This is a genomic window from Coriobacteriia bacterium, from assembly GCA_034370385.1.
Lineage (GTDB): Bacteria > Actinomycetota > Coriobacteriia > Anaerosomatales > PHET01 > JAXMKZ01.
On sequence record JAXMKZ010000004.1, the window covers coordinates 113,025 to 169,412 of the forward strand.

Annotated in this window: 61 protein-coding genes (1 of these 61 cut by a window edge); 19 read left to right on the forward strand and 42 right to left on the reverse strand. The window is 65.5% G+C overall.

All coding sequences use genetic code 11. From position 1 onward, the window contains the following. Nucleotides 1-390, forward strand: the 3' end of a protein-coding gene (locus U1E26_00620; protein ID MDZ4168144.1) for a DUF2779 domain-containing protein. It extends 1,083 nt beyond the left edge of the window; 390 of the gene's 1,473 nt are visible here — the last part of the coding sequence; the start codon falls outside the window, past its left edge; it ends in the stop codon at nt 388-390. A gap of 38 nt (nt 391-428) precedes the next feature. Here U1E26_00620 and U1E26_00625 read toward each other — a convergent pair whose 3' ends face one another. Together U1E26_00625 and U1E26_00630 are read right to left on the reverse strand one after the other, a co-directional pair. Next, nucleotides 429-755, reverse strand: a complete 327-nt coding sequence (locus U1E26_00625; GenBank protein MDZ4168145.1) for a hypothetical protein — start codon at nt 753-755, stop codon at nt 429-431. A gap of 9 nt (nt 756-764) precedes the next feature. Beyond that, nucleotides 765-1,478: a hypothetical protein gene (locus U1E26_00630; GenBank protein MDZ4168146.1), complete on the reverse strand. Its 714-nt coding sequence runs from the start codon at nt 1,476-1,478 to the stop codon at nt 765-767. 176 nt (nt 1,479-1,654) lie between these two features. Here U1E26_00630 and U1E26_00635 point away from each other — a divergent pair, with 176 nt between their 5' ends. The 3 genes from U1E26_00635 (at nt 1,655) to U1E26_00645 (ending at nt 4,560) form a co-directional block, all read left to right on the forward strand. Next, nucleotides 1,655-2,056 (forward strand): ACT domain-containing protein, encoded by a 402-nt coding sequence (locus U1E26_00635; protein MDZ4168147.1) that lies wholly within the window; start codon nt 1,655-1,657, stop codon nt 2,054-2,056. Nucleotides 2,057-2,225: 169 nt separating this feature from the next. Beyond that, nucleotides 2,226-2,801, forward strand: coding sequence for a PadR family transcriptional regulator (locus U1E26_00640; GenBank protein ID MDZ4168148.1), 576 nt, complete (start codon nt 2,226-2,228; stop codon nt 2,799-2,801). A gap of 49 nt (nt 2,802-2,850) precedes the next feature. Further along, entirely contained in the window at nt 2,851-4,560 is a 1,710-nt protein-coding gene (locus U1E26_00645) for an AarF/UbiB family protein (protein MDZ4168149.1), read from the forward strand. 29 nt (nt 4,561-4,589) lie between these two features. Here U1E26_00645 and recQ read toward each other — a convergent pair whose 3' ends face one another. The 3 genes from recQ to U1E26_00660 all read right to left on the reverse strand — a co-directional run bounded on the left by recQ (nt 4,590) and on the right by U1E26_00660 (nt 8,457). Next, nucleotides 4,590-6,404 (reverse strand): DNA helicase RecQ, encoded by a 1,815-nt coding sequence (recQ, locus tag U1E26_00650; protein MDZ4168150.1) that lies wholly within the window; start codon nt 6,402-6,404, stop codon nt 4,590-4,592. Between the two features lie 63 nt (nt 6,405-6,467). Next, on the reverse strand, nt 6,468-7,391 hold the full coding sequence (locus U1E26_00655; protein MDZ4168151.1) for a hypothetical protein: 924 nt from the start codon (nt 7,389-7,391) through the stop codon (nt 6,468-6,470). A 61-nt stretch (nt 7,392-7,452) separates the two neighbouring features. After that, nucleotides 7,453-8,457: an NADH:flavin oxidoreductase gene (locus U1E26_00660; protein ID MDZ4168152.1), complete on the reverse strand. Its 1,005-nt coding sequence runs from the start codon at nt 8,455-8,457 to the stop codon at nt 7,453-7,455. 129 nt (nt 8,458-8,586) lie between these two features. On the opposite strand from U1E26_00660, the gene U1E26_00665 reads away from it, so the two are divergent. Together U1E26_00665 and U1E26_00670 are read left to right on the forward strand one after the other, a co-directional pair. Then, on the forward strand, nt 8,587-9,747 hold the full coding sequence (locus U1E26_00665) for a Fic family protein (GenBank protein ID MDZ4168153.1): 1,161 nt from the start codon (nt 8,587-8,589) through the stop codon (nt 9,745-9,747). Between the two features lie 65 nt (nt 9,748-9,812). Beyond that, entirely contained in the window at nt 9,813-10,991 is a 1,179-nt protein-coding gene (locus U1E26_00670; protein MDZ4168154.1) for a zinc ribbon domain-containing protein, read from the forward strand. Between the two features lie 29 nt (nt 10,992-11,020). Here U1E26_00670 and U1E26_00675 read toward each other — a convergent pair whose 3' ends face one another. The 25 genes from U1E26_00675 to U1E26_00795 all read right to left on the reverse strand — a co-directional run bounded on the left by U1E26_00675 (nt 11,021) and on the right by U1E26_00795 (nt 32,190). After that, complete coding sequence (locus tag U1E26_00675) at nt 11,021-11,479, reverse strand: hydrogenase maturation protease (protein MDZ4168155.1); 459 nt, start codon at nt 11,477-11,479, stop codon at nt 11,021-11,023. Nucleotides 11,480-11,482: 3 nt separating this feature from the next. After that, entirely contained in the window at nt 11,483-12,799 is a 1,317-nt protein-coding gene (locus U1E26_00680) for a Ni/Fe hydrogenase subunit alpha (protein ID MDZ4168156.1), read from the reverse strand. Between the two features lie 7 nt (nt 12,800-12,806). Then, on the reverse strand, nt 12,807-13,559 hold the full coding sequence (locus tag U1E26_00685) for a hypothetical protein (protein ID MDZ4168157.1): 753 nt from the start codon (nt 13,557-13,559) through the stop codon (nt 12,807-12,809). Nucleotide 13,560: 1 nt separating this feature from the next. Beyond that, entirely contained in the window at nt 13,561-14,412 is an 852-nt protein-coding gene (locus U1E26_00690) for an FAD/NAD(P)-binding protein (GenBank protein MDZ4168158.1), read from the reverse strand. Then, nucleotides 14,412-15,443, reverse strand: coding sequence for a 4Fe-4S dicluster domain-containing protein (locus U1E26_00695; GenBank protein MDZ4168159.1), 1,032 nt, complete (start codon nt 15,441-15,443; stop codon nt 14,412-14,414). Before U1E26_00695 ends, U1E26_00690 begins: the two co-directional genes overlap by 1 nt. 108 nt (nt 15,444-15,551) lie before the next feature. Continuing rightward, a complete protein-coding gene (gene msrA / locus U1E26_00700) occupies nt 15,552-16,250 on the reverse strand; it encodes a peptide-methionine (S)-S-oxide reductase MsrA (GenBank protein MDZ4168160.1) in 699 nt (232 codons plus the stop codon). 84 nt (nt 16,251-16,334) lie between these two features. Further along, on the reverse strand, nt 16,335-16,487 hold the full coding sequence (locus tag U1E26_00705) for a hypothetical protein (protein ID MDZ4168161.1): 153 nt from the start codon (nt 16,485-16,487) through the stop codon (nt 16,335-16,337). Between the two features lie 110 nt (nt 16,488-16,597). After that, nucleotides 16,598-17,395, reverse strand: coding sequence for a zinc ribbon domain-containing protein (locus tag U1E26_00710; GenBank protein MDZ4168162.1), 798 nt, complete (start codon nt 17,393-17,395; stop codon nt 16,598-16,600). Between the two features lie 169 nt (nt 17,396-17,564). After that, nucleotides 17,565-17,990: a type II toxin-antitoxin system VapC family toxin gene (locus U1E26_00715; GenBank protein MDZ4168163.1), complete on the reverse strand. Its 426-nt coding sequence runs from the start codon at nt 17,988-17,990 to the stop codon at nt 17,565-17,567. Then, nucleotides 17,968-18,276 carry a ribbon-helix-helix protein, CopG family gene (locus U1E26_00720; GenBank protein MDZ4168164.1) on the reverse strand — a complete coding sequence of 103 codons (309 nt, stop codon included), beginning with the start codon at nt 18,274-18,276 and terminating at the stop codon, nt 17,968-17,970. The genes U1E26_00715 and U1E26_00720 overlap by 23 nt, the downstream gene beginning before the upstream one ends. Nucleotides 18,277-18,389: 113 nt before the next feature. Then, nucleotides 18,390-18,878: a DUF427 domain-containing protein gene (locus U1E26_00725; GenBank protein ID MDZ4168165.1), complete on the reverse strand. Its 489-nt coding sequence runs from the start codon at nt 18,876-18,878 to the stop codon at nt 18,390-18,392. A 78-nt stretch (nt 18,879-18,956) separates the two neighbouring features. Next, nucleotides 18,957-21,620, reverse strand: a complete 2,664-nt coding sequence (locus tag U1E26_00730) for a complex I subunit 5 family protein (protein ID MDZ4168166.1) — start codon at nt 21,618-21,620, stop codon at nt 18,957-18,959. Nucleotides 21,621-21,639: 19 nt separating this feature from the next. Continuing rightward, nucleotides 21,640-23,142, reverse strand: a complete 1,503-nt coding sequence (locus U1E26_00735; protein MDZ4168167.1) for a proton-conducting transporter membrane subunit — start codon at nt 23,140-23,142, stop codon at nt 21,640-21,642. Nucleotides 23,143-23,154: 12 nt separating this feature from the next. Next, nucleotides 23,155-24,630 (reverse strand): monovalent cation/H+ antiporter subunit D family protein, encoded by a 1,476-nt coding sequence (locus tag U1E26_00740; protein MDZ4168168.1) that lies wholly within the window; start codon nt 24,628-24,630, stop codon nt 23,155-23,157. Nucleotides 24,631-24,632: 2 nt separating this feature from the next. Next, on the reverse strand, nt 24,633-26,123 hold the full coding sequence (locus tag U1E26_00745; GenBank protein MDZ4168169.1) for a proton-conducting transporter membrane subunit: 1,491 nt from the start codon (nt 26,121-26,123) through the stop codon (nt 24,633-24,635). Nucleotide 26,124: 1 nt separating this feature from the next. Then, nucleotides 26,125-26,478, reverse strand: coding sequence for a cation:proton antiporter subunit C (locus U1E26_00750; GenBank protein ID MDZ4168170.1), 354 nt, complete (start codon nt 26,476-26,478; stop codon nt 26,125-26,127). Next, complete coding sequence (gene mbhE, locus U1E26_00755; protein ID MDZ4168171.1) at nt 26,475-27,194, reverse strand: hydrogen gas-evolving membrane-bound hydrogenase subunit E; 720 nt, start codon at nt 27,192-27,194, stop codon at nt 26,475-26,477. Before mbhE ends, U1E26_00750 begins: the two co-directional genes overlap by 4 nt. After that, nucleotides 27,191-27,433, reverse strand: a complete 243-nt coding sequence (locus U1E26_00760; protein MDZ4168172.1) for a hydrogenase subunit MbhD domain-containing protein — start codon at nt 27,431-27,433, stop codon at nt 27,191-27,193. The genes mbhE and U1E26_00760 overlap by 4 nt, the downstream gene beginning before the upstream one ends. Next, complete coding sequence (gene mnhG / locus U1E26_00765) at nt 27,430-27,771, reverse strand: monovalent cation/H(+) antiporter subunit G (GenBank protein ID MDZ4168173.1); 342 nt, start codon at nt 27,769-27,771, stop codon at nt 27,430-27,432. Before mnhG ends, U1E26_00760 begins: the two co-directional genes overlap by 4 nt. Beyond that, on the reverse strand, nt 27,768-28,043 hold the full coding sequence (locus tag U1E26_00770) for a monovalent cation/H+ antiporter complex subunit F (GenBank protein MDZ4168174.1): 276 nt from the start codon (nt 28,041-28,043) through the stop codon (nt 27,768-27,770). Before U1E26_00770 ends, mnhG begins: the two co-directional genes overlap by 4 nt. A gap of 2 nt (nt 28,044-28,045) precedes the next feature. Continuing rightward, a complete protein-coding gene (locus tag U1E26_00775) occupies nt 28,046-28,522 on the reverse strand; it encodes a Na+/H+ antiporter subunit E (protein MDZ4168175.1) in 477 nt (158 codons plus the stop codon). Further along, the gene (locus U1E26_00780; protein ID MDZ4168176.1) at nt 28,519-29,355 is read right to left on the reverse strand and encodes a diguanylate cyclase; all 837 of its coding nucleotides are present in this window, start codon (nt 29,353-29,355) and stop codon (nt 28,519-28,521) included. The genes U1E26_00775 and U1E26_00780 overlap by 4 nt, the downstream gene beginning before the upstream one ends. A 251-nt stretch (nt 29,356-29,606) precedes the next feature. Continuing rightward, nucleotides 29,607-30,650 carry a glutathione synthetase gene (locus U1E26_00785; GenBank protein MDZ4168177.1) on the reverse strand — a complete coding sequence of 348 codons (1,044 nt, stop codon included), beginning with the start codon at nt 30,648-30,650 and terminating at the stop codon, nt 29,607-29,609. Next, the gene (locus U1E26_00790) at nt 30,647-31,480 is read right to left on the reverse strand and encodes an N-formylglutamate amidohydrolase (protein ID MDZ4168178.1); all 834 of its coding nucleotides are present in this window, start codon (nt 31,478-31,480) and stop codon (nt 30,647-30,649) included. The genes U1E26_00785 and U1E26_00790 overlap by 4 nt, the downstream gene beginning before the upstream one ends. A 116-nt stretch (nt 31,481-31,596) precedes the next feature. Further along, nucleotides 31,597-32,190, reverse strand: coding sequence for a hypothetical protein (locus U1E26_00795; protein ID MDZ4168179.1), 594 nt, complete (start codon nt 32,188-32,190; stop codon nt 31,597-31,599). Nucleotides 32,191-32,344: 154 nt separating this feature from the next. On the opposite strand from U1E26_00795, the gene U1E26_00800 reads away from it, so the two are divergent. Beyond that, complete coding sequence (locus U1E26_00800; protein MDZ4168180.1) at nt 32,345-32,815, forward strand: peroxiredoxin family protein; 471 nt, start codon at nt 32,345-32,347, stop codon at nt 32,813-32,815. A gap of 35 nt (nt 32,816-32,850) precedes the next feature. Here the strand turns inward: U1E26_00800 and U1E26_00805 are convergent, their stop codons facing one another. From U1E26_00805 to U1E26_00815, 3 genes are read right to left on the reverse strand one after another with little or no spacing between them, the layout of a single operon-like run. Further along, nucleotides 32,851-33,645, reverse strand: coding sequence for a metallophosphoesterase family protein (locus U1E26_00805; GenBank protein MDZ4168181.1), 795 nt, complete (start codon nt 33,643-33,645; stop codon nt 32,851-32,853). Then, entirely contained in the window at nt 33,642-34,778 is a 1,137-nt protein-coding gene (gene arsB / locus U1E26_00810; GenBank protein MDZ4168182.1) for an ACR3 family arsenite efflux transporter, read from the reverse strand. Before arsB ends, U1E26_00805 begins: the two co-directional genes overlap by 4 nt. Further along, nucleotides 34,771-35,085 (reverse strand): metalloregulator ArsR/SmtB family transcription factor, encoded by a 315-nt coding sequence (locus U1E26_00815; protein ID MDZ4168183.1) that lies wholly within the window; start codon nt 35,083-35,085, stop codon nt 34,771-34,773. The genes arsB and U1E26_00815 overlap by 8 nt, the downstream gene beginning before the upstream one ends. A 185-nt stretch (nt 35,086-35,270) precedes the next feature. Here U1E26_00815 and U1E26_00820 point away from each other — a divergent pair, with 185 nt between their 5' ends. The 9 genes from U1E26_00820 (at nt 35,271) to U1E26_00860 (ending at nt 44,605) form a co-directional block, all read left to right on the forward strand. Beyond that, entirely contained in the window at nt 35,271-36,287 is a 1,017-nt protein-coding gene (locus tag U1E26_00820) for an ABC transporter ATP-binding protein (protein MDZ4168184.1), read from the forward strand. Continuing rightward, the gene (locus tag U1E26_00825) at nt 36,288-37,523 is read left to right on the forward strand and encodes an ABC transporter permease (GenBank protein MDZ4168185.1); all 1,236 of its coding nucleotides are present in this window, start codon (nt 36,288-36,290) and stop codon (nt 37,521-37,523) included. It begins immediately after the preceding gene. Next, nucleotides 37,520-38,701, forward strand: coding sequence for an ABC transporter permease (locus U1E26_00830; protein MDZ4168186.1), 1,182 nt, complete (start codon nt 37,520-37,522; stop codon nt 38,699-38,701). Before U1E26_00825 ends, U1E26_00830 begins: the two co-directional genes overlap by 4 nt. Nucleotides 38,702-38,828: 127 nt before the next feature. Next, nucleotides 38,829-39,989: an aldo/keto reductase gene (locus tag U1E26_00835; GenBank protein MDZ4168187.1), complete on the forward strand. Its 1,161-nt coding sequence runs from the start codon at nt 38,829-38,831 to the stop codon at nt 39,987-39,989. 168 nt (nt 39,990-40,157) lie between these two features. Continuing rightward, a complete protein-coding gene (locus tag U1E26_00840) occupies nt 40,158-41,342 on the forward strand; it encodes an ABC transporter permease (GenBank protein ID MDZ4168188.1) in 1,185 nt (394 codons plus the stop codon). A 42-nt stretch (nt 41,343-41,384) separates the two neighbouring features. Beyond that, nucleotides 41,385-41,921: a hypothetical protein gene (locus U1E26_00845; GenBank protein ID MDZ4168189.1), complete on the forward strand. Its 537-nt coding sequence runs from the start codon at nt 41,385-41,387 to the stop codon at nt 41,919-41,921. Then, nucleotides 41,921-43,177 carry an HlyD family efflux transporter periplasmic adaptor subunit gene (locus U1E26_00850; protein ID MDZ4168190.1) on the forward strand — a complete coding sequence of 419 codons (1,257 nt, stop codon included), beginning with the start codon at nt 41,921-41,923 and terminating at the stop codon, nt 43,175-43,177. The genes U1E26_00845 and U1E26_00850 overlap by 1 nt, the downstream gene beginning before the upstream one ends. Beyond that, nucleotides 43,177-43,905: an ABC transporter ATP-binding protein gene (locus U1E26_00855; protein MDZ4168191.1), complete on the forward strand. Its 729-nt coding sequence runs from the start codon at nt 43,177-43,179 to the stop codon at nt 43,903-43,905. Before U1E26_00850 ends, U1E26_00855 begins: the two co-directional genes overlap by 1 nt. A gap of 46 nt (nt 43,906-43,951) precedes the next feature. Continuing rightward, nucleotides 43,952-44,605, forward strand: coding sequence for a response regulator transcription factor (locus U1E26_00860; protein ID MDZ4168192.1), 654 nt, complete (start codon nt 43,952-43,954; stop codon nt 44,603-44,605). Between the two features lie 97 nt (nt 44,606-44,702). Here the strand turns inward: U1E26_00860 and U1E26_00865 are convergent, their stop codons facing one another. Beyond that, complete coding sequence (locus U1E26_00865; GenBank protein MDZ4168193.1) at nt 44,703-45,725, reverse strand: PDDEXK nuclease domain-containing protein; 1,023 nt, start codon at nt 45,723-45,725, stop codon at nt 44,703-44,705. Between the two features lie 248 nt (nt 45,726-45,973). Between U1E26_00865 and U1E26_00870 the strand changes: the two genes are divergently transcribed. Beyond that, complete coding sequence (locus U1E26_00870) at nt 45,974-47,026, forward strand: NERD domain-containing protein (protein ID MDZ4168194.1); 1,053 nt, start codon at nt 45,974-45,976, stop codon at nt 47,024-47,026. Between the two features lie 145 nt (nt 47,027-47,171). Here U1E26_00870 and U1E26_00875 read toward each other — a convergent pair whose 3' ends face one another. The 8 genes from U1E26_00875 to U1E26_00910 all read right to left on the reverse strand — a co-directional run bounded on the left by U1E26_00875 (nt 47,172) and on the right by U1E26_00910 (nt 54,828). Beyond that, on the reverse strand, nt 47,172-50,294 hold the full coding sequence (locus tag U1E26_00875) for a hypothetical protein (protein MDZ4168195.1): 3,123 nt from the start codon (nt 50,292-50,294) through the stop codon (nt 47,172-47,174). A gap of 392 nt (nt 50,295-50,686) precedes the next feature. Next, nucleotides 50,687-51,202 (reverse strand): ORF6N domain-containing protein, encoded by a 516-nt coding sequence (locus U1E26_00880; protein ID MDZ4168196.1) that lies wholly within the window; start codon nt 51,200-51,202, stop codon nt 50,687-50,689. Between the two features lie 143 nt (nt 51,203-51,345). Beyond that, nucleotides 51,346-51,561 carry a hypothetical protein gene (locus U1E26_00885; protein MDZ4168197.1) on the reverse strand — a complete coding sequence of 72 codons (216 nt, stop codon included), beginning with the start codon at nt 51,559-51,561 and terminating at the stop codon, nt 51,346-51,348. Next, nucleotides 51,548-51,913, reverse strand: a complete 366-nt coding sequence (locus tag U1E26_00890; GenBank protein MDZ4168198.1) for a type II toxin-antitoxin system PemK/MazF family toxin — start codon at nt 51,911-51,913, stop codon at nt 51,548-51,550. Before U1E26_00890 ends, U1E26_00885 begins: the two co-directional genes overlap by 14 nt. After that, entirely contained in the window at nt 51,897-53,084 is a 1,188-nt protein-coding gene (locus U1E26_00895; GenBank protein ID MDZ4168199.1) for an XRE family transcriptional regulator, read from the reverse strand. The genes U1E26_00890 and U1E26_00895 overlap by 17 nt, the downstream gene beginning before the upstream one ends. A 183-nt stretch (nt 53,085-53,267) precedes the next feature. Further along, on the reverse strand, nt 53,268-53,423 hold the full coding sequence (locus U1E26_00900) for a hypothetical protein (GenBank protein ID MDZ4168200.1): 156 nt from the start codon (nt 53,421-53,423) through the stop codon (nt 53,268-53,270). A gap of 96 nt (nt 53,424-53,519) precedes the next feature. Further along, complete coding sequence (locus U1E26_00905) at nt 53,520-54,542, reverse strand: hypothetical protein (GenBank protein MDZ4168201.1); 1,023 nt, start codon at nt 54,540-54,542, stop codon at nt 53,520-53,522. Then, nucleotides 54,529-54,828, reverse strand: a complete 300-nt coding sequence (locus U1E26_00910) for a hypothetical protein (protein ID MDZ4168202.1) — start codon at nt 54,826-54,828, stop codon at nt 54,529-54,531. The genes U1E26_00905 and U1E26_00910 overlap by 14 nt, the downstream gene beginning before the upstream one ends. 425 nt (nt 54,829-55,253) lie before the next feature. Here U1E26_00910 and U1E26_00915 point away from each other — a divergent pair, with 425 nt between their 5' ends. Both U1E26_00915 and U1E26_00920 read left to right on the forward strand, forming a co-directional pair. Then, entirely contained in the window at nt 55,254-55,790 is a 537-nt protein-coding gene (locus tag U1E26_00915; protein MDZ4168203.1) for a DUF6036 family nucleotidyltransferase, read from the forward strand. Further along, nucleotides 55,778-56,374 carry a hypothetical protein gene (locus tag U1E26_00920; GenBank protein ID MDZ4168204.1) on the forward strand — a complete coding sequence of 199 codons (597 nt, stop codon included), beginning with the start codon at nt 55,778-55,780 and terminating at the stop codon, nt 56,372-56,374. The genes U1E26_00915 and U1E26_00920 overlap by 13 nt, the downstream gene beginning before the upstream one ends. The last annotated feature ends 14 nt before the right edge of the window (nt 56,375-56,388 follow it).

Genomic DNA, 56,388 nt, shown 5'->3' on the forward strand with positions numbered 1-56,388 from the left:
GATGATGGCAGCGTCGTCGTCTATTCGCCCTTCGAGAACACGCGCCTCAAGGAGCTCGCCGCCGCCTTTCCCGAGAGCTCCCAACGCATAGCGGCGGTCCAGGCCCGCATCTTCGATCTGATGCGCGCAGTGGAGGCGCACGTGCGGCATCCGGACTGTCTGGGAAGTTCGAGCATCAAGGTCGTGCTGCCGGCACTCGTGCCCGAGCTGTCCTATGCCGACCTGGAGATCCGAGAGGGTGGCACCGCATCGCTTCGCTACCTGCAGACTGTGACGGGTGTCCTCGAAGGAGCCGATGCCGACGGGGTCTACGCCGCACTGCGGGAGTACTGCGGACTCGACACGCTCGCGATGGTGAAGATCTACGAGGTGCTGCGAGACGCGGGATAGACGGCGAGCCGGTCCCGCCCGCTCGTGGCGAGCAGGATTCAGGTCGAGGTCGCGCGCTCGAACGCGGAGTGTAGCGCCGTCAACGCTTGCTCCATCTCGTCCTCCGTGCGGAGCGGTAGCACAGGCCACGCACGCATCTCCATTCCGGAGTGAGCGAACGCATGGACCCCGTCAAGGCCATAGAGCTCATCGGCGTCTTGGCCCGCCCGCACTTTGACCGCCACTCCACCGTCAGCCATGAACCCGAACATCTTGCCGTTGTGCACGTAGCCACGGTGACCGAATACCGGTTTCGCACGCACTTCGGGCCACTCGGTCACGGTGGCATCGACGGTCTGCTGCCGCGCAGTCAGCTCCTCAGCCACGGTCGGACCTCACGTCGTCTCGTCGCTTGGCTCCGGCTCGGGCTGCGGCTTGGGTGCTGGCTTGGGCTGTGGCTTGGGCTGTGGCTTGGGCGCGGGTGCGGGCTTCTTCGTATACGTGCGCCAACCGCTCTTCGCGCTCTCGTTGCCGGCCTCATCGACCGCCCACACGCGCCACCGCCGCTCGTTGAGCAGGACCCTCGCAGAGAACGACGTCTCCTTGAGGTCCCGGATCACCTGAGTGCGCCCGTACGAGCCGCCCGAAAGCTTGTCTTGGATCTCGAACGCGTACGTCACTGAGCCCTCTTCGCCGTCGACTCCGACGTCGCTCACTTCAGACCACCGCAGGTAGACACGGCTCGCATCGATGACGGCACCGTTGGCAGGGGCGAGCTGACCAGGCGTATCGGGCGGTTCCTCGTCGGCGGAAACCGTCGCCTCGATCGACTCGGTCTCATAGAACGACTCCTCGGGCAGCACCGTCTCAGTAGGAACCGGCTCGACGACTCCTGAGGTCATCGTGGATTCGGCTGTGACGACGACCGGCTCAGGCTCAGGCGCAGTGGCGCGGCCGAGCGCGAAGCCCAGCCCGGTGCCGATGATCAGCACGATCGCAGCGCCGACCCCCATCGTGATCAGCAAGCGCCGCTCACGGTCCACGCCGGGCTTCTGGTACGGCCGGCGGTTGATGCGGCCAAGATCCTGGCCGCGCCCATACTGATCCACTCGCAGGCCCCTCCCGGTCGGCGTGTGAGTCCTGTTGTTGCGAAGGTAGACGGTGAGAGCGTGCACCGCAAGTGCAACTCCCCTCTATCAGGCATCGCACGCAGGACCGTTTGAGTCCGGCACCGGTGAGGGCACATACCGAGCGAACACAATCGGCCGAAGTGAAGGAGCCAACAATGTCTCGAGTTGAGTTGCGCAACGAGATCCTCTTCAAGGCACCGACGAGGGTGGGGCTGCTCTCCGACGTAGCCGAAGCGCTGCACGGCGCCGGCGTCAACGTCCTTGCCATCGGCGCCTATGACAAGGGCGATGTCGGTGAGTTCCTGCTTGTGACCGACAACAACAAGGCCGCATTCGCCGCGCTCGATGGGATGGGCGGAACGCTCGACCTGCTGCCGGTCGTCGTGGCCTGGGTCGACAATGCGCCGGGCGAACTTGCCCGCGTGGCCCGGCGTCTGGCTGACAACGGCATCACCGTGGCCCAGATACACGCAAGCACGACGGACGCGCCGACTGCGATGCTTGTGATTCGCGCCGACTGCGAGCTCGATGTCATCAAGCTGCTCGAAGGCGTGTAGCGTCGCACTCCCAACCATGGGAACGCGGTAATCCTGCTCTGATCAGGATCTCTTGGCGTACCCGCGATCAAGCACCGGGTTTCAGGCAGCGACGTGGCACGCAATCTGCATGTGCATTGTGATAGTTCACGATATATCGCTCACTGAGCGACCGACGAAGGGAATGCTCATGCACGGTCACGGAGACTCACCCTGTGGGCACGGCCACGGCCAGGGACACCACGGACACGGCGGCCACCACGGCAAGCACGGTTTCAAGCACCCGTTCGGCATGGGAGGCCACTTCGGCTTCGGCCCCAGCGGCATGCGTGCGCGGCGCGGTGACATTCGAGCAGCGGTACTTCGACTGCTCTCGGAGCAGCCCATGCACGGCTATCAGATCATCCAGGAGCTTTCGGCCCGCAGCGGCGGAGCCTGGAGCCCGTCCCCGGGTTCGGTCTACCCCACCCTGCAGCTTCTCGCCGACGAAGGACTCGTCGTCTCCGAGGAAGCCGGTGGCAAGAAGGTCTTCAGCCTGACCGAGGCCGGAACCGCTGCCGTCGCCGAGAGTGGGGATCAGCCCGCCCCTTGGGAAGAGGCCGCCCAAAGCGACACCGGCACCGCGGGCTTCCGAGACGCCGCTGGCAAGCTCATGCCCGCGCTGTTCCAGATCGGCAAGAGCGGCTCCCCGGAACAGATCGCTGCGGCGACGCAGATCGTGGATGACGCCCGCAAGAAGCTCTACGCGATGCTCGCCGAGGACTAGACCCTCCGCCTGTCCGAGACCATCTGGCACGTAAGCATCGGAGGATGCATTGAAGGCGTCGCATCTGCGCGCACGCTACTGGCGCATCGTGTTCTTCTTCGGCAGGGTCACCCTGGCGTTCATGTACTGGGAGATCCTGCTGCCCAAGATCGGTCTGCGCGCGCTGGCAGCACGTACTCGACCGGACCGAAGCCGGCGCACCGCCGTGCGGTTCCGCGCGCTTGCCATTCGCATGGGCGGGTTGATGATCAAGGTTGGCCAGTTCCTGTCGGCGCGCCTTGATGTCCTCCCGGCCGAAATCACCGATGAGCTCGCGGGCCTTCAAGACGAAGTGCCTGCCGAGAGCTTCGCGGCCATCCAGGTGCAGGCCGAACGCGAGTTGGCTATGCCGCTCGCTCAGCGCTACGCGTGGTTCGACGAGGTTCCGCTGGCGGCCGCATCGCTTGGCCAGGCGCATCGTGCCCGGTTGAGCGTTGCGGACGCAGCGGAACTCGGTTTTGCCGACGTGGTCGTGAAGGTCCAGCGCCCCCACATCGAGCAGATCGTCGAGGTCGATCTGGCCGCGCTGCGCCGTGTCGGCGGCTGGCTCCAGCGCTACAAGCCCGTGCGCGAGCGCGCGAATGTGCCCGGACTCATCGAGGAGTTCGCCGCCACCACACGCGACGAGATCGACTACCTCGCCGAGGCAAGCTACGCGGAAACCTTCGCTGACAACTTCGCGCACAACCCGCATGTCCACGTGCCGCAGGTTGCCTGGGAGTACACGACGCGCCGTGTGCTGACGCTTGAGGACGTCACCGCCATCAGGCTTGGTGACTACGAAGCCATCACCGCGGCCGGCATCAACCGCTCGGAAGTCGCCGAAGTGCTGGTGAGCGCCTACATGCAACAGATCTTCGAGGATGGCTTCTTCCACGCCGACCCGCACCCGGGCAACCTGTTCGTGACCCCGCTGGAGGGCCTGAACGAGGCCGGCAATCGCGCTTGGAAGCTCACCTTCATCGACTTCGGCATGGTGGGCACCGTACCAGAGAACCTGCGGATGGGGCTGCGCGAGGGCGTCATCGCGGTCGGCACGCAAGACGGCGCACGGCTCGTCAAGAGCTTCAAGACACTCGACGTGCTGCTGCCAAGCGCAGACGTGAAGTTGATCGAACTGGCGAGCATGCAGGTGTTCGACCGCTTCGGCGGCATGAGCATGGGCGACTTGCGAGGCCTCAGCCACGACGAGATGATGAGCTTCGGCCTGCAGTTCCGCGGGCTGATGCTGAACCTCCCGTTTCAGCTACCGGAGAACCTCCTGCTGCTGGGCCGGTCCCTCGCGATCCTGTCGGGTATGTGCACCGGGCTCGACCCGCAGTTCAACTTCTGGAGCGCGATCGCTCCGTACGCATCCAAGCTCATATCCGACGAAGACGAAGGCGGCACTCTGTTCGGCGCGGGCTTTGACACGTTGCTCGCAGAAGGTACGAAGGTCCTCCAGACCACCATCGGCCTGCCCGCTCGCGCTGACCGCGTGCTCACGCTCATGGAGCGCGGCGAGTTCAGCGTGCAGACGCCGCTGCTCGATCTGCGGATGCGGCGGCTCGACCGCAGCGTCGGCCGGGTGGCCAGCGCCCTCGTATTCGGCGCGCTGCTCATCGCCGGTGCGGTGCTCTACGAGGTCGAACCGACGCTTGCCAAGGCGCTCATGATCGTCTCAGTAGTGCCGGGCCTGCGCGCTCTGATGGGCGGCCGCGGGGGCCACCCGGGGCGCTAGGAGGTCCGCTCGGCAGGCGACCCGTCGCTCTACCCCGCTTCGAGCACCTCGAGGAACGCATCGCCGTAGCGCGCGAGCTTGGCCTTCCCCACGCCGTGACACTCGAGGAGCTCTTCGGGTGATGTCGGCAGACGCACGGCCATGTCGGCGAGCGAGCGGTCAGAAAACACCACGTAAGCCGGGACACTCTGCTCCGCGGCGATAGTGCGGCGCAGCTCGCGCAGCCGCTCGAAGAGTCCTTCGCCGATGTCGAGGCCCTCAAGCGCGATCGAGGACTTCTTGGCCTTGGGCGCCTTCGGCGGCTTGGCTTTGAGGCGGGCCAGCTGAACGGCGACCTCCCCTCGCAACACCACGCCAGCGGTATCGGTGAGCTTCAGCGCCGAGTAGGCCGCGATGTCCTGCCGCAGGTAGCCGAGGTGGATGACCTGGCGGATGACGGCCATCCACTCGTCGCGCGAGCGGTCCTCGCCGATGCCGAACACCGACAGCGCGTCGTGCTCCCACTGCACGACCTTGTCGGTGGTGTGGCCGCGCAACACGTCCACCACGTGACCGGCGCCGAACCGCTGCCCCGTGCGGTACACGGCCGAGAGTGCCTTCTGGGCTAGCTCCGTGCCGTCGTAGAGCTCGGGCGGATCCAGACACACATCGCAGTTGCCGCAGTCATCCTCGAGCGACTCGCCAAAGTAGCCGAGCAGCACGCGGCGGCGACACGAGGTGGCTTCTGCGAAGTCGATCATGGCGTTGAGCTTGTGGAGCTCGATGCGGATCTGCTCGGCGTTGTCGCCCCGCTCGATGAGCATGCGCGCGGTCACGACGTCCTGCAGCGAGAAGAGGCACAGCGCCTCAGCGGGCAGGTCGTCGCGGCCGGCTCGACCCGTTTCCTGGTAGTAGCCTTCGATGTTCTTGGGCATGTCGTAGTGGACGACGAAGCGCACGTCGGGCTTGTCGATACCCATACCGAACGCCACCGTGGCCACGACGACTCGGACCTCGTCGCGCAGGAACGCGTCTTGCACGCGCGTGCGCTCCGCCGCGGGATGTCCGGCGTGGTACGCAGCCGCTGCAACACCCGCCTTGCGCAGGCGCAACGCCACTTCGTCGACACGTTTGCGGCTGAGGCAGTAGACGATGCCAGAGTCATCAGGGTGCTCGGCCAAGAAGCGCTCGAGCTGCTTGGGGGCGTCGCGCTTCTCAGCGACGGTGTAGCGGATGTTGGGACGATCGAAGCCGGCGACGAAGACCGGCTCGCGAGCCAGGCCTAGGCGCTCTCGCACGTCCTCGCGCGTCTGGTCGTCCGCGGTGGCGGTCAGCGCCAGGATCGGGACGCCGGGAAACAGGTCCGGCAGCCGTCCTAGCTGCACGTACTCGGGCCGGAAGTCATGGCCCCACTGGCTGACGCAGTGCGCCTCATCGATGGCGAACAGCGAGATGTGCGCAGCACGCAGCTCCTCAAGGAAGCTCGGCATCATGAGGCGCTCGGGGGCCACGTACAGGAGCCGGAGCGCGCCGGCACGCAGGTCGGTGATGACCGCCGTCGCATCCTCGGGCGCAAGTGACGAGTTGAGGTAGGCAGCAGCCACGCCGTTGCCTCGCAATGCGTCGACCTGGTCTTTCATGAGCGAGATGAGCGGCGAGACGACGACCGCGGTGCCCTCGCGATGAAGCGCCGGCACCTGATAGCACAGCGACTTGCCCCCGCCGGTGGGCATGAGCACGAACGCGCTACCCCCAGCGACGACGTGCTCGATGATCGCGAACTGATGCGAACGGAACTCGTCGTAGCCGAAGACTTCGGCGAGAGTGACGTAGAGCGCGGCGTTCGTTGAGGCGGCGTTCGACACGATGACCTTTCGACGGAGATGACCCGAGGACCAAGTATCACCGTCGGTGTGACATCACGCCACCTAGCGCTTGAGCGCCTTGAGCTCGGCCCAGTGCGCCTTCGTCATCTCGGGCCAGCTGTAGAGACTCGCGCCTTCGACGCCGGTCTCATTGGCAGCCCGAACGAACGCGCGCACCTCGTAGGCAGACGACTTCGAAGCGACACCCCCGATGAGGTGAATAGGCTCGGTGGCGCACCCCGGCTGAGCGCGCAGGATGCGGACGTTGGCGAGCGTATCGGCGTACGCCGCGGCGTAGCCGTCGCCGTGGTAGGTGTAGTAGCTCATCGGCACGAACACGTCGTAGGTGGCGGCGAGCGAGGAGTACGGGAAACCCGGCCAGTAGGTCTTGCTCGACTGCATCCCCTTCGGCGAAGGGATGATGGCGCCCAGCGGGTAGCGCGGCCCGACGAAGGCACGCGTGCGATCCGAGACCCACTTCAGGCGGCGGTTGCGCTCCGCCGCGGGCTTCACCACGCTCGACTCGATGTCGAGCGCGAACGAGTCGAACCGCTGTCCGTCGCTCGTGCGAAACCGGATGGCCGCCTTGACTCGGTCAAGGTCGCGACCCTTCCAGCGCAGATCCGGCAGATACCACGCGACGACCTTCATGCCCCGCGCGTGCGCAGCGCGAATGAGGCGGGCCGTGCGATCGGGCCGGTGGATGGCGTAGGTGCGACTGGAGTTGCTCGTCTCGATATAGACGGTGCGCACGCCGTGGTTTGCCATGTCACGAATCGCAGCTTCCGGGCGGTCGAACGCCGGTTTGTCCCAGATGTCGATCCAGCCGCCCAAGCCACGGTAGGCATCGATTGAGGGTGTCGCGGTGGCGCTCGCGTGTACATCGGGAATCGCGAAGGCCGAGGGCGCGATGGCGAGTGTTGCGACGATCGCGAGCGCGCACAGCGCGGCTCGGGCGACGGGGCGTGGCGAGTATGCAAGGGTCACGGTGTGCTCCTGATGCGAGAGGTTACGATGAGACTCTAGCAGGGTCCGTGCCGCCGAGGGCTCACTCGGGGCGCGCCCCCGCGAGTTCTTCGACCGCTCGCCTCGCCCACCCCGGGTCTTTGAGCATCGCCCGACCGACGCCGATGAGGTCGGCCACACCCTGGGCCAGCAACGTCTCGGCCTGCTGATACTCGATCACCCCGCCCGTCAGAATCACGGGGATCGAGACCGCTCGCCGGATGGGTTCAGTGAGTTCGGCGAAGTAGCCAGGCTCGTCATGCCCGGGGCGCACGTAGCCCGAAAGCCCCCCGGTGATGTCGAGCACGTCGACACCGGCCCGCTGAAGCGCCACTGCAGCCACAATACTGTCCTCGACGGTCGTGCCGCCCTCGAGGTAGTCGCGCGCGCCCAGTCGCAGCAGCACCGGATAGTCCTCTCCCACGGCAGCCCTGACGGCTGCGACCACCTGGAGCGGCAGCCGGAGCCGACCGGCGATGTCCCCGCCGTACTCGTCGTCACGTCGGTTGGTGAGCGGCGAGAAGAACTGGTTGAGCAGGTAGCCGTGAGCAGCATGAAGCTCCACGCCGTCGAAGCCCGCGCGCTTCACACGCAACGCCGCAGCGGCGAACCGCTCGACGACTCCGGCGATCTGCTCGCGCGTCATCGGACGAGGGATCGCACCCGGACCGATCGGACTGGGCACGTCGGATGGCCCGACGACATCGAGCCCCGGGACCGCCGACGCCGCCCCCGCATGGCTGATCTGCACGACGGCTTTGACGCCGTTGGCGTGCAACACGTCGGCCAGCTGGCTCAGCCCCTCGACCATGCGGTCCTCGGCGACCGACGGCTGACCGATGCGGTTGCAGCCCTGCTCACTGATGTAGCAGTGCTCGGTGATCACGAGCCCGAACGCACCCCCGCGCGACATCTCGTCGTAGTAGGCGAGAAGGTCCGGGGTGATGCTCCCGTCAGAGTCCGCCTTCGTGGTGGCCATCGGCGGCAGGACGAGACGGTTGTGAAGGTGCAGCGAGCCTGCGGTCAGCGGCCTAAGCAGATGGGACATGGGGACTCCTCCCGAGGGGGCGTGCCCCTAGTTCATGCCCGAGAAGCCCTGATGCGCGCGGCCCCATGTTATCATTCAATCATACGAACGATTGAATGATTTCTGTCTGTCACCGCCCTGGAGCTCGCCATGTTCACCGTTGATGTCACCCCAGAGATCACCGCGCTCGTCGCTCGCCTTGAGGCTCTGCGCCTCAGGCTCGACGCTGGAGCCACGCTGTCCCGACGCTGGGCGGGACGGCTTCGCCGCGAGATGGAGGTGAACGCGATCGCGGCGTCCACCTCGCTCGAGGGTGTCAGGGTGACGCCCGATGACGTGCGCCGCATCCTGGCCGCAGACCGCCCGGCGCGTGTCACCGAGGCTGATGCGGCCCTGGTCGCCGGTTACCGCGACGCGATGACGTACGCGCTTCGTCGGGCCGATGATCCCGATTTTGTCTGGCACCCCGAAGTCGTTCGGGCCATCCACGATCGCGTCTTGGCGGGCTCGCACGCTCTGGGCGCCGGGCGCTACCGGGAGAGGCCCGTGTTCGTCGTCGACAGCGCGAGCGGCGCTGTGCGGTTCACTCCCCCGGACCCGGAGCTTGTCGGCGCACTGCTGGCCGAAGCCACCACGGACCTCGAGGACACTCCGTTGCCGACGCCTGTGCTCGCGGCGCTGGCGCATGTCACCGTCGCGGCGATCCATCCCTTCGCCGATGGAAACGGTCGTACCGCGCGCATCGTCGCGAGCCTCGTGATGCTCCGCGGCGGCTACCGTCGGCCCGAGTTCACGTCGCTCGAGGAGTGGTGGGGCACGCATGCACACGACTACTACGCAGCTTTCACCGCTCTGGGAACGCAGTGGGACGCCGCAGCCAACGTCACCGGCTTCGTACAGGCGCATCTGTCGGCCCACGTCGCGCAGGTGGAAACCTACGAGCTCGAACACGCCGTACAGAGCGACATCTGGGTCGGGCTCGAGAACCTCGCTCAAGGGCTCGGCGACCTCAGAGGTGTGGAGGCCCTCTACGACGCGTTCCTGGGCAGGGCCGTCACCAACCGCTACTACCGTGAGATCGCGGCTGTGTCGTCCGTGACCGCCGCAAGCGACCTCGCGCGCCTTGCCGCCTCTGGGCTTCTCGATGTGCGAGGAGCCGGCAGCTCGACGCAGTTCGTGGCCTCGGGTGGACTGTTCGAGCGCCTCGCTGAAGAGCTGGGACTTGCCGAGCAGATCGACTCGTCGCTGCCTTTGGACGAGAGGCGCCGCGCCCTGATCGCCGCCCTCCGGTGGCGCGTGCAGGAGCGGTGAGCGCCGGCCTGCGGCCACCCTGCACTTCCGATAGAATCGCGCAGACACTTCGTGGTGGAGGGGCGATGAAGCACCGCACGCTGTGGGCCGCGATAGACACCGACCGGAGCAAGTGGTGGTACTACGGTGCCGCAATCGCCCTCGGCCTGGTCTTGGTGGGCCTGTCAGCCCTGCTCTGGGCTTCGACCGGATTCGCGCCACGTGGCCTGCGGCTACCCCTTGACCTCCTGCTGCTTCTGTTGCCGGCCATCACGCTGCCCTTCCTGAGGAAGCGCGCCTCACGGGAGGCCGTGACCACGTTGGGCGCCGTTGCGCTCCCCGCCGAGATGCTGCCAGTCACGACCCAGGCGCTGCATGACGTCTTGACCGCGACGGGTCGCATGGGTCTCCAGAACGACTTGGCGGTGTTCAACTCAGACTCACTCAACGCCATCTCGTTTGAGGAGGGACCGCGCACGGTTCTTGCGGTGAGCTCCGCGTTCACGGCCCTGCCAATCGACGAACAACGGGCGGGGCTCGCCCTGCTCGTCTGCCGTGAGAGGGTGCACATCGATTCGATCGTGATCGGGTCGAAGCACGGAGTCCCCACCGACAACGAAGGCAACTTCCTTACCGTGTCCGACCTCGACGATCCAGGAATCCGCAGGAAGGTCGAGAGCTCGTGGCTCGAGGCGATTGCCGCCAGCGACCGCGAAGCACTACTGGCGATGCACGAGCCGAGCGCCATGCTGACCCTCATGAAACGACTCGCGATGCACGATACCCGGCTGGGTCTCGCCTCAGTCGAGGCGGCATACGGCTGCCTTGCCTGGCCGTTCGACTCCGCGCTGGGATTGACAGGCGAAGACGATCTGCCGCCCGCCGCCCGTGCCGCGCTCGCGGAGGTCCTCGCGTCCTCGGGGGCACCCGGCGCTCATCCGCAGTATGCCCGCATCGCGCACATGCGCTCGGTGCTGCCTGCGGCCGAGCGGGAGGTGCCGGAGCCGCCGCCCCTCCGACCCGTCCCCGCGCTGTCGCTCGATGCCGGCGTGGCCGTCGCCGGCGGGGATGTCATCCACGTTCCGGCAGTCGCCCCAGTTCCGATTGCTGCCGTAGTTGCGGGGACCCCTGCGCGTCCGACGGCGACTCCCTATGCGCTGCGCATCCGCACCACGTGCCCCGCATGTGGAGCTGGTAACGTCCCCACGAATCGGAATTGCATTGCGTGCGGAAAGCCGCTCCCCGCCAAGCCGGCGACCACCTGAGGAGCTGGCTCAGCGCCCTGCGGAGCAGTTCAGAGCGTCGTGGTCAGGAATGTCACAGCCGCATCGACGTACTCGCCAAAGCGAGCCTGCAGCACCGGCGAGAGACCCGGCTCGTCCGCAAGCTCGGCGGGCTCGACGCCCAGGATCGTGATGGGAGGCAGCGGGTTGCCGAGCAAGGCGGCGAACTCGAGCACCTTCATGAGGTCGGCCTCGTGGGTGCTCAGACCGGCATGCCCGCGCCTGCTGGCCACCTGGTCGGGCGTGAAGAGCGCGAACTCGCCCGGGGTCAGCCCCATCTTCGCTGCGTCGACGATGAGGACCGACTCGGTCTCGGCGTCGAGGTAGTGCACCAGATCGAGCAGGTTGCCGCCCAGATCGATTGCGCGAAAACCCTCGTCGAGTCCGGCCTCGCCGACGTGCTCGGCGATGCGCAGACCGATGGAGTCGTCGCGCCCGTAGTAGTTGCCGATGCCGATGAGGTAGCGCACGCGCTAGCGGACGAACTCCACGTCCAGGTAGTGCGTCGAGCACGAGATGCAGGGGTCGTAGGCGCGCACGAGCATCTCGAATGCGAGGCGCATCTCGTCCTCGGACTTCCCGGAGGCCATGAGCCACGGCAGCAAAGCATCGAAGTCCGCCTGGATGTTGGCGTGATTCTGGCCGGTGGGGATGATGCAGTCCGCTTCCGTGCAGAAGCCCTCGTCGTCGAAGGTGTACTCGTGGAACAGGATGCCGCGCGGCACCTCGACTGCTGCCGCCCCGGTGCCCGAGCGCGTGGGCATGACGAGCGGCTCCTCCGTCACGCCCTCGGCGATGAGCTCGTCGAACAGGCGCAGCGCCTCGTGGGCCGAGTGGACGATCTCGACGACCTGGGCCACGGAGTTCATGTACGGGTTGGTGCAGATCGGTCCCATGCCGAGCGACTCGGCGACCTTCTTGGCCTCCGGGTGCAGCATGTCGTAGTTCACGTTGAAGCGCGCAAGCGCCCCGGCCGCGTAGCTGTCGAGGCGGTTCTTGGTGTACTTGGCCGTCGAGAGCGGCGAGACGTACTCGTTGGTGCAGCTGCGATAGTCGGCCACGTCGTAGCGGGCGCGGTCGCCATCGGGCAGGATCGTCTGGACGAAGCCGTCGTACAGGCCGTACTCGCTGTCTGATGAGACCGCCATGTACTCGGTGGGTCGGTCGAACGCGGGGATGCCGGGTGCGAGGGCGGCGATCGTCTCGAGCGTGGCCTGCAGGTCGGGCACGGCTGCGGCGAGCTTGTCACGCATGGCGGACAGCTCGGGCACAGTCGGCACCTTCGAGAAGCCGCCGGGCAGCACCGTCGTGGGGTGCGTCGTGCGGCCGCCGATGAGCGAACCCCACTCGTGCGCGAGGCGCTTGAGGCGCAGGGCGCGCGCCACCACCTCGGCGTGCGTTTCGACGAGCGCGAACGCGGACGGAGCCCCTAGCAGGTCCGGCGCGACGAGCACGTAGACATGCAACACGTGGCTGTCGAAGTTCTCGGCATGCTTGAGCAGCGTGCGCAGCTTCGTCGTCTGCGGCGTGACCTCGATGCCGAGGGCGGCTTCGGTCGCCTTCACCGACGCGAGCGTGTGTCCGATCGAGCAGATGCCGCAGATGCGGCTCGTGATGCGTCCGACCTCAGAGTAGTGACGTCCGCGGCACATCGCCTCGAAGAAGCGCGGGGCCTCGGGCACCTGCCACTCGCACGTCTCCACGACGCCGTCGGTCACGTTCACCTTGATGTTGCCATGGCCCTCGACGCGGGTCAGATGATGAACGTCGATGTTGATGTTCTGCAGCATGGGGCGTCTAGCTCCTCAGGTTCGCCGTGAACATGCGTGACTTGCCGACCGCGCGCTTGTGACTGAAGCCGGCGCGATCCATGAGCACCTTCTCCAGCGCCGGGATGTTCGCGTCTTCGACGAAGCCCCGGCAGGCCTCGCAGGGGATGCCATCGGCGGGGCACGGCGCGCCGCAACCGGCGATCGCCACCTGTCCCATGCAGTAGTCGCCCTCGTCGAAGCGGCAGATGGTTTCGCGGCGCTTGCACTGCACGCAGACCGGGTAGGTCGGTGCGAAGTAGATCGTGCCGTGCAGCAGGTTCGAGATGACCAGCAGCAGCTCTTCCTTGCTCATCGGGCACCCGAGCACCTCGTAGTCGACCTTGATGGCCGCCGAGATGGGCCGGGCGGTGCCGCTGCGCAGGTGAGGCATGCTTGCGTCGTCGCCGTAGACGTACTCGGCGAAGTCGTCCTGATGGTTCTTCAGCGCATTGATGCCGCCGGTGCACGCGCACGCGCCGTACGCGATGACGACCCTTGAGCGACGGCGGATCTCCTGCAGACGAGTACGGTCCTCCTCGCGCGTGAAACTGCCCTCCACCAGGGCGAAGTCGATGCGTCCGGTGGTCGTCTCGGTCATCGCCTCGCGGAACTCGACGATCTCGACGTGCTTGAGCAGCTCGAGCGTGGCTTCGTCGCCGTAGTTGGTGAACTCGATCTGGCAGCCTTCACAGCTGGCGAAGTCGAAGAAGGCGAGTGTGGGCTTCCGGGTCTCCGGCATGCTAGATCGCCTCCTCGAGCTCGTGGATCTCCGCGTAGGTGAAGACCGGTCCGTCGATGCAGCAGTACTTGTTGTTGATCTGGCAGTGACCGCACTTGCCCACGCCGCACTTCATGCGGCGCTCCAGGTCAACGTAGATGTTCTCCCGCTTGATCCCGGCCTGGTCGAGTTCTCGGATGACGAACTCGAACATCACCGGCGGGCCGCAGATGATAACGCGGGTGTCCTCGGAGAGGTGCGTGTTGCGGAAGAGCGTCGTGATCACGCCCACGTTGCCCGTCCACGAGATGTCGGCACGGTCCACCGTCTCGTGATACTCGATGCCGTGTGTGGCGCGCCAGACGCCCCTATCCTCAGGAAACAGCAACTGCAGCGGGTCGCGCGCGCCATAGAAGAGCACGAAGCGACCGAAGTCATCGCGCTGGTCGGCGATGTACTGGATGAGGCTCCTCGTCGGGCAGATTCCGATGCCTCCCGCGACCACCAGCACGTCGTGGCCGCGTAGCGCGTCGACATCGAACCCGTGGCCCAGGGGGCCGCGAACCCACAGAGAGTCACCGATGTTCTTGTTGTTGATCGCCGTGGACACGCGGCCCACCGTACGCACGACGATCTCGAATGTATGGGTCCGTGTGGGAGAGCTGGCTATGCCTATCGGTATCTCGCCGTAGCCCATGACGCCGACTTCGAGGATCTGTCCCGGCTCGAATATGAGCGGGGACCCATCCGCGAACTGCAGCGTGAAGTGCTTCTCGGTCGACGTGGGTGCGTGCGCGTGCAGGATCTTGGCCTCACGCGGGACGAAGAGGCTCTCGCGCTCAGCGCACGCGCAGTCGTGTGATTCGCTTGGCATTACGACCACTCCATGATGGTAGTGATGACACGGACCGGGTCGGCGATGTCCACCGTGCACGCCATCGAACAGCGCCCGCAACCGGTGCAGGCCGGGCTGCCGAGCTTCTCGTTGAGGTAGGCGCCCTTGCGCATGAACCGGTGGCGGAAGCGGGTCTGGTGGTGCTCGCGGAAGTTCTCGTGCCCGCCCCCGGGCATCGAGATCGCGGCGAACTCCTTGGTCAGGCACGCATCCCAGTAGCGCGTGCGCGTGCCGGATTTCTGGTCGAGGTTCCACACGTCGCGCATGTCGAAGCAGTAGCACGTGGGGCATACGGTGTTGCACGAACCGCAGCTGAAGCAGTCCTTGGAGAGTTCGTCCCACAGCTCCTCGTTGGAGAACGACTCACGGATGGTCTTGGCGATCTCGGCGCTGGTGTAGGGCAGTTGCTCCTGGCACTGGCCGAGCGCATCCGCGTTGACGCTTTGAGCGGCGGCGACCTCCGGGCCGGTCGCATCGCGAAACGCGCCGCGGGCCAGCAGCGCCTCACCCTTGGGTGTGCGCGTCTCGAACACGTAGCCGCCGTCGAGCTTGGTGAGGTACGCGTCATGACCCTTGGGCTCGTTGGTGTCGATCATCGAGGCCCAGAAGGCACGCGGGGCCACCTTCTGGACGTTGGATGCCACGATGGTGGTGGCCTCGCGCTGGGCGAGGTAGTCCCAGTCCTCGTTGCGCTCCCGGAACAGGAAGTCCGTCATGTCGATCCCACGCACGTCGTACGGGTGCACGCCCAGCAGGACCGTGTCCACTGGCGCGATGGTTCCTTCCACCGAGTCCGCGTCGAAGCGCGCGATCACTTGCTTGGGCGGGAAGAACACCTTCTTCGGCGGCAGGATGGTGATGTCGTAGTCGAGGCGAAGCTCCTCGACCGAACCGATCTCACCGAATACGAACTTCTGGCGCTTGGCGACCGGTCCCACGACGCGCGTATTTTGCGCGAGCGTATTCACGAAGGTACCGAAATCGCGCTCCTCTATGTAGAAGGAGCTCATAGTCCACCCCCGGCATCAAGGTTGGGCAACTCGGCATACCCTATCGGGAGCGCGCCCTCGTCGCAAGAGCAGGGCCGTAGGACGCGGGGGGCCGGACGCGGTCGGGCGCTACTCAGCTTCGCCGGAAGCGGTCGTCAGTAGTGACGGATCGGGCACTGCTTCGGCAGCTTGCTTGAACAGGTCCGGGTTGATGTGGCAGTACCCGCCCGGGTTCTTGTCGAGGTAATCCTGGTGGTACTCCTCGGCGGGTGTGTAGTTCTTGAGCGGTTCGGCTTCGATGACCACGGGCCGGTTGTAGCGCTTCTGAAGCCTATCGAGCGAAGCCTCGACTACCTCGCGATCCGCAGGGTCTGAATAGTAGATGCCCGTGCGGTACTGCGTGCCCCGATCGTTGCCCTGCCGGTTGAGCGACGTGGGATCGACGACCTCGTAGTACAGGTCGAGCAGGAACGGCAGCGGCGCGACGGTGGGGTCGTAGTCGACGCGCACGGTCTCGGTGTAGCCGGATCGGCCAGATGACACGTCGCGGTATGTCGGCGAATCGGTGATTCCGTTGGCGTAGCCGCTTTCTGCGTTCATGACTCCGCGCACCGATGCCAGGTACTTCTCGACGCCCCAGAAACAACCGCCTGCCAGGTAGATGGTAGCCACGCCTTCGCCTCCTGATGTGTCCGTCGACGAAGCCACATCGGCTTCGTTTCGCTGATTCGAGACGGTGCCTGTCGACACACATCCCGAGACCGCGATCGCGAGAACGAGCAGAACCACGACGGTCATACCGAGGGCCAGTCGTCGGATGCTGCGCATGGAACCACGCCCGTTTCGCGAGGGGTCAGCCCGGACAGAGCAAACCGCGTGCACAACTTGCGAACCGACGCCGCAGCGCTCGGCCTACCGCAGCCAGAACAGCGCGATCGTGGCCCATCCGCAGAGGAAGACGAGGAAGATGACGCCGCACCCGACGCCGAAGGAGCGCGTAAGGTCCGCATCAGGGTCAGTCTGCTGCGTCAGGCCCTTCGGGCCCCAGGTCTGTTGAGGAGTCATGCGCCCAGCATACGCGCCCGGCGGCAGACGCAGAGGTCGCCGGTGGCCGATCGTGCGCGATGGAACAGCCAGACGTCGGCGTCAGCTGTGCTTGTCTTCTCCCGCACGCCCTATTTCCAAAGCTCCGGGACGTTCTCCGGGTCGAGCATGCCGTCGATGAGCACCTGTCCGCTGTCGGGATCGCGCAACACCGAGAAGATCGTCGGCTCTTCGCCCGAGGGCCACATACCCATCGTCGTCACATGGACGTACATGAGGTCGGGGGTCGTGCGCGTGATCTTGTAGCTGTCCGGCTTCCAGTACTTGTCGCTCACGAAGTCGCCGTACTCGCCGGCGAGCATGGTCTTGCTGCAGTAGACCTTCGAGCCCTCGATATCCCCGCTGGCACGAGTATCCATGAACTGCGTCACGACTGCGGAAGCCTCATCCTCGGTGACGATCGCGTCGGTGGCGGCCGGCTCCTCGACCGTCGGATCCGGCTCTTCGAGCGCCGGATCAGGCATCTCGGTAGCCACTGCCGAGGGGGCCGGCGCGGGAGGCGTGACAGCCGGGAGCGCGACCTCATCGGATGCGTTGAACGCCCTGAAGGCGAACAGACCGCCACCGACCACGGCGCACGCGAGGATCAGGGCGCCGACCACGATCGCCACGATGGCCACGGCAGGCAGGCCGCGCTTGGCGGGCGGGGCCGCGGGCGCGGGCGAGGCTGCCGCAGCGGGCTGAGGGCCGATGTATTGCCCGGGTTGCACGGGAGGTGCGGCCGGGGAGGCCGGTGCGACGGGAGCGGGATGCGCCGGCGGGTAGGCCGCGCCCGGGTCAGGCGGCGCCTGTGCCTGAAGGCTGGCTCCGCAGGACCCACAGAACGCGCCGTCTGACGCCACTTCGGCACCGCATGCAGGACACTGCATCTGGAACTCCCTTCCCCCGAGGGTACGTCTGACAGTCTAGCGCTCCGCGTTGTGGTGAAGTAATAGCGGGTGAAGCGGTCCGAGAAGGTGAGTTTCACGGTCTTGGGAACTCTTCCCGCCCGAGCACGCGGACAAACGAAGAGACGTGTCTGCGAGCCGCCGACCGACGTCACGCCTGGCCGATCAGCACTATCCCTGCGAATCGCGCGTGCGCCCTTGCGTCAGCCGAGAAGAGGGTCGCGCCCAGGCGCTCGGCAAGAGCCGGGGCCAGCGCGTCGTAGAACGAGCATCCCAGCAGACGGCATTGGTCGAACGCGGCGGCGGCCAGAGTATCGTCGAGCCCGACCACCGTGAGGTCGCTGTTGCGCAGGCTGGCCCACGTCGTCTCTCCTCGTTCGGGACCACCGTGCCGCACGGCGACCCCCACTACTTCGTGGATGAAGTGAGCGGGCACAACAAGCCGGATACGCCCCTCGCGATGCTCAGCGAGCAGCCCGATGGCATCGGCTCGCCCGGGTTCCGGCTTGATCCACTTGACGCCCACCGAGGAGTCAAGCACGACGAGCCGGCGCTCATCCACGATGCTCGTCTTCACGTCCGCCGCGGCCCTCAGCGCATTCGCCACGGAGCACGCGTAGGTGGTCGAGCGATGTCTGGTCGTCCTGGCCCCAGCTCGCCGCCACCTGCTCGAAACCCGCGAGGGCGGAGTCAATGCGTTCGCGTCGCAGACGCTCGTACTGCACCGACTTCCGAGACGCGACGTACGTTGCCGCGGCCTCGCGTATCACGCCGCTTCGCGTCAAACCCTCGGATACGGCGAGTTCGTCGATGTCGATCACGAGATCATCCGGGAGTGAAATGCTGAACTTCTCGACAGCCATAGCACCATACCCCCTTTGGTAGTACCCGATGGTCGTACCAATGGTACTACCGCCGTTAGAACGGCGTCAACCGAATCGGTCGCTTCAGGGCATCGCGGCCAACAAGGCTCTCGTCACCAGCCCATCGTCCCGGGAGCACCCTTGAACGGGCCCTCGAGCCAGCTCGTCACCCAGCCACCGTAGAAGTGCCCCGGCTGCGGCTCAACCTGCTCGCCGTCGACCGTTGCCTCATCGAGCGCCCACGCGTAGAAGGCGATGTGATCGGTCAGCTCCTCATACCCGGGCGACGGATGCGGGTAGTACCACGCCACGTTGCTGGCGTTACTGCCGTCGATGGCGAGCGAGAAGTAGTGTGCTTCGCCTTTGAACTCGCAGTGCGTCCGATGCGTGCTCGGGACGAGGAACTCGCGTGCGACGTCCTCGGGCGGCAGGTAGTAGACCGGCGGGTGACTCGTCTCGCGAATGAGAACGGGTCGGCGGGTATCGACGATGACATGACCCGCCACGAGCGCGCGCACGTGTAGTGACTCGCGCATGACCGAGGGAGGCCGCGGATAGTCCCACACGCGCTCAATCGGCCGTGCGTTGGGCGATTGACTCAAGGCGAACCCCCTCACTCGCTTCGGTCTGCGGAACCAGACTCCATCCTGCGGTCAACGACCTCTCCACCAACCAGCCCGTCAGGCCCGTACCGCCAGAGCACCGAGGAACGCGAGCAAGACCACGAAGATGACGGCTACATTGAAGGACATGTCGCGTGCGTAGCGCTGTATGGCGACGCGCGTGCTCACCACGCTCGCCTCGTCGAAGCGATTCTCGAACGCCCAGCTCGCGCGCTCCTGCGTGACGGACTCGACAGCCAAGCGGGTTATCTCAGAGAGCCAGCGCGCGAACCGCTCAAGGCGGCTCAGCCCCTCTGAGCGGTACAGGTGCGCCAGAGCCCCGGTCGACGCGGCGGTTCTCGGGTCGGCTCCTGGCAGGTGACCGCCCCGGGGCGGGACGAGCGTCGCGAGGCGCCGATCGAAGCGCTCCTGGCCGATCAAGCGGTTGACGCCTGCGGAGATCTCCCGATTGACGTCCTGCCCTGCCACACGTTTCGGCGCGACGTGCAGCACCGTCTCGGCGACCTCCTCGCGTGAGCTGACCAGCCCTTCGACCACGCTGTCGAAACCCTCACGTATCTCCTCGGCAAGCCCGAAGCGGACGATGTCCGAGACGACGCCCATCCGCTCGGTGAACACGCGGCCGGACATGTACAAGGCCACGTGCCGCCCCGCATCGATGAGGGCTTCGCGCTCGCCTGTCGGCCGATCTCCTGCATCGAGGTCACGCGTCAGCGCGTCGATCGCCTGTCGGACCGTCGCTTGGCGTTCGCGCTCAAGCTCGACGTACGCGTGCTGGACGAAGCGCTGGTTTCGCGGACCGGGGGCACCGGTGAGCAGCGTGGTCACGAATCGGTGGCGCTGCCGATCCAGGCGCACCCATGCAGCGGCGTACGCGACACCGGTCCGGCTCAACCATCTCGAAAGCGATGAACGCCCGTGCTCGTACCACTCGTCGATGAACGCGCAGGCAGAGATCAGACCGTGCGCGGCTCTGCAGTACCAGTAGTCCACACCGAACCATGCGGGTGCGTGAAGATGAAACAGCCCGAAACGCTTTCCGACGATGAAGATGAGCGCCCCGAGCACGAACGGGATGATGAGCGACTGCAGGTCGGCGGCGCTCAGGAACATCGTCTCGAGATACTTCTCAAGCAGGGTCGCGTGCAGTCCCCAAGACTCGAGCCCCGGCACGAATAACCCGCGCAGCAGAAGCTGCGGCGCTACACCGAGGACCACGATCGCGCCCGAGAGCATCCCCATGCCCAGAAGCATGCGGAGCGGCACCTCTCTGACCTCAGGTCCATACTCCTGCTTCGCCTTGCCCAGGAATACGAAGCCGATCAGCTTGATGAACGAGCACGCCGTGCCGCCGCACGTGATGATGAATATCCACTCGGCGACGCCCAGTGACGCGAGCTCGTGCAGCTCCCCCGCCTCCACGATCGCGTGGTGGATCATGCATTTGCTCACGAAGCCGTTGAACAGCGGCACCCCCGTGATGCCGAAGGCGGCGATGAGGGTGAACAGGAAGGTGAGCGGCATGCGCTTCCACAGCCCGCCGAGCTTGTACATATCGAGTTCGGCCGTGCGGTAGAACACCGCCCCCACGCCGAGGAACAGTGCTCCCTTGAAGATCGCGTGGTTCACCACGTGATAGAGCGCGCCGCCGATGCCCATCGCTCCGTGCGTGCCCAGGTATGCCGCAGCGCCTAGGCCGGCGAGGATGAATCCCATCTGGCTCACGCTGTGGTAGGCGAGCATCCGCTTGGCGTTCGACTGACCGAGTGCGAGCAGAACGCCGATGAGCATCGTGGCCATGCCTGTCCAGAGCACCACGAGACCGAGCTGGCTGCTGAAGTGCCATGCGCTCTCTTCGAGAGACGCGCTGATCTCCGGGCGCATGAGCACGAACAGCGTACGGAAGATGCCGTAGGCGCCCGCCTTGATCATCACTCCGGAGAGCAGGGCGCTGGCTGGCGACGGTGCCACCGGATGCGCGTCAGGCAGCCACACGTGTACCGGCAGCATGCCCGCCTTCACGCCAAATCCCAGTATCAGCAGCGCCGAAGCGGCCCAGCGCAGCGCCTCGGCGCCCTCGCTGGCCGGAAGTGGCCTCAGCGCGCCCGTGCCGCCGAGCGCAAAGGTCAGCATGATGCCGGCGAGTAGTGCGAAACCGCCGACAATCGTCATCCACCAGTACTTCATCGACGCGCGTTTGGCCTCGTCGGTCTCCGTGTGGATCACGAGCAAGAACGCCACGAGCCCAAGAGCCTCGAAGAACAGGTAGAGCGTCACGAGGTCCCCGGCGAGCACCACGCCCAGGTTCGCCGCCAGCACGATCAGACTCGTCGCGTGGTACCGGTCGTGCGCATGCTCGTGCTTGAGGTAGTCAAGCGAGTAGAGCGTCGAGGCGAACCACACGAACGTCGTGAACAGTGCGAAGAGCAGCCCGAACGCGTCGACCGTAAACGTGATCTGCCCGAGCAGGGCAGGTAACTGGGCACCTATGCGGTGCTCCGCAACCACTGGGCCGATCATGACCACCACGAGCAGCAGGGTGAGTCCGGTCACGCCCACGACGAGCGCGTTGCGAAGACGCGGCCACCGTTTGCCGGTCGCCAGCACGAGGAGCGCGCCTATGAGCGGCACCGCTACGACAAGCGGCGGCAGCACGCTATACGCGACGTGCAACTCCTCGACTATGGATTCGACAGCATGCGCTGCGTGGCCGGCGTCCATGCCGGACCTCCCCTTCCCCTCACTGGCCGAAGGCGATCTGCGCCGCGAGTCGCGCGAGCGACAGCGGCATGCCATCCACCGAGGCTGCGAGCCCGAGCAACACCGTGAGCGCGGCGGCGGCGATGAGCGGGACGAGCATGACCCACGGGGCTTCGCGACCCGTACGATCTGCGAGCGCCAGGGCAGCTGCCCCGGCGGGCTTGAAGTACGCGGCGTACACGATCGGCAACAGGTAGACCGCGGCGAGCAGCGCACCCCCCAGCAACACCACGAGGTAGAGCGGCTCGTCCATGTCGAGCATGCCCAGACCGAGGTACCACTTGCTCACGAAACCGGACAGGGGCGGCGTGCCGATCATGCTCAGCGCGACGAGGGCGAACGCCGCCGAGGTGATCGGCATCACGCGACCGATCCCGTCGAGCTCGCTCACCCTGCGCGCCCCTGCCCGCTTGATGAACAGACCGGCGCACAGAAAGAGTGCACCCTTCATGAAGGCGTGGTTCGTGATGTGCACGAGCGAACCCGTGGCGGCTTGTTGCCCGAGAAGCGCCACCCCGAGCGCGGCGTACGCCATCTGGCTGATCGTCGAATAGGCGAGACGCCGCTTGAGGTTGTCTTGGTTGACCGCGAGTATCGCCGCGAATAGCACGGTGAACGCTGCCACACCGGCGAGGTAGGGCGCTTGACCGAGCTCGCGCACCAGGTCCACCCCGAACACGTTGTAGAAGACCCGCATGATCCCGAACGTGCCCGCCGCCACCATCACCCCTGAAAGCACGGCGGAGAACGGCGCCGGCGCGGCGGGGTGCGCATCGGGAACCCACCCGTACAGCGGAGCAAGCGCCGCCTTCACCCCGAAGCCGGCTATGAAGCACCAGAACACCGCGATGAGCTGGGTGCGGCCCATCTCCATCGTGAGCAGTCCCTCGGGCGTCAGCGTCTGGTCGCCGGCGAGGAAGTAGGTCGACACGATGGCGAGCAGAACGAGCGAGCCGCCTATCAGGATGTAGACGATGTACTTGGTGCCCGCCGCCATGGCCTCGGGCGTCTCCTCATGCACGATGAGCGGGTACGTGAGAATCGAGAACAGCTCGTAGAAGATCAGGAAGGTGAGCAGGTTGCCGGCATAGGCGATTCCCATGGTCCAGCCCAACGCCAGCACGAGGAACGCGTAGTAGCGACCAAGCCGTTTGCCGCCGTCCATGTAGCCGAACGAGTACACGAGCGCCAGGAGCCACAGGATCGCCGCGGTCAGACCGAACAGCGCACCCATCGCATCGACGCGCAGGTACATCCATATGGCCGGGGTGACCTGAATGACATGGGTCTCATACACCACGCCGTCGAGCACACCGGGAACGAACCACACCGCCACCGCCACCGTCGCGACGCAGACGAGGGTGAGGCCGATCCGGCGCAGGCGTTCGTGGCGCGCCGTCGCGGGGACGATGATCACCGCAGCGAGAATCGGCAGCAGGAACGCAACCGGTGGCAGGAACGATGTGACCATTCGGGCATCCACGACGCCCACCCCCTACATGCCGAAGACGGAATGGACGGCTGCCTCTGCAAGCGAGAATGGCATGCCGGGTACCTGCGTCGTGAGCCCGAGCAAGATCACGTACGCGGCGCAGATCAAGGTCGGCCACAACAGGGTCGGCCGAGCCTCCCGGATGTCGATCTCCGTACCGGGAGGCACCTTGAAGAACGCGATGTAGACGATCGGGAACCAGTACGCCGCATTCAGGAGTGAGCTCACGACCATCACGAGCGCGAACCACCACTCCTCGGCCTGGAGCGCCCCGAGCGACAGGTACCACTTGGTGATGAAACCGGCGAACATCGGAAAGCCCACGAAGCTCAAGGCGGCCACCGTGTAGGCCCCCATCGTGTAGGGCATCCGGTATCCCAGCCCGGCGAACTCGTGGACCTGGGTCTTGCCGGTCGTCCGCTGGATGGAGCCGGCCACGAAGAACATGGTGATCTTGGCGAATGCCTGGTTCGCGATATGCGCGATGGCCGCGGTCGCTCCATAGGGCGTGAGCAAGGTCGCACCGAGCACGATGTAGCTCAGCTGGCTGATGGTGGAGTACGCGAGGCGCCGTTTGAAGTTGTCCTGGAAGATCGCGATGAACGAGGCCGCGAAGATCGTGAACACCGCCACCCACGACAGCCACGAGACGAGCGGTAACTCGCGCAGGAGGGTGACCCCGAAGACGTTGTAGAAGACGCGGAGCAGGCCGAACGCCCCCGCCTTGACCACCGCGACCGCGTGCAGAAGCGCGCTGACCGGAGTCGGTGCGACCATCGCGCTCGGTAGCCAGCCGTGAAGCGGCATGATCGCGAGTTTGACGCCGAACCCGATCACGAACGCGAACAGGAGCCAAGAGAGCGGCCCCACCCCCGCCGATAGCGACAGGATGCCCGGCTTGCTCAAGGTGAGCGTGCCCGCCATGTCGTAGGTGACGACCGAACCCAGAAGGACGAACGCGCCGCCGATCAGGGTGTATGCCAGGTACTTCCTGCCCGCCTTCATCGCCTCGGGGGTCTGTTCGTGGACCACGAGTGGATAGGTGCAGATGGTGAGCGTCTCGTAGAACAGGAACAGCGTGAGCAGGTTCTCCGCGAACGCGATGCCCACGGTTGCCGAGACACACAGCGCGAAGAAGCCGAAGAACCGGGTCTTCGAATGCTCGGGCTCCATGTAGCCGATCGCATAGACCGTCGTGATAAGCCAGAGCGTGGAACTCACCGCGGCGAAGAACATCCCCAACGCGTCTGCGCGGAAGGCGAGTCCGATTCCCGGAGTGAAGTCGACGAGGTTGTAGACGTAGACGTTCCCCTTGAGGGCGCCGGGCAGCATCGACATGACGACGACGAGCTTGATCGCCGCAGCACTCAGGCTCCAGAAGTACAGCCAGAACCGGCTGCGCCGGGAGGCGAACACGAGACCGGCACACGCGAACGATATCGCCGGCGCAAGCATCGGTCTGAGATCGACGACTTCCAACTCTAGCCCCCCATCCCCAGCGTCCCGAGCAGGCGCGCGACCGCGGGCTCGATGAAGCTCAACGGCAGCCGGCCCAGAATCCCCATGATCAGGCACAGAGCGGCGAGCAGGAGAACCGGCACGAGCATGCTGGGCGGTGCCTCTTTGAGCTCGAGGATCTCCGGGTGCACCGGCTGCTGGAAGTAGAACGCGTTCACCATCCGTATGTAGTAGACGAAGATGAAGAGCGCCCCGAACACGAGGGCGAAGCCGAAGAACGGTTGGTTCGCCTCGATCGCGCCGAGCGCGATGTACCACTTGCACAGGAAGCCCGCGGTCGGCGGGATGCCCACGATCGAGACCGCCCCGATCGAGATAGCAGCGGTGGTGAGGGGCATGGAGCGTCCGACCCCGCGCAGATCGGTCAGGTTGCGGTAGCCCGTCCGATAGATGAGGGCGCCGGCACCCAAGAAGAGCGTGGCCTTGATGATCGCGTGGTTGAACACATGGACGGTCGCACCGATCACGCTGTACTGGCTTGCCAGCCCGAGGCCCATGACGATGTAGCCGACGTTGGAGATCGTCGAGTACGCGAGCATCATCTTGATGTCCTCTTGGAAGATCGCGAAGAAGGCGCCCATCACGATCGAGATGGCGCCCAGCCACACGAGCATCAGGTTGAATGTGCTCAGATCGAGCACGCGAGCGCCGTAGTAGATCTGGTAGATGCGGACCAACCCCAGCAGCCCCATCTTGACCACCAGGCCCGAGAGGATGGCGCTAACCGGGCTGGGGGCGATCGCATGGGCATCCGGAAGCCAGATATGCAGCGGGAAGACCGCCGCTTTGACCACGAAACCGACGGCGAGCACCGCGAAGGCGAGCATCGCCGGAGCCTCAGCGGCCCCGGTGAGACGGGTTGAGATGTCCGCCATGTTCAGGCTGCCGGTCAGCGCGTAGAGCAACCCGATGCCGAACAGGACCAACAGCGACGAGACCGCCCCCATGATGAGGTACTTGAACGCCGCCATCTCCGCGGTGTGTTCACCGCTCACCGCCACAAGCGCGTAGCTCGAGAGCGACAGGATCTCCATGAAGACGAACAGGTTGAACAGATCGCCGGTCACCACGAACCCGATCATGCCCGTGAGGTTCAGCAGCAGAAGCGTGTAGTAGTAGCGAAGGCGCTCGGCAGGCAGCTCCTTCTCGGCGTAGCGGAAGGAGAACAGGATCGCGAGGGTGCCGAGCAGGCAGATCACGCTGATCGAAGCGGAGAACTCGTCGAACCGCAGCTCGATGCCGTAAGGCGGCTCCCACCCGCCCAGGTACGCAGAGAACGGCCCGACCCGCGCAACGTGCGCCATGAGGTAGACCCCGATGGCGGAGGTCAGGAGCATGGTGCCGAAGGCCCAAGGGCCTGCCGCTTTGCCGCTGCGTCCGCCTACGACAGGTGTCAGCACCGCGCCGAGCAGGGGCACGATGATGACCGCCACGATCATCGTTGACGCAGACATCTCACCCCATCTCCCGCAGCTCGTCGGCTTCGATGGTCCCGCAGTGCCGATAGATGCGGATGATGAGGCTCAGGGCAAGTGAGGTCGTGCTGACCGCGACCACGATTCCGGTCAGAATGAGCGCTTGCGGAATCGGGTTGGTGAACGGCGGAGTCGCACCGGAGCCCATGATCGGTGCATCGCCACCTTCGACGACGCCCAGCGCGACGATGAAGGCGAACACCGCGGTCTCCATGATATTGATCCCGATGAACTTCTTGATGAGATTGTTCTTCGTGATGACGCAGTAGAGGCCGATGCAGAACAGCACGACCGAGCCCACGTAGTCGAGGTTCGTCCACAGCGCATCGATCATGAGTCGCCCCCCATCGTCCAGAAGATCGTCGCGAGGATGGCAGCGCCGCCCACCCCGATACCGATCTCGATGATGGTGAGCCAGGTGACGGTGAGCCACGCGAGGTCGTGCGTCCGAGGAAACTGGAGGTAGTTGCCGAAGACGACCAAACCGGCCACACCCACCGTGAAGAAAGCGAGCGGCGCCGCTATCTGCAGCCATCTGCGTATCCGAAGCGGGACGAGCGCCTCGGCCTGCGCGCGTTCGAGAATGGTGGTGATGATGATGAGGAGCGATGCGAGGATCGCGCCGCCCTGGAAGCCCCCTCCCGGCGAGACATGGCCGTGCAAGATGACGTAGATCCCGAACAGCGCGATCGCCGGCGCGAGCAGCCGTACCACGAACGAGACGACGACACTCGCTTCCACCGACGACACGGGCTGCCCGGCAAGCGGTTTCTCGCCCGTGCGAACACCCAGCAGAACCGCCAGGACCGCCGCGAGCGACGTGAAGATCACCGTGACCTCGCCGTCCGTGTCGAACCCGCGGTAGTTGAGAATGACCGCGGTGACCACGTTCTCGGCACCGGCCTCCTCTGGCCCGGCCTCAAGGTAGCGAGCCGAGACATGCGTGTAGGCCGGGCTCGTAGGGCTGCCCTGTGGCGGAAGCTGTGCGACGGCGTAGAGCATCGGCAGCGCGACGATGATGAGCAGGGCTGCTGTCAGCGCACGCTTCATTTCTCTCGCCTCACCGTCTTGCTGATCGCGAGCAGAAACAAGACGGTGGTGATGCCGGCGCCAACCGCTGCCTCTGTCATCGCAACATCGGGGGCCCCCCTGTGCTGCCAGATCAGGCACATCAAGAGGCTGTAGGTCGAGAAGATGACCACAGCACCGAGCAGGTCCTTGGTGCGGATCACTGCGATCGCGCAGGTGATGAGCAGAACCATGAGCGTGATGTCGAAGGCCTTGCTCACGCCGCGTCACCGCCCTTGTCCTTGGCCGCGAGCGTCCACGGCTTGAGCCCCGTGCGATAGGCCGCACGGGCGAGTGCATGGCCAGCCGTGGGACTCGAGACCAGCACGAGTCCGGCGAGCGCGATGAGCCTGAGGGCATCAGGCCTGAAGCCCTCCAAGAGCGTGAGTCCCAGCAGGATCGAACCCGCACCGACGGTGTCGCACTTGGTGGCCGCATGCGTGCGCGAGAAGAAGTCCGGGAGCCGCAGTATGCCGACGGTGCCGACAAGGAAGAAGAAGGCGCCCATGACGCACAGGATGACCGCCGCGGCCTGAACGATGGCTGCAATCAGGCTCATGACCAGTCCCCCATCAGCCGACCGGTCTCCATGAGACGTGCGGCTATGGCGGTGACAGCGAAGTTGAGCAATCCATAGACGAACGCGATGTCGAGATACAGGCTGCGACCAAAGATGTAGGCGAGCAGCACGAGTACCACAAGGGTCTTGGTGCCGACTATGTTGACCGCCAGGATCCGGTCCGCCACGGTCGGGCCAAGGTACGCCCGGGTCAGACACAGCAAGGCGTTGGCTAGCAAGAAGATACCGAGTCCCCAGAGGAATGTGTCCATCATCACTCCTCGAACACCCGTCGGATTCGCGACTCCATCTCACCGTTCTCGATGCCCGTTGCGAACTCCTCGCTGAGACAGTGCACGGTGTAGCCCGATTCATCCACATCGACGGTGAGCGTGCCCGGGGTCAGCGTGATCGAGTTGGCGAACACGACCCGCGAGACGGTGCGACCAAGCGGGCTGTGATGGACGACCACGACCGGTTCGATGGGCATCCGGGGGTCCAGGACCTTCTCGGCCACGCCTACCGCGGCAACAACGATCTCCTTGATGAGCCAGAGCAGGTAGCCACAGAAGCGCACGGCCTGCTTCAAGCTCAGCGACGGCTCGTCCCCTGCCGCCCAGAGTGCGCGCGCCGCCCACCAGCCAAGGAGCACAGACAGCGCGAGCCCCAGCGCAAGGTCGGCTGGCGCCAGCGATCCGGTGAGCACCAGCCAGAAGACGAACAGCGGGGCTGCAGCACCGAGGGCCTTCATGGTCTCGCCTCGAGCCGCTCCTCGGCCAGCCCGACGAGCCCGTCGGGCCCCGTCGCCTCCTGGGGCGCGGATGCCCAGACCACCGTCGCACTGCAGCGCGTTGCCGGCTCGAGCACGTCGCCCTCGAACGCGGCTTCGCCGACCGCACGCTCGACACGCTCCGCGACGCCAGCGGCATCGCTCGGAGCGGTGAAGGGTGCGATGACCGCGAGAGCGTCAGGCGCGAAACGCCCTACCACGTCGGTTCCTCGCACGGCGATACTCACCACGGCCGCCAGGTGCTCGAAGAGCAGCCCCGTCTTGTACGCACCGAACTGCTCTCGGAACCTCGGGAGGTCATCGATGCGAACGATCAGCAGCGCGACGTCGTATCCATGCCGGACTCCCCGCTCAGCCTCTTCGGCAAGACGCTCGCGCAACGTGCCGGGCTTGAACAGACCGGTCTCCGGATCGTAGATGGATGCCTGCTCCGCCGTGCGAACCAGACGCCGGTTTCGGTTCGCAGCGACACCGACCGCGACTCCGCAGCCGAGGAATATCACGAACCCCACAACAACGCCGAGGTGATCGGCCCAGCGACCGACCCCCGGCAGGACGAGCGCCACGATTCCAGCGCACAGCGTTGCAGTGGTCACTGCCCCTGGTACGCCGTACGACAAGGCCGCTATCAGGATCGGTGCGAGATAGAGCGGCCACAGGACGCCGATCTCCCCCGTGAACACAGACAGCAACGTAAGGAAGAGGGTCGAGGCGACGATTGCGATGAGGCTTGTCAGATGGTGATCGTCGGCATGCCCTATCGCTGGGTCGGCCCGCGTGACGAGAAGGTCCATGGTCTCCCCCTGCCAACGAGTGCGCATGTACCAAGTACACTGCGTCGTTTCCGGGGATCAACGGCGCACATTCACCAGCTTGCTGGATGGAAGTGCGAGCCCTATCACGATCGACGTCTATCCTATGCCCGTGCATCGCGGAGAATACACGGCGCATTCAGCTCACGCTTGTTTATCCTGCGATGCGTGCACGGCGGTCATCGCCGTTGAGTACCAGCGGTGTCATTGCGTTGTGAGCGTCTGTGCTCCCGCTACAGCGTGTTCATCTGAACGTTTGAGAACCTGCGCCGGTAGGTGTTCATGTAGTCGACTTTTCGCTCCAAAGCGCTGATAACCCCGGTGCAGAAGTTGACCTTCTCGAAGGTCTGGGCACTGCCGAGACCTCCGGGCGAGAACACGTTGACCTCCATGAGCTTGTCGCCGACGATGTCGAGCCCCACCAGGAACATGCCGTCGGTGACCAGCTTGGGCCGCACGATCTCGCAGATCCGAAGCTCCCTGTCAGTAATCTGCGCCGGTGCGATCTGCCCCCCAGCGTGCACGTTGCTACGAATGTCGTCACCCTGCCTCAATCGCTTGAAAGCGGCGTACCGGCCCTTGTACTTGAAGGGCCGACCATTGATCATGAACAGCCGCGTGTCCCCTTGCTCGGCCTCGCTCAGGTACTCCTGGGCGATGACGTAGCCGTCGCGAGTCAGAGCGTCGATCATCTGATTGAGGTTCTTCTTGGTCGCGTGGTCGACCATGAAGACACCCTTGCCGCCGCTGCCCTGAAGTGGCTTGAGCACCGCATGGCCGTCCTGCTCCTTGACGAACTCTCTGATCTCATCGCGATCGCGCGTGATGATGGTCCGTGGACGCACCTCCTCCGGGAACTGCTGGAAGTACATCTTGGTGAGCGCCTTGGCAAGCCCGTTCGGGTCGTTCAGGACGATGACCCCGTTGCGCATGGCCAGTCGCCCGAAGTCGATGGCCGCGTTCTGGCGCCACGGCATCTCGACATCCTGGGAGGGGTCGTTGCGCAGCATCAGGACATCGAGGTCATCGACGGTGATCCGACTGCTGCGCGCGCCAGTGCTGCGTAGGCCCTTCAGGTACGACGCAGTACTGGCATACCTGTCCTTGGGAGCATGGACGGCGCGCGCCTTGACCTTCTCGTCGGGGTCGTAGGCGAAATCGCCCGGTGTCATGACCCACGCCTCGTGTCCCGCATTGATCGCCGCGACGGCCAACCGGGTGGTGGTGTAACCAGCCGTCTCGGTGGCGATGTCGTTGACGACGAACCCGATCTTCATGCGCGTAGCCCTTCGATGCTTGGAACCCTGTCCGAGCTCCACGCCCGTGCCGACAGTGCCTCTTCGATTCTCTCGATCGCGACACCAAGCGCCTCGCGAATCCGCAGTATCGCCGCGTGATCCGGACGCCCGGTCCATTCGTCCATGTAGATCTTCTTGAACTCGATGGCGAGCGCGACGCCGCTTTCGGGGAAGTTTTCGCTCACCCACTGAGAGAAGTACCCGCCGCGGAATCTGACATTCTCCCGACAATCGAAGCCCGAATCCAGCATGGATTCCATGAAACTGTCGGCCACATCGCCCCAGCGATCCCGGTCGATGCGCCCGGTGCCGAGATTCACCTCTGGATTGCGCTCGATCGGGGACGCGACCGCGGTCATGCCGTCCCTGCGGTGGTTGTAGCTGTGCAGGTCCAAGACGACAAACCTGCCGTGATCGCGCTCCATCTGCGTCAGGACCGCGTGAGCGGTCTCGTAGAAGTCGTCGTAGACGGAGAGTGACGCCGAAAGGACGTCAGCTGACGGAGGCCTTCGGTACAAATCCAGACCCCAGGCGTCCTCGGGACCCCGATACACCGCCCGTTCTCGGGGGCGGTTCAGGTCCACCTCGAAGCGCGAGCGGACCGCTTCGACCAGCGACACGCCATCGGGCACCATCGTTGCGGTGTACGGATCCTCCTCGCGCAGCCGGTCGTCTTCCGATAGCGCGCTGACCTCATCGAGCCCGGGCCGCAGCGCGTGACCGGCATGCAGTGCGAACGCGACGACCGGGCCCTCTGCGCGCACGACGCTGGCCAGTGGTACGCCGTATCTGTCCGCGACCCGCTCCATGGCTCCTGCACTCCCGTCACGTATGAATGGTGAATGGGATTATGCTGGTCTGCGGGGCGTTTCGACATCGATGCAAGGAGAAGTTAACGACGCTCGTGCGTCGGCGTCGGCAAAGACTAGGTGTCCAGCCCCTGCTCGGCGAGCTGAGCACGCAACCGCTCGAGGCCCAGCCGGTAGCTCTCCGCGTCCCCGAACTCGAAGAAGTTGGGGTAGTGGTCGTGGGCGGCGAGGATGCGCCGCGAGTGCTTGATGGGGCACCAGTACTGCTCCGTGCGTGCGGCGACCTCACGGAAGTAGGAGGCCAGGCCGTTGGCGTAGCCGCAGTAGAAACAGCCGAGCTTCTGGGCGGCGTTGAGGTACTCCAGATCGCCTCGGTCAAGTACCAGGTACTCCGAGCGCTTGACCTTCGGGATCCGGTAGACCGGAAAGCACAGGCTCTGGTAGATCCAGATGAAGAGGTCAAGCAGGAGCAGCGGGATCGCGCCCGCGTAGATGACGGGAACCGTCAGCCACACCCGGAGCGACGCGCCGAACATGTAGGTGAACAGGCCCGTCTTCGCCCCGCGCTGCAAAGCCACGACGTCTTCGGCGAAGCGGATGCGCTTCTGCTCGACGACGAACTGGAAGCCGTCCCGCCGCTTGTCGAACTCGACCTGAAGCTCATCTTGGAGTTCACGCATGCGCACAATCAGTTCGTCGATGCCGGGCATGACGCTCCTTCAGCAGTGTCGGGGGGTGCCCACACTACGCTATAAGGGGGGCACGTGACCGCATCTGACCCGTGGGTGGTGCGACTCGGCGGGCGTCTCTCCCGCATGAGCCTGCGGTAGAATCGTCGCTGTGCCTCCGTCAGAAGGGATAGACATGCCGCGCGTCTCTCTGAACGTGAGCGCCCCCGATTTCTCCTTGCCCGACCTCAACGGTGAACCGGTCAGCCTGTCGGACTTCCGCGGCCACAAGAACGTGCTGCTCGTGTTCAACCGCACGTTCGCTTGACCGTTCTGCCGCAGGCATATGGCGCAGTTGCGCGATGACTACTCCCAATTCGTCGACCGCGATGTTGAGATCGTGGTGGTCGGCCCCGAGGACGCAGCGGCGTTCCTAGACTACTGGCGGGCCGAGTCACTCCCCTTCGTCGGTCTTCCCGATCCCACCCACGCGGTGCTGAAGCGCTACGGGCAGGAGGTCAATCTGTTCAAGCTGGGGCGCATGCCGGCTCAGGTCCTGATCGACCGAGCCGGAATCGCACGCTTCGTTCACTACGGCCACAGCATGAGTGACATACCCGACAACCAGGAGGTCCTTGGCCTGGTGGACGAGATCAACGCCTCGTAGGCGGACGCGATCGGCGTACCTGACGCAGGTTCGCGCTAGCCCCTTCGCAGCGCCTCGGCCAGGGTCAACGGCAGGCCGGCCTCGGCCATCTTCTGTGCGACCGACTCGATGTCGTATGCGACGCGATGGATGACGACCCCGAGCCAGGCGTCGGCACTCCCCGCCCCAGCGGCCGCATCATCGTCGCTCGCGGCTGCGCGGACCTCGCTTGATGCACCCACGACGAGTTCCACCCACGCCGCTCGGGGGTCGCCGTCCTTGGGCTTGCCGACCGAACCGCTGCTGATGTAGTGGACGGACCGGCCACCCTCGGTCGTCATCACGCGGTGGTACGGGATGTGGACGTGCCCGACACACACGACGTCGGCTTCGGCGGCATCAGCCAGACGGATGAGCTGCGCGTCCTGCCGGTCGAGGAGCAGGTACTCGTTGATCTTGCGCGGGCTACCGTGCGCGAGCAGGATGCGGGCTCCCTCGTGCTCGAGCCGGATCTCAGAAAGCAGCGTCGCAAGCCACTCGTGGTCGGTATCATCGAGCGCTGCATCGGTGAACGCGTAGGATGCCGCGCCGTCGGATTTCGCCTGCTCGGTCGCGTAGTAGCAGCCGCACTCCCCACGACGGTTGCCAATGCCCTCATCGTAGTTGCCCATGATCGTCGGGATACCGAGCGAGCGGATACGCTCCACGACACCCGACGGGTCCGGCCCGTAGCCCACGAGGTCGCCGAGGCAGTAGACCTCCTCGACGTCCGCCGCAGCGATGTCACCGAGCACGGCATCGAGTGCCTCGAGGTTGGCGTGCACGTCCGAGAACAGAGCGATGCGTCTCATGAGTTGCACTCTTCGCCGTCCACGAGCGACGCCACGAGCGGAACCGGCGCCGTGCAGTGCTGGTCGCCTCCGGCGCGCACCGAATACCGTTCGCGTGTGCGGTTCGCGATCCATACGAGCGTCAGCATCACCGGCACCTCCACCAGCACCCCCACGACGGTGACGAGCGTCGCACCCGAGGTGAGGCCGAACAGCGCGATCGCAACGGCGACCGCCAACTCGAAGAAGTTCGAGGCGCCGATGAAGCCCGCAGGTGCACCGATGGGGTGCGGGATCCTCCAGCGCCAGGCCCATCCGTAGGCGATCGCGAAGATGAGGAACGTCTGGATGGTGAGCGGGATGGCGATGAGTAGGATGTGGAACGGATTGGCCACGATGATCTCACCCTGGAAGATGAAGATGATCACGAGCGTGGCCAGCAGCGCGATGATCGTGATGGGGCCGAATCGCGGCAGGAAGTCGGTCTCGAACCAAGCGAGGCCCTTGGCCGCGATCAGCCGGGTACGCACAAACCACCCTGCCACAAGGGGGACGACGACGAACAGCACGACGGAGAGCGCCATCGTGTCCCACGGAACCGGGATGCCCCCGACGCCCAGCAGGAACGACACGATGGGCACGAATGCGACGAGCATGATGAGGTCGTTCAAGGCGACCTGGACAAGCGTGTAGGCGGGATCGCCGTCGGCCAGGTACGACCACACGAACACCATCGCGGTGCAGGGTGCCGCGCCCAGAAGCACCGCGCCGGCAAGATACTGCTGCGCCAGCTCGGGTGGAATCTGGTTCTCGAAGATCACGAAGAAGAACAGCCACGCGATGCCGAACATCGTGAACGGCTTGATGACCCAGTTCACCACCGTGGTGACCACGAGTCCGTTCTTGTTTTCCCCCACGCGCCGTAGCGATGCGAAGTCGATCTGCAGCATCATCGGGAAGATCATGAGCCAGATGAGCACCGTCACGGGGATGGATATCTGCGCGTAGGTGAAGCGGGACAGCGAGTCTGCGACCCCGGGCCACGCGTTGCCGATCACGGTACCCGCAACGATGCACAGTGCCACCCACAGCGTCAGGTAGCGCTCGAACACCCCCATGCGCTTCTTGTCGGTTGGTGCCGCAGACTCACTCATCGCACGCTCCCTGTCTCGGCCCGCACTCGGTCACTACCGCCGCGATCTCGCCGATGGCCTGGTTGAACTCGTCGAGCACCGAGGCCACGAGGCAGTACACCATCGCCGTCCCGACGGGGTGCGACTGCACGAGCCCGGCCTCCTTGAGCACCCGCAGGTGCTCAGAGATCGTGGACTGTGCGAGCGGCAGCTCGGAGAAGACCTCCTGGCCCCGGCATTCGGCTTGCGCGGCAAGGAGACGCACGATGCGAACGCGCGCAGGATGCGCGAGTGCCCTGGCTACGAGCGCCATCTGATCGTCCGTCATCTCGCCCCCTCAATCGTACATCGTCAATGAACGATACTCGACGGTGGCCGACGCTGCAATCCCCTTCTGCGACGCACCGTGGCGGCACGGGTCAGCGCGGGTCGGCGCACGGCGTCCTGCAGGGTACTATGCCTGTGAGCGTCGAAATCCGACTATTCGCATGGGGGCAGTATGCGAGCGTACGTATGAGCGCCATCGTCGAAGTGCGCGAACTGGTCAAGCGGTTCGGCGAGTTGTGTGCGGTCGACGGCGTGAGCTTCTCCATCGAGTCCGGGGAGATCTTCGGGCTGCTCGGCCCCAATGGAGCGGGCAAGACGACCACGATCTCGATGATCTCGTGTCTGCTCGCGCCGGATGAAGGTGACGTGCTGGTGGACGGGCACTCGGTACTCACGCACTCGACCGAGGTGCGGCGGGTGCTGGGCATCGTGCCCCAGGAGATCGCGCTCTACCCCACCCTGACCGCGGCCGAGAACCTGCGCTTCTGGGGCCGGATGTACGGGCTGTCGGGAAGCGCCCTTGCTGACGCAGTCGCCTACGGGCTGCAGATGGCGGGCCTCGAGGACAAGGCGAAGGTGCGCGTCGAGACCTTCTCTGGGGGCATGAAGCGGCGCATCAACATCGCAGCCGGGGTGCTCCATCGCCCGCGCGTGCTGCTCATGGACGAGCCGACGGTGGGAATCGACCCGCAGAGCCGCAATCACATTCTCGACACCGTGCGCGAGCTCAACCGCGACGGCATGACGGTCATCTACACCTCCCACTACATGGAAGAGGTCGAGGCGCTGTGCGATCGCATCGCCATCGTCGACCACGGGCGCGTCATCGCAAGCGGAACGCTGCCCGAGCTGCGCGAGCTGGTCGGCGACGAGGATCACATCCGCATCGCGCTCGGCGGCGGAGTGGAGGCCGGCGAGGACGCGGGTGAGCCCGCCGACTCAGACGCTGTCTCTGATGAGCCGCTTCCGACCTCGCCCGAGGTGCTGGCCGCCCTCGAAGCGGTCCGCGCGGTGGCCGGCGTCTCGCGCGCCGAGGCCGTGGGCAGCTCGCTCGAGCTGCTGTCACCCGACGCGGCTGCCACGCTTGGGCGCGTCGTCGAGGCGATCGCGAGCGCAGGGGCGCCGCTGCGCTCGATCGAGATCGTCGAGCCGGATCTGGAGAGCGTATTCCTGCACCTCACGGGCCGCGGTCTGCGCGACTAGATGGCGCGCCTTTGGTACATCGCGGTCAAGGACCTCGTGGTGTGGAGCCGCGACGCCACGGCGCTCGGCATCCTGCTCGGCATGCCGCTCGTGCTCATCTTGATCCTGGGCTCGGCGCTTGGCGGGGCGATGGAGAGCGACATCAAGGTGGCGGTGGTCGACCTGTCACGCGGGCACGCCACCGCGGCGGGCGGGGCGAAGCCGCCCTCCGACGAACTCATCGCGGCGATGCTTGAGTCGGAGCGGCTCGACGACCTGTTCGACATCGAGCAGCTCCCCTCCGAGAAGGTCGCGCGCGCGCTCATCCGCGAGGGCAAGCTCGTGGCGGCGCTCGTGGTTCCCGCCGGATTCGACGAGGACGTCGCGAGCGGTCGCCCCGTGAACCTCGTGGTGCTCAAGGACCCGGGAAGCCAGACCGCGGCGGGCATCTGGGAGAGCGTCGTCACCGCATTCGCCACTCAGTTCTCGGCGGCCTCGGTCAGCGTGCAGACGGTGGTCGAGACGGTGCAGCGCGGCAACCCCATGGCGCTGGCGGCCGGAGGAGGCGCGCTTGTCGCCCGCGCGGTGGAGGCGGTGACCGGCGAGGACGCGCTTGACGGCGTGCGCGTGACCGACGCACAAGCCGCAGGGGTCGCGCAGGTCACGGCGATCGACTACTACGGGCTGTCGATGGTGTCGATGTTCCTCATGTTCGGGGCGATGTTCGGAGCGTTCTCGACGATCAAGGAGAACCGCGAGCAGACGATGAACCGCCTGCTCACCACTCCCTCCCCACGCGCAGGGATCGTAGGCGGCAAGATGCTCTCGGTGTTCCTGCTGGGCATGGTGCAGTTCCTCGTTCTCTACAGCGCCACACGCTTTCTCTTCGGCGTGGAGTGGGGCGGCAACATACTGGCGACGTTCGTGCTGGCCGCAGCCGAGATGCTCGCCGTGACGGGGCTGGCCACGCTGATCGCCGCATTCGCCCGCACCGAGCGGGCGGCCGGCGGCATCGGCCCGCTGGTGGTGCAGGTCCAGGCGCTCATCGGTGGCGCGTTCTTCGCGATCGCCGCGCTTCCCGAATGGGTGCAACCGGTGCGCTACTTCTCGGTCATCGGTTGGACGATGGAGGGCTGGGTCGCAGTGCAGACGCGCGGAGCCGGACTGGGCGAGGTGTGGCCGAGCGTCGCCGCGCTGCTCGCCATGTCAGGCGTGCTGTTCGCGATCGGCGTGTGGCGCGCGGAGGCCAGCCGATGAAGCGCATCCTTGCCATGGCCGGCCTCAACCTCACGCAGATCCTGCGGGATCGCTCCGAACTGGTGGCGCTCGTGGGGCTGCCGCTCCTTCTGACCGCCGTCTTCGGGGCCGCGTTCGGGGCCGGAGACACCGGGCGTGCGATGAGCGTGCCCGTGGCCGACCTCGATGGGTCGGTCTACTCAGAACGCGTCGTCGCCGCGATCGATGAGGCCAAGGGCTCGGACGCGCTGCTCGTGAGCGAGTTCTCGGCCCGCAAGCTCGTCGCCGACGGCCAGGCCCCGGTAGCGGTCATCGTGCCGAAGGGCTTCGGACAGCGCATCGAAGATGACGAGCGCACCCGCATCTTCGTGCTCCGAGATTCGGGCTCCGCCAACGCGCAGGTGATCGTGCAGATCGTCGACGGCGCGGCCACGCGCATCGCCGCGAACGCCGAGGCTTCGCGGGTCGCCGCGGAGGCATTGGGCGGAACGGTGCCCTTCGCCGACCTCTTCGCCTACGCCGATGACCTGTGGAGCCCCGATCCGCCGGTGGGCGTGGAGTCGCGCGTCGTCGCGGCTACCACCGCTCGAGCCAACGAGCTTCAGGCGCCGCCGAACACGCAGTACTCGCTCGGGTTCACCGTCTTCTTCGTGATGATGATCGCACTGGGCAGTGCAGGCGGCATCCTCGAGGAGCGCGAGCTGGGGACGCTGCGCCGGCTGCTGGCCGCCCCGCTGCGCCGCGCAGACATCCTGGCCGGCAAGACGCTCGGAGTCGCGCTGGTGGCGAGCTTCGAGGCGGCGCTGCTCGTGGGGTTCGGCGCCTTTGTGTTCGGCGTGCCGTGGGGAAGCAATCCCGCGGCGGTTGCGCTACTGCTGGGCTCGCTTGTCGCAGCGGCCACCGGCATCGGGATCATGATCTCGGCCATCGTTCGAACCCGCGACCAGATGTCGGCGCTCACGCCGATCGTCTCCACTGCGCTCGCGATGCTCGGCGGGTGCTACTGGCCGCTTGAGGTCACAACGCCGTTCATGCAGAGGCTGGCGCTTCTGACCCCCACCGGCTGGGCGATGATCGGCCTCAAGGACGTGGTCGCCCGCGGCATGGGCGTCGAAGCGGTGCTCGTTCCGAGCGCGGTTCTGCTCGGCATCGCCGCGGTGACGCTCGGGATCGGCACGACGCGGCTCCGGCTCGAGTAGCGCTACGCCCGGGCGCGGCGGGGCGTTCCCGACACGAACGGCTAGTATGGTCCCGAAGCAACGATGCGACGGCGCACGCCCGCTCCGCGGCAGGGCGCCTGACCCCAGAATCGCGAGGAGCGCGGACATGAAGCAGCGTGCAATGGGTTCGTTGGGGTGGCCGGTCTCGGCACTCGGTTTCGGTGCCATGCGACTGCCCGGCCAACGCTTCAATCGGCTCATCCCCGACCAGGCCAAGTCCACGGCGATCATCCGCAGCGGGATCGATCAGGGCATCAACTACGTCGACACCGCCTACGTCTATCCGGGCAGCGAGAAGGCCGTGGGCGTGGCGTTGAGAGACGGCTATCGCGACCGCGTGCGTCTCGTCACGAAGCTGCCGGTCTTTCTGACGCGCAAGACCCAGGACTTCGACAAGTATCTGTCGACTTCACTCGAGCGCCTGCAGACCGACCATCTCGACGCCTACCTGTTGCATGCGATGAACGCGGGTGGCTTTGAGAAGGTGCAGCGCCTGGGGCTGCTCGACAAGATGGTCGAGGCGCGCGACGCCGGCCTCATCCGGCACATCGGTTTCTCGTTCCACGACACGCTGCCGGTGTTCAAGCACATCGTCGACGCGTTCGACTGGGACCTGTGCCAGATCCAGTTGAACTATATGGACACATGCCTGCAGGCCGGAACCGAGGGCCTTGAGTATGCGGCGGGCAAGGGCATCGCGGTGGTCGTCATGGAGCCGCTGAAGGGCGGCACGCTTGCCAATCCGCCCGCCGAGGCGCGTGAGATCATGCACTCGTCGGGCGTGGACCGCACGCCGGTCGATTGGGCGCTGCAGTTCCTGTGGAACCGGCCTGAAGTGTCGTGCGTGATCTCGGGCATGGGCTCCCAGCAGATGGTCGACGACAACTGCGCCAGCGCCGACCGCTCGGGCGTGGCAACGCTCACCGCCCACGAACTCGACATCGTCGAGCAGCTGGCCGATGTCTATCGCCGCCGCATGGTGGTGCCGTGTACCGCGTGCCGTTACTGCATGCCCTGCCCCTACGGCGTGAACATCCCCCAGAACTTCGCCATCTGGAACAACGTGTCCATGAAGGACGGCGGATGGCAGAGCCGGCGCATCAAGAGCGGCTATCGCAAGCTCGCACGGACCTCGGCGAAGGTGAACCTGGAGAAGCCGAACGGCAGCGCGGTGGTCTGCACAAAGTGCGGCGCGTGCGTGCCCAAGTGCCCGCAGGAGATCGACATCCCCACCGAGCTTGAGAAGTGCGAGGCGGCACTGCGGTAGGTCCTCGCGCAGGAGTATCCGGCTGACGGTACCGGCCGACCAAGCGGGTCCTAGCGCCCTGCCGGCTCCGCGAAGTTCTCGACATGCGTGTCTCGCGTTCACAACGCGTTCACGCCGGGTGAGCACCCTAAGAGGTGCAAGGTCGGCACGGACGAACGGACGCGACTCGTGGGAGCACTGCTTACATTCCTCTCGGCGATCGAGAGCCTCCGGGGCAACGGGTTCCGGTCGCTGCTCATGGCGCTCGGTGTGGTGATCGGCGCGGCGACGATCGTCGTGGTGGTCGCGGTCGGGCTCGGGGCGCGCGAATCCATCGATGCCCAGTACTCGAACATGAGCGTCACGACGATCTTCGTGAACTCGGGCCCGGCATCGGATTCGTTGCTTTCCGCCGACGACGCCGCAGCGATCGAGACCATCCCGACGGTCGCTGCTGTCGCCCCACAGCTGACCGGGCGCACCCAGATCGGCTTCGAGGACATCGCCTCGCAGACGATGGTCGTGGGTACAACGCCGAACTACGGCGAGCTCGCATCCCTGTCGTTCGCCTCGGGAACGTTCTTCTCCGACTACGACCTCGAGCGGCGTGAGCGCGTGGTCGTGCTTGGCCCGACGGCGGCCGAGGAGCTGTTCGGTGCCGGCATCGACCCGGTCGGCGAGCAGGTTCGCATCGCCGGCAAAGCGCTCACCGTCGTGGGTGTCGCGGAACCCAAGGGCGGCTCCATCGGACCGATCACCTTGGATGACAGCGTCTTCGTGCCCTACACGACGGCCGAGCGCGCGCTGCTCGGCAGCGAGGGCAAGGTCAGCATGAACGTTCAGGCCGACGCGATCGACACGGTCGCGCCGACGATGGACGCGGTAGCGACGGCGCTGCGCGAGGCACACGGGCTGCGCTCCGACCAGGCCGACGGCTTCGTCGTCAAGGACATGGGCTCGAAGCTCGTCAGCGCGCAGGAGTCCAACCGGACGATGACGCTGCTGCTGTCGGCTGTCGCCTTGATCGTGCTGCTGGTCGGCGGCATCGGAATCATGAACATCATGTACGTCTCGGTGACCGAGCGGACGCGCGAGATCGGCGTGCGGCGCGCCATCGGTGCCACAAGGCGCAGCGTTCTGGCTCAGTTCCTCCTCGAGGCCATCGTCCTGAGTGTCGTCGGGGGACTCGCCGGCGTCGCACTCGGCCTCGCGATGCTCCCCGCGGCCCGTGCAGCGGAAGTAGCCGCCGTCCCCTCGACCGAGGGTGTGGCCCTGGCCGTTGGATTCTCTCTGCTCACCGGCATCGTGTTCGGCTACGCGCCCGCCCGCCGGGCCGCAGCTCTCGATCCCATCGAAGCACTTCGTTACGAGTAGCGCACCACCGTCCCTGCGTACGACGCGACCTAGGAGTACCCCATGAACAAGACCGTGATCGGCCTCATCGTCGTCATAGCCCTCGCGGGCGCCGCCTACTTCGGCGCGAGCCTTCTGGCCGGGGGCAGCTCCGATGTGCCCGGTTCCGCATCCTCCGAGCCAGCGGGAGGCACAGGGCAGTCCGGCGACCCGAACCAGCCCGAGCGCACCGCCGAGGTCAAAGGCGCCGTCATCTCCGTTGACGGCACGACCGTCGTGATCGACCGCTTGCTCATCGAGCCGTCCCAGGAGCTCACTGAAGAAGAGAAAGCCGCCAAGAAGGCCGAGCGCCAGGGCATGTCCATGGAGGAGCGGCAGGCCGCCAAGGCCGCCGAGCAGGCAGGCCTTGCGAGCGAGCGCGTCAACGTCGAGATTCCCGTGGGCGTCACCATGACCCGCATGATCCCCGGCGACGACGGGCCGACCGTGCAGCCCGCGACGCTCGCCGATGTCAAAGTGGGCGTCACGCTGTCGGTGTGGACCGACGGACCGGCCGATGGTGGCGTGGCCGAATACGTCAAGATCCAGGCGAGCAACTGATGTCAGCCGCACAGCGCATCACACCCTCGCGCCTCGCGCAGGTGAAGATCGCGGCCTTGGCGCTCGTCGCCGTGGTGCTCGTCGCCGGTGCTGCCTACGCAGGGTACCAGCGCACGGCGGCGCAGGCCGCCGACAGCTCCATCGCCACGGCGACCGTGACCCGCGGTGACGTGCAGTCCTCCGTTCCTGCCGACGGCAGGGTCGTGGTGGACGAGTGGGAGCTCGCTTTCGGGGCGAGCGGTCGCGTCGCGTCGGTCGACGTGAGCCAGGGCGAGTCGGTCACCGCCGGTCAGGTCCTCGCGCGCCTCGATGACGCGAAGGCTCGCGCCCAGCTGGCACAGGCGCGCACGGCACTTGCATCGGCCGCGTCGAAGCTCGACGGCCTGCGCAGCCAGCCTATCTCCGAAGACGTGGCCGCCAAGCAGGCGGTCGTCGATGCCGCTGCGTCGGCGCTCGACCGCGCAGAGGATGCGTACGCGCTCCTCGTGGCCGAGTCGAGGGATACCACGGTCTCGGCCGGCGAACTGCAGGCCAAAGCCGGTGCGGTCGAGGCCGCCGAGGACCAGCTTGCCATCGCCCAAGCCAACCTCGCGGCGGTGAAGGTGTCCGCAACACGCAGTGAGATCGCGGCCGCCGAGGCCGCTGTCACCGACGCGCAAGCGGGTCTGCGCGCCGCGGAGAGCGGACTCGACGACTACGTCATCACCGCGCCCGCTGACGGGGTCGCAGTCGCGCTGGAACTCGTCGAAGGTCAGGCACCGCCGTCCGGTACCGGCTCGGCTCCGGCCATCGTCGTCGCCGACGTCTCGAAGCCGCGCGTCGACGGCCAGCTCGACGAGGCGGACGCGGCCTCAGTCCGCACCGACATGCCGGTCGACATCGTAATCGACGGCCTGGGTGGCATGACCGTCGCGGGCCGCGTCGAACGAGTCTCGGCCGTGGCGAAGGTGGACCAGAACGGTCTGGCGACGTTCGACATCGAGGTGTCGGTGGACGAACCCGTTGAAGGACTGGCCGCCGGCATGGCGGTTCGGCTGCAGATCATCACCGACCGCGCGCAGGACGTCCTCACCATCCCGACGGCGGTCGTGAAGCGCAGCGACGGGGCGTCCGTCGTGACCGTCGTGGACGAGTCGGGCGCCATGAAGACCGTGACCGTCGAGCTCGGCAAGACCGACGGCAAGACGGTCGAGGTCAAGAGCGGGCTTGCCGAGGGGCAGAAGATCGCCCTGGAATCGACGGCGAAGGAGGAGTGATGGGCCACCCGGTCATCAGTCTCGAGGATGTGACGAAGACCTACCTTCTGGGCGATGTCGAGGTGCCCGTTCTGAAGAACGTCAACGTCGAGGTCGAACGGGGCGAGTACGTGGCACTCATGGGCCCGTCGGGCTCGGGCAAGTCGACGCTCATGAACCTCATCGGCCTGCTCGACGAGCCGACGTCAGGCAACTACCTCCTCGATGGAACCCCCGCCGCGTCGCTTGGCGACGTCGAGCGGGCCCGGCTGCGCAACGCCACGATCGGCTTCATCTTCCAGACGTTCAACCTCTTGCCCCACCTCGATGCGCTCGCCAACGTCGAGTTGCCCTTGCGCTACGCGGGTATTCGCGATGCCGGACCTCGGGCCCGCGCGCTGCTCGAGCGCGTCGGGATGGCCGATCGTCTCGACCACCGCCCGGCGCAGCTCTCCGGCGGTCAGCGGCAGCGGGTGGCTATCGCGCGCTCCCTCGTCAACGACCCAGCCCTGATCCTTGCCGATGAGCCGACCGGCAACCTTGACTCGCACACGGGAGCCGAGACGCTCGACCTGCTCGACGAGCTCCACGCGCAGGGCCGCACCATCCTCATCGTCACGCACGACGAACAGGTGGCCGCGCGGGCCCAGAGGACGATACGGCTGTTCGACGGGGTGATCGTCGAAGACGGCGCGCCCCATGGCGTCGGCGCACTGACGGCCTCAGCGCCCCTGCTCCACGCCGGCTGATGGGGGTGGGCCGCCCGTGGAACCGGTGACCAGACACGTACTCGTAGTGGACGAGGACCGGGGCATCGTCGAGGTGCTCACGGGCCATCTGGACGCGGCGGGGTTCTCGGCCGAAGGGGCTCACGACGCCGCCTCGGCCGTCGCGCTGGCGGAACGGCGGCAGCCCGACCTCGCGCTCGTCGACGTCGCGCTGCCGGACCCTGGCGGGTATGAACTCGCCGACCACTTCTGCTCGCGGGATATCGCGGTGATCCTCGTGTCGGCGCACAGCGACGAGGCCACGCGTCTGCGCGGTTTCGAGATCGGCGCAGACGACTTCATCGCCAAACCGTTCAGCCCGCGCGAGGTCGTGGCGCGCGCGAAGGCCGTGCTCAGGCGCCGCCGACCCGAGGCCGAGCCTGCCGGGGAGGTGCTGCAGTGCGATGGCCTGACCGTGGACGTCCCGCGGCGCTCGGTGTGTCTCAACGGCGTGCCGGCCGACCTGACGCGCGCCGAGTTCGACATCGTGCTTGCCTTGGCGAGACGCCGCGGCGCGGTGTGTACCCGTAGCCAGCTCCTCGAAGCGGTGTCGGACGGCGCCACCTTGACCGCAGAGCGAACAGTGGACGCCCACATCAAGAACATCCGCCGCAAGCTCGGCCTGCGCGCTTACCGCCCCGAGCGTATCCGTACCGTTCCTGGCGTGGGATACCAGCTCTGAGGTCTGCGGGCGGAGCAATCATCTGCAAGCCCTCCACCACGACTTCGTGGATTCGGGCGTCGTCGGTCGGGGTGAGAACCCGAAGGGCGGACCGCGTTCAGACCTCCAGCTCCCTCGCTCGTGCAGCGATGCGCTCGAGCCCCGTCCGCACTTCATCTGTCAGGTACTGCGCTGCCCTCACCTCACCCGAGTCCAGTCCCAACAACGCCACCTGCTCCGGCCCCTTCTCCGTACACAGGATCAGCCCGATCGGCGCCACATCCCCGTCATGCCGTTGGTGGCGATCAAGCCAACGCAGGTACAGCATCATCTGCCCGTAGTCGCCCGGCGCAAGGGGTCGCGTCTTCAGCTCGATTGCCACGTAGCACCGCATGGTGATGTGGTAGAGCAGCAGGTCGAGCCGATAATCACGGCCGTCGACGGTCATGCGCTTCTGACGCTCCACGAACGCGAAGCCGACGCCGAGCTCGAGCAGGAAGCGCTGCATCTCGTCGAGGATCGCGTGCTCGAGGTCGGCCTCGGTGTGCTCGGGCGCCAGGCCGAGGAAGTCGAGCACGTAGGGGTCGCGGAAGGCCAGAGCCGGTTCGACAGTGCCGGTGGACGACATGGTGGCGAGGTCGGTCTCGAGCCCATCGGCCGAACCTCGCGCGGCAAGTGTCCGCTCGTAGAGCTTGCCGACAATCTTGGCGCGCAGGGTGCGCACACTCCAGCGCTCATGGGCGGCGAAGGCTGTGTAGAAGTCGCGTTTCCGCTGCTCGGAGATCGTCAGGAGCTCGGTGAAATGACTCCAGCTCAATTTGCCCGACAGTGTCGAGCATTTCTCAGAATCGGGCAGCCACTCGACGAAATTGATCATTCGCTCGATGTTCTGTCGACTCCACCCACGCCCGTAGCGCTCAGTCAGGCGCTCTGCCAGTCGCTTCACCACCTGCTGCCCGTACTCCGCTCGCTCGCCGCCCAGAACCTCCTCGCGTACGCGCTTGCCGACGCTCCAGTACAGCATCACGAGTTCGCTGTTGACCGCACCAGCTACTCGCTGACGCGTGCCGTCGATGAGGCCCGCTACATCGCCGAACAGCGCGACTTCTGCATCCTTCACCTGATTCAGGTCTTGGTCCATCACATCACCCTCCGGCGGCCTGCGCGTCCGATCGCATGCGCCCCAGAGTCTGAGGAGACGCTCTTACCAGGGACTTAACGGGAGCCCAAGCGCTACTCCGTAGGGTCGAGAACTGGAAGGGCGGGTTCGCGACTCTTGGAGCGAATCCTCCCGGCATCGCCGCGCGAGTTCGAGCAGACTCTTCAAACCAGCGGATGCACTGCCGATGTAGATATCGAGGGCTGTCATCGAAAGTGGGGGTATCGCTAGTGAGCTACGCTGAGTCCAAGGTTTTCGGTGATCGCGGGGAGGCGATCGTCGCCGAGGTCGTGCAGAGGCATTGCCCGCCGGATGCAGTCATCCTCAACGACCTGCTCTTCGACGGCGTGGACACGACCACGCAGGTCGATCACATCCTGATAGACCGGTTCGGGTTGCTGCTCATCGAAACCAAGTACTACAACGCGCTTCTCAAGGGGACAAGCGACGACCGGACCTGGACCGCCTGCTACCAGGATGGTGGTCGCAGGCAGCTTCACAATCCCCTCAGGCAAAACGAAGGGCACCGCACCAAACTCCTGAGGACGTTGCAGCAGAACGGCTATCGCTTGGACCCGAGCTACACCCAAAGCGTGATCGTTTTTGCCAGAGGCCACGTCGGTGACCTCGATCTGACTGTCGAGGATCGAGCTCGAGTCCTCACCGCAGACGAGTTCGACCATCACCTAGCGACCCGCGCGGATTTCGCCCCCAACAGCGGAGACCTCAACCCGGACCAGATCGCGGCAATTGGCGACCTCGTGAGCACCCTGGACCGCAGTGCCGACGCCAAGGTGCAAGCGCGTCACGAGCGCATGGTCAAGAAGGCCTCCGGACGGAAGTTCGGTCGCGGCCCACGTCCTGCACGCACCTCAACCCCTCGGCCTCGCACTCCGCGAAGCACATCGCGTCCAAGGCGGCAGGCGAACCCACTTGGCGCACTGCTCGCCGTCCTGCTGTTCGCCGCTTGGATATGGGGCCCACGCGCATTGGACTTCTTCTCGGGACCTGAAGCGGCCCCGGCGCCAGCAACTGCGCCGCAGGCTCAACTCGACTTCCCTGCCCCGAGTGTCGGCGCGGCGTTGGAACGCGTACGGGAGGCCGACCCGATCGTCGCTGACAGCCTGGTCGACGCCGAGAGCCCCGCTTTGTCCGACGTGAAGGGCTACCCCACTTACACCTGGCAGTACGCGCGCCAAACCGGGCCGGAGACCGTGTCGGTCCGAAAGCTGTCTGTGTCGTTCGACCAGTCAGGACAGATAGTGGGAGTGAGCAAGGAGTAGGGCAGCGGACGGGTGCCAGGGGAACAGACGGAAGGAGCCACTTCTCCTGATGTTCTTGTCGAATCCGGCCGCATCCCCCTGTGGTGCGACTAGCTGGACCGAGTCTTTCGCTGCCACGAGTCCCCCCTCCTAGGTCCAGAAGCGGCTACGGCCGCCATGCGGCCGACAGGCCTTTCCCGCTCATGACTAATCGCTCGCCCGCACCATCCGCGCCCACAACCCAAAGCTTGTTGGTCGTGTCGTAGTCCCATGATGACCCGGTAGTGTATGCGAGCCGGTTCCCGCTCTTCAGCCAGGCGAGTCCGTGCACGCCCGTCTTGGCGAAGACGCGGCGTCGCGCACCTGTGCGCGGATTGATTATGTAGACATCGTCGTTCGGCCCACGAGTGGCGAGTTCCTGAGAATCAGGTGACCACGCTGCCCCCTGGTGTCCATCCTCCGTGGAGAGCAGCAACTGCCCGGTGTAGTCAACGACTTGGATCCCCCATTTCCACACCACGTCCACGAGACTGCCATCCGGAGACGCCCTACCGCCGAAGGTACCGTTCTGCGTTGTCTTTCGCACGGTTCGGATGTCCGTGCGCGCGTTCGTGACCGTGTCGTGCCGAACAAGCGTCTCGTCGCACCACTCCAGTCCATTCTCGTCCACCATCACGTTGCGATACGTCATCTGGAAGAGGCGCGACGCTGCCGGAGCGGCACACACCCAACCACCAGCCTCCAGCGGTGCGTCCGTCACCGCATCCCTAGTCACATCGTAGATGCGCCACGAATACTCGTCTGCGTCGTCCCAACCTTGTCTCGCGTCGAGGAGCAGCCGACTATTGTCGATCCAGTCAATCGAGTCGATGCCGGACCATTCACCGGTGTTCGCAGCAACCTCCACGAGACGATCGCCAACCATGCGGTAGAGGAACAATCCCCAGACGCTGGCGCCGGCACCGACTCGCATCGCCAGGTACCGCCCGTCCGGTGACCATTCCATCAGGGGCGCCCCGCCCTTGCTGAAGCCTGAGTAGACCTCGGTTTCACGATTGGTCTCACCGTCGCGGTACATCACCGTCCAACCGTTGGCTTCAGGCATCACCGCTTTCGCGTATACGAAGTCCGGGAGGGGCGGCGGCGCTGGTGCGGCTTGCTTCGCAAGGACCTTCTCCCACTCGAAGACCGTGGTGTGCCACTGAGCTAGGGTCTTGTTGAACACCTCGACTTTCGCGCCGGCCTCAGCGCGCAATCCACCCCTGAGCTCCCAAAGGGGATCGCCTCGCGGATCGGCGTGCGCTTTCACGAAGGCCTCGACCGAGGCATCCGGCCCCGCGATGCCATAGAGCATCAGCGCGATGTGGGCGCCGGCATAGACTCGGGCGTCGGCAGAAGCTGTCAGCGTCGGCGGCTGATAGGTGAAGCTGGACGAGCGCTCGGATATGGGCGACCAATTGCCCGAGTCGTAGCGGACGCCCACTTTGTAGGATGCCTGTTGGACAGCTCCGGCCGACACGCCAACGGAAATCCTGCCGTCGGCACCGGCATACACCGAGACCTCGGGCACGAACACCACAGGCACGGGCCCCACGTTCACCGTCATCGGCGCCAGTTTCCAGCGGTAAAGCTCGACGCGCTTGCTCAGACTCGCCGAGACCGACGACGAGACCTTGACCTCGGCCTTCTCGGAGACCTTGGTCGTGAACTCGAATGTCTTCAGCGTGAACCACGAGATATCGGCGTGGGCGTCGACCTCGGCAGTGAACTCGATCGAACCGTTGAGCTTGACTTGATCGGCCTTGGTCGACTCGTCACCGTCGGCGTCGTACACGACCACATCGTCCAGTGCGAGGTCGAAGCTCTTCGAGAGAGCCGCCGCATCCACGCTCGACGCCGACACCCCTGGCCTCATCGCCTTGCCCGAAACGACCGTTTCCGGCGACAACTCCCGCTGCAGATCGATCGAACCCTGCCCGATCACATCAACCAGTTGGGCGGGCTGAGTCATGACTCGCACGCCGCTGCCAGATTGTGTTACGCCGGTGACCTCACGGAGGAAGCCCTCAGGCGCTTCAGTCGTCGGACCAGAGACGATGACGTCGCCCGGAACGAGCGAGGCGGTCAGCGTCGAAGGCGAGGAGAAGGTCACCGCCTGATCCGTGACCCCTGCCACCGTGGCTGCGGCCTCTCCTGCGATGACCTCGGCATCCTCGGCAATTCGCGTGGTGCCCGCCTCAACGAGTGCGCGAGACACAGCGGAGGGCAGCACCGAGGCGGGACCGATCAGGCGGATGCGCCGAATGGCCGACCCGTGTGCGCGAACGAAACCAACAGCCGCGGCCGCGGAAGACACGGTGTTGCCCGACAGCAGGAGCGGAGTCCGAGACCTCGCGGCGAAGCTTGGTGCCGTGAGCAAGTATGCCGCTGACGAGTCTGATGCGACGCTGACTTCTTCGAGGGGGTAGCCAGCGTCAACCGCCCTCTCGGCGAGCACTCGAGCGATCGAACGCGAACTTGTGCCGCTCACACGTGACGCCGTGACCTTGAGTGACTTCAGCTGTGTTGTGACGACGCTGGGAAGCGCCGACGTCGTTCCGACCACGAGCGCCGCGGTCGGGTCGAGAGACGTGATGGCTGCGCGGCTTGAGCTGTACAGCCCTTTCGAGCTCGCGAATAGCAGCGGGCGCCGCAGACGCGCAGCCTCACCGGCAGCCACAAGCGCGGGGATCGTGCTGGCTGGAGCAACGACGATTCCGGTGACATTTCGCCGCCGATCGATGTAGCCCGCAACTACCCGCGCAGTCGCATCGACACCAGCACCGGACAGACGTGTCACGCTCACGCGTCGAGCCGCGAGTGACGCGCTCACTCTGCCGCCGACGACGGCAGTCGAGCCGACCACGATCGCCTTGGTCGCCTTGAGGCGCGCGATCTCTTTGGCGGTCGAAGCAGGCAGCGTGGAGTCCGCGAGTAGAATCGGCGCGTCGAGCACCGTCGATAGCGGCGCCGCTATCGCTGCGTAGAGCGGGCTGCGCGAGGGCGCGATGATGACGACTCCCGAGCCCCTCGCCCAACCGCCCTTCGACAGGGCGGCGGCGCGAGCGGCTGCGCTCGAGCCGGACAACCGTTGCACTGTCGGAGCGTCGACTGCGACGCCGGGGGCGACACTTGCAGCGGTGCGCGCAGGGGCAGGAGGCACGGCGCGTGCGGGCGCTGAGACCGGCAGAAGCGTGCCGACCAACACCCCACTCAGAACCAGGCGGACGAGACGGCGGATAGCCCCCATGTCGTTCTCCCCTCTTGCGTGACCCCTTGGCACGGCACTGGCATCCACTTCCCAGCGGCTGCGAGCGAGGGCACGCAACATCCCCGTGAGGGCCAGGCCATCGGAGCACGCCCAATGGGACAACCGGATCAACTGGCCCTTCGGAAGACAGCCTATCACTCGGTCCCGGGTTCGCGCCGACCTCTGGCCCCCCATCCGAAGCACCACCACGCAACATCGGACCACCCCGACGGACTTGCCTAGCCCGGTCGAAAGCGCGGCAGTGTTGAACAGCGCGAGGTTGACCTGCTGAGAAACGGCTTCACTTCGTGGCACGTACGCCCGTCGCGCGGCAGCGAAGTCGGGCTGAGACTCCGAAGGGCACCCACCAGCGCGGTGCGTCACGTGCGGTTCTATGGATCCTTCGGATGAACGAACCCCACGGGGTGCTTCGGAGGGTTCGGCGGTGCCATCAGCTGCCGGATCGCGTCGAAGATCACGCCGAACTGCGAGTCGTATCGAGCTTCCAGTTCATCGATTCTGTTCGCGAGCTCAGTGCGAGATGCGAGCATCGCCTTCATTCTCACAAAGGCCCTCATTATCTGGACGTTCACCTCGACGGCGCGCTCACCCCTCAGCACAGACGACAGCATCGCCACTCCCTCCTGCGTGAAGGCGAAGGGCAGCCCCCTGCGTCCACCTCTGCCAGCCGGCTTCAAGCCAACCGCGTTTCGTTCCTGTTCAGTCAGCTGGAACATGAAGTCCTCTGAAAATCGCTCAGGATTACGCCTGACAGCCTGCAGCAGGGCACGCGTCTCGACGGCATACATGCGCGCCAGATCCGCATCCAGAAGCACCCTCAGTCCTCGAAGTTCGAGAATGGTGAGCTCAATCGCGTCCGCCGAAATGATGCTAGTTGAATCCGTCATGACATCTCCCCTCCTTTGACATCACAGTCTGTGATGTCAAAGACCCGCGCACACCACTCCCATGGTGTCGACGATGCCATGAAGGGATTATCGGTCTGTTACCGCTCCCAGCGATCTCCCGCAGCGGTCATCGTCCGACCCCGCTACTCCCCTGCAAGCTCCTCCAGCCGCCGGAGCGCCGCCGCGACCAGCACGTCGCTCTCGACTCCGACCCTCGCCGCCAGCACGTCAGCCACCGTACGCAGGTCCGCCTCCGCCATCAGCTCCGCGTCCGACTCCTCGGCGCACAGCGGGATCGCGAGCGCCTCCTTCGGGTCCAGAACCCGAAGGGCGGAGGCGCTGGCCTCACTCCGGCTCAACGACGATCATCAGGCCGGCAACCACCTCTTCCAGGTCAGCGGCGCTGGCCCTCCCCAACTGCTTGTCGAATCGTCCCAGCGAGAGCGCCCTCACCTGCAGCACGTCAGCTACCGACTCTTTCGCCAGCCCGGTTTCAGCACTCGAGTGCAAAGGCACGAGCCACGTCTTGCCCGACTTCGCCGGCGTCAACCCGGTGATCGGTGCGACCAGCCTCAGCGCGAGGGCCCTGTAGGAATCCCCGGAGAGGACGAGGACCGGCCTTGTCTTGTTGAGCTCCTGACCTCTGATGGGCTCCATGTCTGCCCACCGGATCTCGCCCTGCCTCGGGTCGGCGCTACTCGTCTTCTTCATGGTCCCACTCGCCGAGATCGGCATCGAGCCATTCATGGTCGATTTCGCGGTTGTACTCTGCGGAAATCGATTCCACCTGGGCCCGGATGATCGCGTTGCGCTCCTCGCGAGGAAGCGCCATCAGAGCACGCCGATCCAGTCCCGCATGCCACGGTTCTGCAGCCGCGCTCGGGATGTACTCGATCATCGTCTCGCGTGCGATCAGGCCCTCTGCCTCCGCGCGCCTTGCGTGGGTCTCGTTCCATGTCGAGCGCTCTTTGGGCTCTTCCGCAGGCTCCACGTTTCGCCAGCCGGCGCGGTTCACGTACATGCACCACCAGGAGTAGCCGGCGTCATCGAGTACATCAAGGTCATGCAGCCGGTACAGCACCCCCTGCATACTGATGCCCCACCTGGCCTTCGCTGCGAGAAGCTCCGCCATCGTGATTCGGGTGCGTATGGATCCGAACTCGTCCCGAACCGCCTGTTCGGGGTAGAGAAACGCGCCTGCGAACCTCTTTGCGGCCTTCTCTTCGTCCACGCCATCGGCTACGTCCATGGCCAGGTGTCCCGCCTCGTGCGCAATGCTCATGCGCTGCCGCGAACGGGTGACTTGGAGACGGGTCGCGATGCCACAGGCAACGGGCATCTCGTCCTCTAGTGCGATGATTGCGAGCCCGTCGAACTTCCTCGGAGTATCGACCTCGATAAGGTGTCCTCCGTGCGCCTCGACCGAATCGACGACACTGGCGATGGGTGCGTCTCCAAGGCCCCACACGGCCCGAAGCTGCGCTGCTGCCAGTTCCGCGTCTGCGATCTGGGACACCTCCGTGCATGCGCCCTCGAACGGAAACGTCATGTCCAGTCCCAGCCGGTCGCCCAGGGACAGCCTTCGCTCAAGCTCGATGATCACCGTGTTCTCGATCGACTCCCGCTCCCTTTGCGGCAGTGTCGCAAGCGCCCGGAACGCAACCGGCCTGAAGTCGTACTCCGGCTCAGAGGCCAGCTGACTGGCGCGTACGCCGAGCGCACTGGCAAGCGATAGCAGAACAGTCGGGCGAGGAGTGGCGTCGCCCTTCTCGTACTTCGATAGCGCCTGCTTCGAAACCGAGGGATCCATGCGACTTGCGAGGTCGTCCAGTGAGTAGCCGCGCGCGGTACGGAACTGGCGGATTCGGCTGCCTAGACTCACGGGTGCACCCCCTTCGGTTGACGATTCATAAGACTATACGCCCATTTGTCAACCAAACTACCACCGCCGTCTGACATCGGCTCGTAAGGTAGGCAGCATCCGCGAGTCTAGTTTGGCGCTCGAAACGGCCGCCGTTCGCTCGTACAGCTTGCCGACGATTTCGGCGCGCAGAGTGCGTACGCTTCAGTGCTCGTGGGCGGCGAAGACCGCGTAGAAGTCGCGTCTTCCCAGCTCGGCGATGCTCAATAGCTCGCTGAAGAGACTCCAGCCCAATTGTCGCGACAGTGTCGCGACAATTGAGATCTCGGGGTGGTCCACCGCGGACTGGAGCATGCTCAACAGGCGCGCCGCCGTCACTGTGTTCGACTTCGACCGGAATCCACATCATGCTGCCATGTGGAGCGCGTAACACCGGCCGTGCCGCACCCACGCGCCCTATCGCGCCGAGTACTCCCGCAGCACCTTGCACGCTCCGTCAACGACCTGAGTTGCGTGCTCCAAGACGGCCTCGCCCGGAAACGCGTCTACCGTTGGCAGCGGTATATCCATGCCCTCGATGGGGAGTGCTGCGGCCAGTTCTCGAAGTGCCGAGCGCACAGCGACTGAAGCCTCATACGCGCTCTCCGCTCGGGCCGCAAGATCAACGCCAGCGTGAAGCGCTTCCAGCGCCCCGAACGCACTCATCCAGTCCACATACGCGGAGCCGCCCGCCGGCGCCCACTGCGCCTCAGGTACCAGGCGGTACTGCACGCTTCGCCCGACTTCGTACCGCTGCGCGAACCCCGCCTCCGCGAGTCCAGCGAGATACTCTGCGACCTGGCGCTGTGAGTAGGCGGTGCGCGATGCGATCAGCCGCCCATGCGCGGTTTCATGCGTCCACAGGTACAGGAGCGTCTCAGCTCGCACGCCGATGCCACAGAGCGCGCGGGCGGCGAAGCGCGACGAGGCTGACAGATCAGTTCTGGGATGCGTCGACATGCCCCGCAACGCAAGCGGTGGCCGAACGTAGCCCCGCTCCGCGAAGAACGGGTCCGTCTCGCCGAAGGACGGCATTTGGTCGCCGCTGCTATCACGGAATAGTGCGGAGGGGGCGTACGCCGCTCGTGACTCGCGAGCGTGCCACATCTCCGACAGCGGATTCCACTTCGACCCCTCAACCCTGGTCTGCAGCAACTCGATCATGACTGCTGCGAGATCTTGGACCTCGGCGGAAGCCGACTTCAGAATCCGTCGGAGTCGCGTCACGTCGAGAAGACGGCCGTTGAGCAGCAGCCAATCGAGCACTTCGTCGAACAGCCGCGGGTCCTGGCGCCCGAAAGACAGCGTCGCCACTAGCATCGCCTCGGGGTCGACCACAGTACGGCCACTTCCGACCGTTCCTGCAACACCGATCTCGGTCCACTGCGCCCACAGGAGACCCAGCGCCGACGTGCGAAGATCATCTCTAGAGCGTTCCATCTGCGCGCCTCTCCTCGAGGTAGTCGATCAGCTCAGTCAGCTGAGAACCGAAGCCCTCCGAATCGTCCTGAGTTGTGACCCAGCTCGCGGCGAACTCCATCTCGACCGACGTCGGGGCAAGCGCGATGAGATCGGTGAGGTGACGTCCCGCGGAGTCTGCCGCGGCATACGTCTTGAAGCAGATCTGGTCGATTCTCCCGGCGAAATGAACCCTCTCGAACAGCGACAACATCGATGTCTTTCGTCGGGCGCTCGACGAATCCGGCGGCAGCCAGCGCAGATCCACCGATAACGCAGATCTCAATAGGCCCCGCATCCAGTCGTCGCAACTCCGCGGCCAAGGCCACGAAGAGCACTTCTATGTCGACACCAGAGACGAGCGACATGCCGATTCCATTTCCATGACTATATTTACGTAGTCATTATGACTATCTGTATGTAGTCGTCAATAGCGCGTGAGTCATTGGCCGTGCGATTTCGGCCGAGGTTCAGCGGCGATCCTGCCCGGCGGCGCACCCGGGCACACAACGCCAGCGACAATCATCATGGCGGGCCGCACGCGGTCTTCAGCGCCGCGGTGGCACCCGTAGGGTCCAGAACCCAGAGGGTGGGCGGGTCGCGGCCGCGGCGTTAGGCGTCTGCACCTACCCGTAGCGTTGCATTTCCGCGGGAATTGAGGAATAGTATTCTTGAACATCGCTTGGAGGCCTGATGACTGGCGTATTGGACATGGGACCAGAGGAACTGCGCAGGCGCCTGGAGGACTTCGACCGGGCTGTCTGCCTCCTTCACCCTGGGCGTTCATTCCGTCTGATCATCGTCGGCGGCGGCGCACTCGTTCTGATGGGATGCATCTCCAGATCAACCTCCGACTTGGATGCGCTCAGCTTCCCGCCCGAGCTGCGCGAGTTGATGGAGCAGTACGACATCAACGGCAAGGCGAAGGCATACGAGGACGAGTTCGCATACAGCTTCGAGGACCGCATCCAACCGATCGACGCGGATACGAAGGCGGTTCAGTGCTTCGCTGCTTCACTCGAAGATGTGGTGATTGCCAAGTTGCACTCGCCGCGGGACCAGGACGCTGAGGACATCCGAGATCCGGGAGTGCTCCGGATGCTGGACTGGGAACGCCTGGACGAGCTGGCCCAAGAGATGGGGCGGCAGGTCTTCATCGAGCGGCGCCACGAAGAATTCAAGATCAGCTACGAGCAGTACAGGAAGGAGTGCTCACCGTGCGACCGTTGACCTTCAAGGGCTTTCTCGAGGCATATGTAGGGCACCTGTCCGGTCGCAGGACGACTTCCTTGGCCCAGCTCGCTCCGCTACTCGATTCGAACAAGCGTCTTCGTGAGCCGCTCGTCCTTTGGGCCGTCAAGAACGAAACGAGCGAAAGGCTTTCGACACTGCTGGCTGACGACGAGCGGGTGCAGGCGGAGTTGCGGTTGCTCACCTGTCTCGAGCAAGAGGGCCGGCTAGAGGAGTCGCTGTCCCGAGAGGACTCAGACCTGAGACCCGAGTACTTGAAGGTGTGGCAGAGCTACGTTGCCCGCAGGGACGCCCACGCGAGGGACGAACGGCTCAAGCTCGCGGCGCGGAAAAGGGCGCTGGCACTCGAAACGACGAGACACGTGAGCCGATATCGGATGGCGAAGGATCTGGGGCTGAATCAAGGAAACCTCCACGCGTTCCTGAGCCAAGGCAACCCCAGCAAACTCTCACTTCAACGCGCCTACGAACTGGTCGACTACCTCGAAGCCGCTTGCGATTCGCAGGGCTCGGCTTCACGTCCTGGCGCAAACGCTGAACGCACGGCGGCGAAGTCGGGCTGAGAACCCGGGAGACA

Bases quoted from the DNA above. Each gene is read 5' to 3' on its own strand.
- U1E26_00635 (MDZ4168147.1), top strand. From the start codon at position 1,655: ATGTCTCGAGTTGAGTTGCGCAACGAGATCCTCTTCAAGGCACCGACG.
- U1E26_00640 (MDZ4168148.1), top strand. From the start codon at position 2,226: ATGCACGGTCACGGAGACTCACCCTGTGGGCACGGCCACGGCCAGGGA.
- U1E26_00660 (MDZ4168152.1), bottom strand. From the start codon at position 8,457: ATGTCCCATCTGCTTAGGCCGCTGACCGCAGGCTCGCTGCACCTTCAC.
- U1E26_00665 (MDZ4168153.1), top strand. From the start codon at position 8,587: ATGTTCACCGTTGATGTCACCCCAGAGATCACCGCGCTCGTCGCTCGC.
- U1E26_00670 (MDZ4168154.1), top strand. From the start codon at position 9,813: ATGAAGCACCGCACGCTGTGGGCCGCGATAGACACCGACCGGAGCAAG.
- U1E26_00680 (MDZ4168156.1), bottom strand. From the start codon at position 12,799: ATGCTGCAGAACATCAACATCGACGTTCATCATCTGACCCGCGTCGAG.
- U1E26_00685 (MDZ4168157.1), bottom strand. From the start codon at position 13,559: ATGCCGGAGACCCGGAAGCCCACACTCGCCTTCTTCGACTTCGCCAGC.
- U1E26_00690 (MDZ4168158.1), bottom strand. From the start codon at position 14,412: ATGCCAAGCGAATCACACGACTGCGCGTGCGCTGAGCGCGAGAGCCTC.
- U1E26_00695 (MDZ4168159.1), bottom strand. From the start codon at position 15,443: ATGAGCTCCTTCTACATAGAGGAGCGCGATTTCGGTACCTTCGTGAAT.
- msrA (MDZ4168160.1), bottom strand. From the start codon at position 16,250: ATGCGCAGCATCCGACGACTGGCCCTCGGTATGACCGTCGTGGTTCTG.
- U1E26_00705 (MDZ4168161.1), bottom strand. From the start codon at position 16,487: ATGACTCCTCAACAGACCTGGGGCCCGAAGGGCCTGACGCAGCAGACT.
- U1E26_00710 (MDZ4168162.1), bottom strand. From the start codon at position 17,395: ATGCAGTGTCCTGCATGCGGTGCCGAAGTGGCGTCAGACGGCGCGTTC.
- U1E26_00720 (MDZ4168164.1), bottom strand. From the start codon at position 18,276: ATGGCTGTCGAGAAGTTCAGCATTTCACTCCCGGATGATCTCGTGATC.
- U1E26_00730 (MDZ4168166.1), bottom strand. From the start codon at position 21,620: ATGGACGCCGGCCACGCAGCGCATGCTGTCGAATCCATAGTCGAGGAG.
- U1E26_00745 (MDZ4168169.1), bottom strand. From the start codon at position 26,123: ATGTCTGCGTCAACGATGATCGTGGCGGTCATCATCGTGCCCCTGCTC.
- U1E26_00750 (MDZ4168170.1), bottom strand. From the start codon at position 26,478: ATGATCGATGCGCTGTGGACGAACCTCGACTACGTGGGCTCGGTCGTG.
- mbhE (MDZ4168171.1), bottom strand. From the start codon at position 27,194: ATGAAGCGTGCGCTGACAGCAGCCCTGCTCATCATCGTCGCGCTGCCG.
- mnhG (MDZ4168173.1), bottom strand. From the start codon at position 27,771: ATGAGCCTGATTGCAGCCATCGTTCAGGCCGCGGCGGTCATCCTGTGC.
- U1E26_00770 (MDZ4168174.1), bottom strand. From the start codon at position 28,043: ATGGACACATTCCTCTGGGGACTCGGTATCTTCTTGCTAGCCAACGCC.
- U1E26_00775 (MDZ4168175.1), bottom strand. From the start codon at position 28,522: ATGAAGGCCCTCGGTGCTGCAGCCCCGCTGTTCGTCTTCTGGCTGGTG.
- U1E26_00780 (MDZ4168176.1), bottom strand. From the start codon at position 29,355: ATGGACCTTCTCGTCACGCGGGCCGACCCAGCGATAGGGCATGCCGAC.
- U1E26_00785 (MDZ4168177.1), bottom strand. From the start codon at position 30,650: ATGAAGATCGGGTTCGTCGTCAACGACATCGCCACCGAGACGGCTGGT.
- U1E26_00790 (MDZ4168178.1), bottom strand. From the start codon at position 31,480: ATGGAGCGGGTCGCGGACAGATACGGCGTACCACTGGCCAGCGTCGTG.
- U1E26_00795 (MDZ4168179.1), bottom strand. From the start codon at position 32,190: ATGCCCGGCATCGACGAACTGATTGTGCGCATGCGTGAACTCCAAGAT.
- U1E26_00805 (MDZ4168181.1), bottom strand. From the start codon at position 33,645: ATGAGACGCATCGCTCTGTTCTCGGACGTGCACGCCAACCTCGAGGCA.
- arsB (MDZ4168182.1), bottom strand. From the start codon at position 34,778: ATGAGTGAGTCTGCGGCACCAACCGACAAGAAGCGCATGGGGGTGTTC.
- U1E26_00815 (MDZ4168183.1), bottom strand. From the start codon at position 35,085: ATGACGGACGATCAGATGGCGCTCGTAGCCAGGGCACTCGCGCATCCT.
- U1E26_00820 (MDZ4168184.1), top strand. From the start codon at position 35,271: ATGAGCGCCATCGTCGAAGTGCGCGAACTGGTCAAGCGGTTCGGCGAG.
- U1E26_00825 (MDZ4168185.1), top strand. From the start codon at position 36,288: ATGGCGCGCCTTTGGTACATCGCGGTCAAGGACCTCGTGGTGTGGAGC.
- U1E26_00830 (MDZ4168186.1), top strand. From the start codon at position 37,520: ATGAAGCGCATCCTTGCCATGGCCGGCCTCAACCTCACGCAGATCCTG.
- U1E26_00835 (MDZ4168187.1), top strand. From the start codon at position 38,829: ATGAAGCAGCGTGCAATGGGTTCGTTGGGGTGGCCGGTCTCGGCACTC.
- U1E26_00845 (MDZ4168189.1), top strand. From the start codon at position 41,385: ATGAACAAGACCGTGATCGGCCTCATCGTCGTCATAGCCCTCGCGGGC.
- U1E26_00850 (MDZ4168190.1), top strand. From the start codon at position 41,921: ATGTCAGCCGCACAGCGCATCACACCCTCGCGCCTCGCGCAGGTGAAG.
- U1E26_00855 (MDZ4168191.1), top strand. From the start codon at position 43,177: ATGGGCCACCCGGTCATCAGTCTCGAGGATGTGACGAAGACCTACCTT.
- U1E26_00865 (MDZ4168193.1), bottom strand. From the start codon at position 45,725: ATGGACCAAGACCTGAATCAGGTGAAGGATGCAGAAGTCGCGCTGTTC.
- U1E26_00875 (MDZ4168195.1), bottom strand. From the start codon at position 50,294: ATGGGGGCTATCCGCCGTCTCGTCCGCCTGGTTCTGAGTGGGGTGTTG.
- U1E26_00880 (MDZ4168196.1), bottom strand. From the start codon at position 51,202: ATGACGGATTCAACTAGCATCATTTCGGCGGACGCGATTGAGCTCACC.
- U1E26_00890 (MDZ4168198.1), bottom strand. From the start codon at position 51,913: ATGAAGAAGACGAGTAGCGCCGACCCGAGGCAGGGCGAGATCCGGTGG.
- U1E26_00905 (MDZ4168201.1), bottom strand. From the start codon at position 54,542: ATGGAACGCTCTAGAGATGATCTTCGCACGTCGGCGCTGGGTCTCCTG.
- U1E26_00915 (MDZ4168203.1), top strand. From the start codon at position 55,254: ATGACTGGCGTATTGGACATGGGACCAGAGGAACTGCGCAGGCGCCTG.